Origin of the sequence: Atopobium sp. (assembly GCF_034113385.1) — a bacterium.
GTDB lineage: Bacteria > Actinomycetota > Coriobacteriia > Coriobacteriales > Atopobiaceae > Atopobium.
Map to the genome: position 1 here is coordinate 1 of NZ_JAXEXL010000020.1, position 53976 is coordinate 53976.

Annotated in this window: 44 protein-coding genes and 1 tRNA gene; 29 read left to right on the top strand and 16 right to left on the bottom strand. The window is 46.5% G+C overall.

What is annotated here, in order from left to right:
• Window positions 1-236 precede the first annotated feature (236 nt).
• Entirely contained in the window at window positions 237-2081 is a 1845-nt protein-coding gene (locus tag SPD80_RS06290) for a tRNA uridine(34) 5-carboxymethylaminomethyl modification radical SAM/GNAT enzyme Elp3 (RefSeq protein ID WP_320828989.1), read from the bottom strand.
• Between the two features lie 69 nt (window positions 2082-2150).
• Between SPD80_RS06290 and SPD80_RS06295 the strand changes: the two genes are divergently transcribed.
• The 3 genes from SPD80_RS06295 to SPD80_RS06305 all read left to right on the top strand — a co-directional run bounded on the left by SPD80_RS06295 (window position 2151) and on the right by SPD80_RS06305 (window position 5852).
• Window positions 2151-2939, top strand: a complete 789-nt coding sequence (locus SPD80_RS06295; protein ID WP_320828990.1) for a class I SAM-dependent methyltransferase — start codon at window positions 2151-2153, stop codon at window positions 2937-2939.
• Window positions 2940-3296: 357 nt separating this feature from the next.
• Window positions 3297-4544 (top strand): metal-dependent hydrolase family protein, encoded by a 1248-nt coding sequence (locus SPD80_RS06300; RefSeq protein WP_320606164.1) that lies wholly within the window; start codon window positions 3297-3299, stop codon window positions 4542-4544.
• A 165-nt stretch (window positions 4545-4709) separates the two neighbouring features.
• Window positions 4710-5852, top strand: a complete 1143-nt coding sequence (locus SPD80_RS06305) for a CobW family GTP-binding protein (protein ID WP_320828991.1) — start codon at window positions 4710-4712, stop codon at window positions 5850-5852.
• A 2-nt stretch (window positions 5853-5854) separates the two neighbouring features.
• On the opposite strand, the gene SPD80_RS06310 is transcribed toward SPD80_RS06305, so the two are convergent.
• The 5 genes from SPD80_RS06310 to SPD80_RS06330 all read right to left on the bottom strand — a co-directional run bounded on the left by SPD80_RS06310 (window position 5855) and on the right by SPD80_RS06330 (window position 9414).
• Complete coding sequence (locus SPD80_RS06310; protein WP_320828993.1) at window positions 5855-7015, bottom strand: cation diffusion facilitator family transporter; 1161 nt, start codon at window positions 7013-7015, stop codon at window positions 5855-5857.
• Window positions 7016-7020: 5 nt separating this feature from the next.
• Window positions 7021-7491, bottom strand: a complete 471-nt coding sequence (locus SPD80_RS06315; RefSeq protein ID WP_320828994.1) for a MarR family transcriptional regulator — start codon at window positions 7489-7491, stop codon at window positions 7021-7023.
• Window positions 7491-8033 (bottom strand): glutathione peroxidase, encoded by a 543-nt coding sequence (locus SPD80_RS06320; protein ID WP_320828995.1) that lies wholly within the window; start codon window positions 8031-8033, stop codon window positions 7491-7493. Before SPD80_RS06320 ends, SPD80_RS06315 begins: the two co-directional genes overlap by 1 nt.
• Window positions 8034-8213: 180 nt before the next feature.
• Window positions 8214-9041 (bottom strand): GNAT family N-acetyltransferase, encoded by an 828-nt coding sequence (locus tag SPD80_RS06325; protein WP_320828997.1) that lies wholly within the window; start codon window positions 9039-9041, stop codon window positions 8214-8216.
• 103 nt (window positions 9042-9144) lie between these two features.
• Window positions 9145-9414, bottom strand: coding sequence for a hypothetical protein (locus SPD80_RS06330; RefSeq protein ID WP_320828998.1), 270 nt, complete (start codon window positions 9412-9414; stop codon window positions 9145-9147).
• A gap of 226 nt (window positions 9415-9640) precedes the next feature.
• On the opposite strand from SPD80_RS06330, the gene SPD80_RS06335 reads away from it, so the two are divergent.
• Window positions 9641-9838: a hypothetical protein gene (locus SPD80_RS06335; protein ID WP_320606171.1), complete on the top strand. Its 198-nt coding sequence runs from the start codon at window positions 9641-9643 to the stop codon at window positions 9836-9838.
• A gap of 240 nt (window positions 9839-10078) precedes the next feature.
• Here SPD80_RS06335 and SPD80_RS06340 read toward each other — a convergent pair.
• The 3 genes from SPD80_RS06340 to SPD80_RS06350 form a co-directional block, all read right to left on the bottom strand.
• Window positions 10079-10154 (bottom strand) — tRNA-Phe (locus SPD80_RS06340).
• Window positions 10155-10247: 93 nt separating this feature from the next.
• Window positions 10248-11615 carry an Mbeg1-like protein gene (locus SPD80_RS06345; protein WP_320828999.1) on the bottom strand — a complete coding sequence of 456 codons (1368 nt, stop codon included), beginning with the start codon at window positions 11613-11615 and terminating at the stop codon, window positions 10248-10250.
• 3 nt (window positions 11616-11618) lie between these two features.
• Window positions 11619-11912, bottom strand: a complete 294-nt coding sequence (locus tag SPD80_RS06350; protein WP_320606173.1) for an RDAC family protein — start codon at window positions 11910-11912, stop codon at window positions 11619-11621.
• Between the two features lie 192 nt (window positions 11913-12104).
• Between SPD80_RS06350 and SPD80_RS06355 the strand changes: the two genes are divergently transcribed.
• Window positions 12105-13937, top strand: coding sequence for a subtype A tannase (locus tag SPD80_RS06355; RefSeq protein ID WP_320829000.1), 1833 nt, complete (start codon window positions 12105-12107; stop codon window positions 13935-13937).
• A gap of 13 nt (window positions 13938-13950) precedes the next feature.
• On the top strand, window positions 13951-14709 hold the full coding sequence (locus SPD80_RS06360) for a peptidylprolyl isomerase (protein ID WP_320829001.1): 759 nt from the start codon (window positions 13951-13953) through the stop codon (window positions 14707-14709).
• An 8-nt stretch (window positions 14710-14717) separates the two neighbouring features.
• Here SPD80_RS06360 and SPD80_RS06365 read toward each other — a convergent pair whose 3' ends face one another.
• Window positions 14718-15956: a dTDP-glucose 4,6-dehydratase gene (locus SPD80_RS06365; RefSeq protein WP_320829002.1), complete on the bottom strand. Its 1239-nt coding sequence runs from the start codon at window positions 15954-15956 to the stop codon at window positions 14718-14720.
• Between SPD80_RS06365 and SPD80_RS06370 the strand changes: the two genes are divergently transcribed.
• Together SPD80_RS06370 and SPD80_RS06375 are read left to right on the top strand one after the other, a co-directional pair.
• Complete coding sequence (locus tag SPD80_RS06370) at window positions 15955-16251, top strand: ACT domain-containing protein (protein WP_320829004.1); 297 nt, start codon at window positions 15955-15957, stop codon at window positions 16249-16251. The genes SPD80_RS06365 and SPD80_RS06370 overlap by 2 nt on opposite strands.
• A gap of 24 nt (window positions 16252-16275) precedes the next feature.
• Window positions 16276-17145, top strand: coding sequence for an HAD-IIB family hydrolase (locus SPD80_RS06375; RefSeq protein WP_320829005.1), 870 nt, complete (start codon window positions 16276-16278; stop codon window positions 17143-17145).
• Here the strand turns inward: SPD80_RS06375 and SPD80_RS06380 are convergent.
• The gene (locus SPD80_RS06380; protein ID WP_320829007.1) at window positions 17120-19387 is read right to left on the bottom strand and encodes a KUP/HAK/KT family potassium transporter; all 2268 of its coding nucleotides are present in this window, start codon (window positions 19385-19387) and stop codon (window positions 17120-17122) included. The genes SPD80_RS06375 and SPD80_RS06380 overlap by 26 nt on opposite strands.
• Before the next feature lie 129 nt (window positions 19388-19516).
• Between SPD80_RS06380 and SPD80_RS06385 the strand changes: the two genes are divergently transcribed.
• Window positions 19517-21022, top strand: coding sequence for a S10 family serine carboxypeptidase-like protein (locus tag SPD80_RS06385; protein ID WP_320829008.1), 1506 nt, complete (start codon window positions 19517-19519; stop codon window positions 21020-21022).
• Between the two features lie 69 nt (window positions 21023-21091).
• The gene (locus SPD80_RS06390) at window positions 21092-22051 is read left to right on the top strand and encodes a glycosyltransferase family 2 protein (protein ID WP_320829009.1); all 960 of its coding nucleotides are present in this window, start codon (window positions 21092-21094) and stop codon (window positions 22049-22051) included.
• A 1-nt stretch (window position 22052) separates the two neighbouring features.
• Here the strand turns inward: SPD80_RS06390 and rlmKL are convergent, their stop codons facing one another.
• Window positions 22053-24440: a bifunctional 23S rRNA (guanine(2069)-N(7))-methyltransferase RlmK/23S rRNA (guanine(2445)-N(2))-methyltransferase RlmL gene (gene rlmKL, locus SPD80_RS06395; RefSeq protein ID WP_320829010.1), complete on the bottom strand. Its 2388-nt coding sequence runs from the start codon at window positions 24438-24440 to the stop codon at window positions 22053-22055.
• Between the two features lie 205 nt (window positions 24441-24645).
• On the opposite strand from rlmKL, the gene SPD80_RS06400 reads away from it, so the two are divergent.
• Entirely contained in the window at window positions 24646-26367 is a 1722-nt protein-coding gene (locus SPD80_RS06400; protein WP_320829011.1) for a phospho-sugar mutase, read from the top strand.
• Window positions 26368-26703: 336 nt separating this feature from the next.
• Here the strand turns inward: SPD80_RS06400 and SPD80_RS06405 are convergent, their stop codons facing one another.
• The gene (locus SPD80_RS06405) at window positions 26704-27843 is read right to left on the bottom strand and encodes a C39 family peptidase (RefSeq protein ID WP_320829012.1); all 1140 of its coding nucleotides are present in this window, start codon (window positions 27841-27843) and stop codon (window positions 26704-26706) included.
• A gap of 140 nt (window positions 27844-27983) precedes the next feature.
• Here SPD80_RS06405 and SPD80_RS06410 point away from each other — a divergent pair, with 140 nt between their 5' ends.
• The 4 genes from SPD80_RS06410 to SPD80_RS06425 all read left to right on the top strand — a co-directional run bounded on the left by SPD80_RS06410 (window position 27984) and on the right by SPD80_RS06425 (window position 30816).
• Complete coding sequence (locus tag SPD80_RS06410) at window positions 27984-28430, top strand: GtrA family protein (protein WP_320606009.1); 447 nt, start codon at window positions 27984-27986, stop codon at window positions 28428-28430.
• 20 nt (window positions 28431-28450) lie between these two features.
• Window positions 28451-29035: a hypothetical protein gene (locus SPD80_RS06415; RefSeq protein ID WP_320829013.1), complete on the top strand. Its 585-nt coding sequence runs from the start codon at window positions 28451-28453 to the stop codon at window positions 29033-29035.
• Complete coding sequence (locus tag SPD80_RS06420) at window positions 29032-30204, top strand: EpsG family protein (RefSeq protein WP_320606011.1); 1173 nt, start codon at window positions 29032-29034, stop codon at window positions 30202-30204. Before SPD80_RS06415 ends, SPD80_RS06420 begins: the two co-directional genes overlap by 4 nt.
• Window positions 30205-30384: 180 nt before the next feature.
• Entirely contained in the window at window positions 30385-30816 is a 432-nt protein-coding gene (locus tag SPD80_RS06425) for an ArgR family transcriptional regulator (RefSeq protein WP_320606012.1), read from the top strand.
• A 126-nt stretch (window positions 30817-30942) separates the two neighbouring features.
• Here the strand turns inward: SPD80_RS06425 and SPD80_RS06430 are convergent, their stop codons facing one another.
• Complete coding sequence (locus SPD80_RS06430; RefSeq protein ID WP_320606013.1) at window positions 30943-33018, bottom strand: PBP1A family penicillin-binding protein; 2076 nt, start codon at window positions 33016-33018, stop codon at window positions 30943-30945.
• Between the two features lie 275 nt (window positions 33019-33293).
• On the opposite strand from SPD80_RS06430, the gene SPD80_RS06435 reads away from it, so the two are divergent.
• From SPD80_RS06435 to SPD80_RS06470, 8 genes are all read left to right on the top strand, one after another.
• Window positions 33294-34859, top strand: coding sequence for a hypothetical protein (locus SPD80_RS06435; protein ID WP_320829015.1), 1566 nt, complete (start codon window positions 33294-33296; stop codon window positions 34857-34859).
• A 159-nt stretch (window positions 34860-35018) separates the two neighbouring features.
• Entirely contained in the window at window positions 35019-36236 is a 1218-nt protein-coding gene (gene tyrS / locus SPD80_RS06440; RefSeq protein ID WP_320829017.1) for a tyrosine--tRNA ligase, read from the top strand.
• 13 nt (window positions 36237-36249) lie between these two features.
• A complete protein-coding gene (locus SPD80_RS06445) occupies window positions 36250-37962 on the top strand; it encodes an Ig-like domain-containing protein (RefSeq protein WP_320829018.1) in 1713 nt (570 codons plus the stop codon).
• Window positions 37963-38133: 171 nt separating this feature from the next.
• Complete coding sequence (locus SPD80_RS06450) at window positions 38134-41175, top strand: DUF4422 domain-containing protein (protein WP_320829019.1); 3042 nt, start codon at window positions 38134-38136, stop codon at window positions 41173-41175.
• 3 nt (window positions 41176-41178) lie between these two features.
• Window positions 41179-43677, top strand: coding sequence for a U32 family peptidase (locus SPD80_RS06455; protein ID WP_320829021.1), 2499 nt, complete (start codon window positions 41179-41181; stop codon window positions 43675-43677).
• A 98-nt stretch (window positions 43678-43775) separates the two neighbouring features.
• Window positions 43776-44066, top strand: coding sequence for a NifU family protein (locus SPD80_RS06460; RefSeq protein ID WP_320605304.1), 291 nt, complete (start codon window positions 43776-43778; stop codon window positions 44064-44066).
• 22 nt (window positions 44067-44088) lie between these two features.
• Window positions 44089-45003 carry a prolipoprotein diacylglyceryl transferase gene (lgt, locus tag SPD80_RS06465; RefSeq protein ID WP_320829023.1) on the top strand — a complete coding sequence of 305 codons (915 nt, stop codon included), beginning with the start codon at window positions 44089-44091 and terminating at the stop codon, window positions 45001-45003.
• A gap of 116 nt (window positions 45004-45119) precedes the next feature.
• On the top strand, window positions 45120-46982 hold the full coding sequence (locus SPD80_RS06470) for a PQQ-binding-like beta-propeller repeat protein (protein ID WP_320829024.1): 1863 nt from the start codon (window positions 45120-45122) through the stop codon (window positions 46980-46982).
• Window positions 46983-46984: 2 nt separating this feature from the next.
• Here SPD80_RS06470 and SPD80_RS06475 read toward each other — a convergent pair whose 3' ends face one another.
• Both SPD80_RS06475 and SPD80_RS06480 read right to left on the bottom strand, forming a co-directional pair.
• Window positions 46985-47425 (bottom strand): hypothetical protein, encoded by a 441-nt coding sequence (locus SPD80_RS06475; RefSeq protein WP_320605310.1) that lies wholly within the window; start codon window positions 47423-47425, stop codon window positions 46985-46987.
• 66 nt (window positions 47426-47491) lie between these two features.
• Complete coding sequence (locus SPD80_RS06480; protein ID WP_320605312.1) at window positions 47492-48934, bottom strand: cation:proton antiporter; 1443 nt, start codon at window positions 48932-48934, stop codon at window positions 47492-47494.
• A gap of 242 nt (window positions 48935-49176) precedes the next feature.
• Between SPD80_RS06480 and SPD80_RS06485 the strand changes: the two genes are divergently transcribed.
• The 6 genes from SPD80_RS06485 to SPD80_RS06510 all read left to right on the top strand — a co-directional run.
• Entirely contained in the window at window positions 49177-49977 is an 801-nt protein-coding gene (locus tag SPD80_RS06485; protein ID WP_320605313.1) for a YebC/PmpR family DNA-binding transcriptional regulator, read from the top strand.
• 154 nt (window positions 49978-50131) lie between these two features.
• Window positions 50132-50926: an alkaline shock response membrane anchor protein AmaP gene (amaP, locus tag SPD80_RS06490; protein WP_320829025.1), complete on the top strand. Its 795-nt coding sequence runs from the start codon at window positions 50132-50134 to the stop codon at window positions 50924-50926.
• On the top strand, window positions 50926-51318 hold the full coding sequence (locus SPD80_RS06495) for a DUF2273 domain-containing protein (protein ID WP_320605315.1): 393 nt from the start codon (window positions 50926-50928) through the stop codon (window positions 51316-51318). The genes amaP and SPD80_RS06495 overlap by 1 nt, the downstream gene beginning before the upstream one ends.
• A gap of 15 nt (window positions 51319-51333) precedes the next feature.
• Complete coding sequence (locus SPD80_RS06500; RefSeq protein WP_320829027.1) at window positions 51334-51906, top strand: Asp23/Gls24 family envelope stress response protein; 573 nt, start codon at window positions 51334-51336, stop codon at window positions 51904-51906.
• A gap of 27 nt (window positions 51907-51933) precedes the next feature.
• A complete protein-coding gene (locus tag SPD80_RS06505) occupies window positions 51934-53280 on the top strand; it encodes a MurT ligase domain-containing protein (RefSeq protein ID WP_320829029.1) in 1347 nt (448 codons plus the stop codon).
• Window positions 53277-53976 (top strand): glutamine amidotransferase (locus tag SPD80_RS06510; RefSeq protein WP_320829031.1); only part of this gene is annotated, 700 nt, incomplete at its 3' end. The genes SPD80_RS06505 and SPD80_RS06510, both read left to right, overlap by 4 nt.

Here is a 53976-nt window from a genome sequence, read left to right on the forward strand (position 1 = left end):
GTATGACTGGGGTACGGGCGAGTGGATGGATAGCTGGAAGGAGCGCGCTGAGGCTGCTGGCGTTAATGTTATTGATACGATTATCGCTAACCTTGAGCCTGAGGATGACGCTCTTGACGCTCTTCGTGCTGCTGGCGAGAAACTCGCTGAGTAAAACACGCTTTTTACCAGACAATATGAAGCTGGGAGTTTATTTAGCTCGTATGAAGCCGCTGTCTGTGATGGCGGCTGATTTTTTATTGCAACTCTTTGCGCTGATACAAGCCTGCATCTATAAAGCCTTGCGCACGATAGTAGGCACGTGTACCAACAGAACTAATTACATTCAGGCTGGTATAGCCTGCGTCTGTAGCAAGCGTACTTGCGTAAGCAAGCAATTTTTGGCCCAGACCTTGATGCTGTGCAGAAATACCCTCTGTACCCAGCGATAAAGCCTGTCCGTATACATGCAATTCTCGAATCATTGCTTGGCCTGGTTGTACCGCGAGTTCATCTGCCGCTACATCACACATGCCGGCCGACAGTTTGTCCCAATGAGGGAGCGAAAGCCTGCAAAACCCAGCAATGTTATTGTCTGTAGTTACCCACTGCAAGAAGTGCTCATCGCTTACTGCGGTAGTGTATGCATACTCTTGTAAGGTCAGCTCATCGGCTTGTACCTGCTGTTGATTAATTTCTCTAAAGCGAATTTCCTGAACGCGACCTGCCAGATCTTCACTGGTCAGGTGCTGTTCGACCATTTGGCGTAAGTTAGTGTGCTTGTTGCCTACCAAAATATCAGTAGAGCTAATATCACGAATCATGCGAGAAATGCGAACGTAGCAAGGAGCTGCCAACACATCATGCACAAGTATGTCTACCAGTTCCTCTTTTGAGTAGGGAAGCCACGCACCTTTGTGGTATTTCTCGACCAGTTGTGTGCCTTCTACAAGCGCGCAGGGGTACAGTTTAACCTCATCTGGTAAATAGCCAGGGTCAGTAATAAAGGTATCAAAGTCATACTTGTCTGACTGAGGTGTTGCACCAAGCAGATTAATCATCATGTGGGCATGAATCTTAAACCCATACAGGCGAATCAGAGAAAATGCACGTTTAATCTGGGTTGTAGTCATGTGACGCAGGTTGGCATCAAGAATCTCTTGGCGAGTGCTTTGAATGCCAATTTGAATCTTGGTACAGCCAAGCTGCCTAAACAGTTTGAGGTTGGCAGCGGTAATTGTGTCAGGACGCGTCTCTATAACTAGGCCTACAACGCGACATGCTGCGGTCTCGTTTTTTTGTTGCTGCTTGTAAAGATCATCAAGCGTGGCGCTCATATGCGCCCAGGCATTTTGATGGGGCTGACTGGTGTCATACAGCTGATGGAAGGCTTGATTATAGCTGGTTGTACCTGCTGTAATGGCTTCTTGTTGCGGAGCAACAAAGGCAGCGAGTGCCTCTTCTGTATGATGCAGCCCCAATGAGTGATACCAGTTGAGGCGTTTCTTGCTCTGATGAGGTGAAGCAGGCCACTCATTAAGTGCACGAAAGAGTTCACTCACAAACCAGTACTGATAGCTTATGGGGTAGTCACTCCAAGTACCACCTAGTACAATGAGCTCGACCTTATCGGTAGAATGACCCATTTGATGTAGGGCACGTAGACGTGCAGCAACTTGTATATAGGGATCAAAAAAAGCTTGCTCTGCACGCTGACAAGCAGGTTCGTTAGCAATATAGCTTTTGGGCATGCGCAAATCACAGGGGCAGTACAAACAATTGCTGGAGCAGGTGTGCGGGCGTGTGATAACGGTAATAGTTGCTACTCCCGAGGCACTGCGCCGTGGTTTCATACGTACTGAGCGTATAAAACGCGCCTCTAGTTCTGGGGTAATATTCCACGATTGCCAAAGCTCAGAGTTTTGATCCTTAGCTTGTAAAAAATAAGGCAAAAGAGCGCGCTTAGGGATTTGAGTTGTGCGAGAAGTGCTGCGAGTACCACCACTATGAGCGCGCAGTAGTGCTTCGAGCTGATGGGCATCAAGCGCGCTCTGAGAATTGGTGCGAAGTTGTTGCAATATGTCTGTTATGAGTTCATCCATATCCGCATTATACGCAGCTAAGTGTTTCTTTGTCTGCTGCGCTTGTTGTGGTGGGGTAAAATCCAAGGTATGAATAGTTTTAATGCCACATCATATAACACGCAAGCTGCACGTCTGTTGAGCAAACTCACCTCTGATTTTTATGCTCAGCAGGCTCAGAGTTTTTCTGCGACGCGTCAAGCACCTTGGCAGGGATGGCAGCGTTGTCTGGATAGTATGCCAGCCGTCATGGCTGCTACAAATCTTCGTGTGCTTGATGTAGGGTGTGGCAACTTGCGTTTTGCACGCTTTTTAACAGAGCAAAGGAATATACATCCTACAGCATACTATGCCGTAGATAATTGCATACCACTGGTTCAAAGTGGTAGTGCGGATAGACAAACCACTGTTATGGCAGTGGATGTAGTGGACAGTCTTTTGGATGATACCTTGGCAGCTCAGCTAACCATGACAGATTGTGATTTGGTAGTAGCTTTTGGACTCATGCATCATGTGCCAGGTATGCAAAATCGTGCACAACTCCTAAAAACTCTGCTCGATAAGACCAAACCAAAAGGATATATTTGTGTCTCGTTTTGGCAGTTTATGCACAGTGCAAAGTTAGCTGCTAAAGCACAGCAAACTACAACTCAAGCGTTGCAGCAGCTGCAGTTAGATGCCAGTGTATTAGAAGAACATGACTATCTTATTGGTTGGCAAAATAAAGCCCATACGTGGCGTTATTGCCATCATTTTACAAACAACGAGCTTGCCGATGTACTTGCTAGTCTTGGCCCTCAAGTTCGTGTCTGCGCTCAATTTAGTGCAGATGGAAAAGACAAAAACCTGAATCACTATCTTGTATTACAATGCGTGTAGTTTATACCAGAAAAATATAACTATACATACATATAAATCAGAATATATACAGGTATATGCCTAAGAAATCCTATTTTTATGTAAATCCAAGAATCACGAACAAAAATATATGTTCATGTATTCATGTTTGAGTATACTAAGTGCTAATAAGTTAGTTATAACTAACTTATTAGCAAACCGAGCGGTATGAGGGGCCCCTCATCGGATGGCATGAACTCATCTGCTGTTAAGTGTGAGGAGTCAGTCATTCGATAGCTCTACCCGGTTCGCATAGCGTTATAAGCACCACCTTGTTCTACCTGTTTTACCGGCACGTTTATTTTGTCAGTTATGCAGAAAGGATTTGGAGGAAGCAGTATGGCTAAGTATGCAATTGCGGGAGGAATACTTGTTGATGGTACCGGTACTGCACCGGTTGAGAACGCGCTCGTTCTTATTGATGACGATAAGATTACGTATGCTGGCGCGTCTACCGAGATTCCCGCTGGTTATGAGGTTATCGACGCTACGGGTAAAACCGTCATGCCTGGTTTAGTTGATACGCACTTGCACTTCTCGGGTAACCTAACCGATAACGATAATGACTGGGTTATCGAGAGTGTTGCTCAAAAGCAGGCATGTGCTGTCAAGCAGGCCTACGATGCTTTGAGTCATGGTCTTACATCTGTGGGCGAGATTGGTCGTAACGGTATTGCTATTCGTGACCTGGTCAACATGGGTGTTATGAAGGGGCCACGTATCTTTGCAACTGGTCTTGGTTTGTGCCGTGTAGCAGGCCATGGCGATTCACACCATCTACCGTTACAGATTTCTAAAGATTCCCATCCATGGGGTTTCCAGGCTGATGGTCCATGGGAGCTGCGTAAAGCTATTCGTATGCGCTTGCGCGAGAACCCTGATGCAATCAAGATTTGGGCAACTGGTGGCGGTATTTGGCGCTGGGACTCCGACCGTCTTCAGTTGTTCTGCACCGAAGAAATTAAGGCAATCGCCGATGAGTGCCGCATGGTAGAGATTCCTTTGTGGGCGCACTCATATAACAACTTTGATGCAGCTTATGACTGCGTGCGCTTTGGCTGCACGCAGCTTATCCATGGTTTTGAGCTTGACGATAGAACCATGAACTTAATGGCTGAGAAGGGCACCTTCTTTACGCCCACCATCGGTTTCTTGCCAACTTGGTACTCCACCTATCCACCTGAGTGGACGCCTGAGCTTGATAAGTTCCCCGGTGAGACCGTTGTCGAGAAGGGCTTGGAGCGCACCTACGCTAACTTGCGTCGCGCGTATGAACTTAACGTACCTCTTACCATTGGATCGGATTCCTTCTCCTTTGTTACCCCGTATGGCTATGTCACAATTGACGAGATGTATGCCTTTGTCGAGAAGGCGGGCATTTCTGTTCTGGATACCATTAAGGCAGCCACGCTTAATGGCGCTCAGATGTTGGGTCATGAGGATGAGTTTGGCTCTGTCGAAGCGGGCAAGTCCGCTGACATTCTTGTTGTTAAGGGCGATGTTGTGACTAACCTTCATAACCTCACGCCCGATAACATGGACGTCATCATGAAAGAGGGCGAGCTTGTTGTTAAGGGCGCTCTATAAGGTTATTCTTGGGCGTTTTGAGCGGTCCTCGGTGTCAGTATGGTACTGAGGTTTAGCTTTTTTGAGGTCGAGCTACCTGTTTTTGTATGGCTATGCGCGCCTTAGGGTGCGCATAGCATCTATCTATGGGACGTCTTGATGGTATGTATAGAATGAGGGGTTCGCATGGCAGATACAAAGAATGTCAAAATTGCACTTATTACGGGCTATTTAGGCGCGGGAAAGACTACGGTCCTAAATCGCATTCTTGCTAATAGCGAGGGTGTTCGCGCGGCTGTTATTGTCAATGACATTGGTGAGATAAATGTGGATGCAAGTCTTATCAAAGAGGGCGGCCTTGCCGATGGCGATGAGGTTATTCCACTGACGAATGGTTGTTTATGCTGCACCTTGTCGGATGATTTGAACCTACAGCTTGGTGATATAGCTGACTCAGGCGATTTTGATTACATTTTTATTGAAGCATCTGGTATCTGCGAGCCCATCCCCATTACCTATACCATTTCGGCTTTTTGCAACCAAAGTAAAAAGTCTGACAAGCATGCTCATCTTGATTTAGACAACATTGTGGCCGTGGTCGATTGCGCGCGCATGTATGACGAGTTTAATGGCGGCAAGGCACTTCTTCGGGATACTATTGAGGAAGATGACCTAGAGAGTCTGCTTATTCAACAGATTGAGTTTTGTACTACGCTCATCCTTAACAAGAGTGATTTGGTGACACCAGAGCAGTTACGTGAACTTAAAGCTATTATTCGTGGTTTGCAGCGTGATGCAGTTATCGTTGAGGCAGTAAGGGGAGAAGTCCCCATGAGCGAGCTTGTTAACACAAATCGCTTTGATTTTGACAAGGCCTATCGGTCTGCTGTCTGGATGGATGCAATGGAGCATCCGGAAGAACATGATGACCCCGAAGTTTTAGAATACGAGATTTCAACCTTTGTATATGACCGCCGCCGTCCCTTTGATGTTGACCGCTTCAATGACTTTGTGAGCAGTTGGCCAGAAAGCATTATTCGTGTAAAGGGCAAAGTCTGGCTCAACTGTGATTTTGATATGAGCTACGTGTTTGAGCAGGCAGGAAAGCAAGTTCAACTTTACGAGAATGGCATCTTTTACGATTCATTTCCTAAAGAGGAACAACAACAAATGCTTCTTGAACACCCTGAGTTACTTGAAGACTGGGACCATGAGTATGGCGACCGCGTGACTAAGCTTTGCTTTATCGGCCGCCATATGGATAAGGATGAAATTATCGCCCAGCTTGATGCTTGTCTTACTGACTGGATACACGAGGCAAGCATGTAGCTTTAGTCACTGGTGTCTACATCAAGTACAGCCATAACGTGGTATTCAGGAAATGCTTGCTGCACATCATTGATAATGCGGTTAAAAAGCCCTTGGCGGTCAGAAGCTCCAAAGTCAATGATGACATCAAAACTCATGTGTTTCTTGACGTTATCCAAATGAAAACCGTGCATTTGGATAACGTCATTGTGAGCCATAACTAGTCGGGTGACTTCAGAACGAATCCGTTTTGCTTCATCATCAGTGGTATTTTGTGAGTATATGCCTACAGCTGCAAGAATAACGCGGCCACTGGTTTGTTCATAGACAGTATGTTGGATTTCGCGTGTTAGCTCATCAATCTGTGCAGCACTGGTTGTATCGGCAAGCTCTACGTGGATAGAACCAATGAGTGAGGTGGGGCCATAGTTGTGTAAATCAAGGTCATATACACCTAAAACGCCCTCTGTGGCTTGAGTTATTTCCTTAATTTGATGTGATAAATTTGCATCAATACGCTCCCCTAAAATTTGGCTGAGCGTTTCACTAAGAATGTCAAAACCAGCTTTGATAATTACCCCTGCAATAAGCAGGCCAACCCAAGCAGTAAAGTCAAGCCCACAGGTAAGATATACCAGCGCAGCAAGAAGCGTAGAGGCAGTAAGTATGGCATCAAAGAGGGCATCTGACCCTGAGGCTAGTAAAGAATCAGAGTCTACTTGTTTGCCGACGTTTTTAACATAGGTGCCAAGTATGAGCTTAACAACAATGGTGGCTACAACCACAAGTAAAGTAGGAGTGGTGTAAGAAACTTGAGGTGTTGAGAAGAGTGCTTTGCCTGATTCTATAAGTGAGGTTATGCCTGCATAGAGTACGATGAGGGAAATGATTGTTGCGGTGAGATATTCAATACGCCCATATCCATAAGGATGAGCCTTGTTGGCAGGACGGCCAGCAAGTTTGGTGCCCACAATTGTAATAACAGAACTGAGCGCATCAGAAAGGTTGTTGACGGCATCAAGCGTAATGGCGATAGACCCAGAAATGGTGCCCAAAAATGCTTTTATGGCAGCAAGTAGTATATTTGCAGCAATACCCACGACGCTTGTTCGCACAATGCTATGCTGGCGCGCTTGAGAAGAAATCTTTGAGCTTGAAGGCAACTCTGTTTCTGCTTGAGTCATGGTAACTATCTTTCTGCAGGATGAGAAGATCGCGCACTTGTAAGTACCTTGTCTAAAAGGCGGCGGAGTTCTATAACCTCATCTGCTGTGAAGTCCAAACAGTTGCCCATGGCAGAGGGGATATTTTCTGCCTGCTTTTTGAGGTCGCAGCCAGCCTTGGTGAGCTCAACCGTGAGGATACGCTGGTCTTGCTTGTCATGATTACGCACAAGCAAGCCCTTTGCTTCCATCTTACGCAGCAGGGGAGTAAGGGTACCAGAATCTAAATAGAGACGCTCGCCAAGAGACTTTGCAGTAGTTTTCTTGACCTCCCAGAGCACCATCATGACAAGGTACTGTGTGTACGTAAGATTGAGCGGCTCCAAAAAAGGGGTGTAACGACGCACTACTTCTTTGGCGCTGGCGTATAAAGGAAAACACAGCTGATTATCGAGCTTAAGCATCTGATTGTTGGAAATGTTGGTTGCGTCTGACATTAGAGTTGAGCCTCCACTGCAGCTTTGACTTCAGACATGCTAGTCGTAGGCTCAAAGCGAGCAACTACATTGCCCTCACGGTCAATTAAAAACTTGGTGAAGTTCCACATGATATAGGCCTTATCGCCAAATTTTTTGTTATTGATAGCCGCAAACTTCTCTAGACCCTTAGCTTTAAGACCCTTACCAAAGCCTTGGAATGGCATTTGTGTTGCCAGAGACACAAAGAGAGGATCTGCGGTTTCACCATTAACGTCAATCTTTTTGAACTGAGGGAACTCGGTACCAAACTTCATGGTACAAAAGGCATGAATCTCATCATCGGATTCAGGGGCTTGACCAGCAAATTGATTGCAGGGAAAGTCGAGAATTTCAAAGCCCTTGTCACGGAGCTGGGCATACATTGCTTCCAGATCTTCATACTGTGGAGTAAAACCACAGCCAGTTGCTGTGTTTACTACAAGCAAAACTTTGCCCTTGTATTCAGAAAGAGCAGTCGTGCTGCCATCAGGGTTGGTAACGGTAAAATCATATACAGACATGGAAGTTCCTTCCGTTATGGCGTACTGCTGTACCAGGCGCCGTGGTTTGTTATTCGTATTTTAGTTGTATACAACTTAATTGTGTACAACTATTTTAGGAACGAGGAACTCCATCGTTTGTTCAAGTTTCAAAGACTGTCTGACAAAGAAAGCCGTGTGAGATTAATCTTTACTGCTGTGTTAGTGAGAAGACCCATCTGAAAGCATGCCGTATTTGGCAACAATCGTGAATCCAATTTTGAGGTAGACGCTTGCGGCAAGAGGGTTGTCAAAGTAAAGAACCAGCTTTTTAAGACCGGCTTCTTTACAGACTTGGCAGAGTTGTTTGACCGTGTAGGTTGCAAGGCCGCGATTACGATATGCTTTGAGCGTTGCTACGCCAATAATCATGGCGCCAAAGGGAGATACTGCAGAGATAGAGGCAGTAGACACAAAGACATTGTCCATTTTTGTGGCAAGTGCCATACAGTCATAAGCAAGAGAAGCACGCTTTTTAGAGACAAAGTATTCGCGCTCGTCTTGAGGAATCTGTTCATAGTCAATTCCGTCAGCTGAGCAAAGCAGGCGATGAAGCTGGACAAAATCATCAGCACTAGAAAGCCTGCATAACTCTGTGTGGGGGTAAGTATTCTGATTGGTTTGAAACTCGTTACAACTCAATGAGGCTAGCTCCAAGACACGTAAAGAATAGGCGCTAAGCTGTTGTTGCAGAAGCTTTAAAAGCGCAGGATTGCCATTGATGTATTTAATGCCTACCCGTTGTTTGCTGGCAATGATTTCTAAAATCTCAGTAAGATGCTTAAGTGGTGCATCATATGAGATGACCATGTTTTTTCTTAAGAGGATAACAACAGAAGTGCCAAAAGAGTCAGTAATCTTCCATGCCTCAATCTCTTTTCCTATCTCATACATATACAAATCAGAGAGAAGATATAAATCAAGATCTGGATGAGTTTTGAGAAGATCAATAAGCTGATTTTTGTCTTGTTTGCTACATGGTGTAATCATGATTGACCTCCAGGTGGGGTTATGGGATAAAGGCAGTTAGGACAACAGCTATCTACGTAGGTAGATAGCTGTTGTTATCAAACGCTTTATCTAATGAAGTAGTCTAGATGCTTATCAGCCAGATGCCAAGTAATACTTCTATGATTGCAAAAGCTATATGGAGCTTTTTATGTTGGGTAATTCCCTCGTAGAAGATACATGCTGCCATGACAAATATCCAACTATGTGAAAGAGCTGCATACAGCACAGGGTTAAGAGACGGACGAATAAAGGGTAGGGATACAACAACGGCAAGCAAAAAGCATAGACCCAGACATACATTTTCAATGAGCCTGATTTTTTTCATGTCGTTGCAGTCTGAAAGCAATTCCATGTGTATCACCTCAAACAAAGCTAGAAATAGGCCTCATGAAACAATAGATACAACAGATTAGACACTTTCTACCCTTGTTATAGAACTTGTAATATATGGTAAACAAATAGTATTTTTTGAGCGGTAGTATTTTTTGTTTTAACGGTATTTTTCATTTTTGTTAGTAGAGAGATTTTTTCTATAAGACTTTACGTAAATCTCGGTTTATAAGAGATGGTAGGCGTATATGAACAAGAATAATAAGAAACAAAATAGTTCAAACAGCTTAGCAATAGGTATGTTCACGGGCATGTCAATAGGCATGTCAATAGGTATGCTCATTGGTGCAGTAACTAATGATATTGGATTATGGCTTCCAGTAGGTATGAGTATAGGTATGAGTGCAGGCATGATTATAGGTACGCTGTCGGATAGAAACAAATGAAGATTAGAGTGGTAACAACGCTGCCTATGAAGTTCATAACTACGCTAATGCCTATAGATTCTTTTCTATGTGCTATCTCAAAAGCATACATACGTGACCCCAACTATGACCCACAAAATGACCCGACATTTAGAAACGCCTGGTAAACACTTAGGTTCACTTACGGTTGTCTTTGCTAGATAAAGAAATACCCCGCTTTCTGTTTATGCAGATAAACGGGGTATTTCCAACTAAAATCAATGGTGGCGGGGAAGGGAATCGAACCCCTGACACGAGGATTTTCAGTCCTCTGCTCTACCAACTGAGCTACCCAGCCAAGTGCTGCTTAAATATCAGCTCAATAAATATAGCAAACTCAGACAGAACGTCAAGTCACATTTTGCTTTGTTTGCAAAACTTATGCAAGCAACTACGTAGGTATATCTGCATCATGAGAGCTATCTGGTTTAGAAGCACTGTCTTTCTCGTTAGTACCTTGCCCAATGAGCAATTGCTTTGGTGGCCAGACTTTTTCTACCAATTTTGCAGGTACCGCAGCCGCAGCAGCGCGACGCTTGCGTTCCTTATACTCATGCATCTCTTCAATGGAGGGAGGCGTAGGGGAGTTAAGCAGCTCCTCATAGTTTGTAGAAGGTACGCTAATCTGTTGAAGTGATTGTGCCACGTTCTTGTTAAGCGGCATTAAAGAATCGCTAACCATCTGGCCAATCAATGCTTTAATAAACTCAAAAATAACGGCTTTATCGGGATCGTTTAAGGCATTAACAGCTTCCCAAATCTTGCGGATGCCTTCAGCGCCAGCGGATGCTAATTCATTGGTGGTAGTTGCGCCAGAGGCTTCAATGCAGCCAAATAGCATATCGGCAAAGTGTTTGCGCTCATCCTTTGTGCGTTTCTCGACAACGTCATTAAGAAGGCTACATACATGTTGCGCTGCTACAGAAGGGGATTGGCTGCGCACAAAGCGCGGACCTAGTATCTGCCAAGTAAAGGCGTCGTGCTGCATGATGTCTGCGTCGGGGGTTTGTGCGTGGATGATTTGCGGGGTGGCAGCATGGTGCATAAGACCACTTACAATGCAGTATTCTGGCGTAAGAAGAACGGTTTTATCTACAAGAGCCGTGAGCTTAGAAAAGGGAACCACGTCTTCCAAAAAACCAGGGGCATCATTGCACCAGAGTTTGCTTACTCGCTTTTGGACGCTCGGGTGTGCTAAGGCTACGGCATAGGCAGCAAGATTTCCACCTTTAGAATGACCGCCTACGTGGAACTTCCCAGCTACATGCACCGCAATATGGGATAGATATTCCAAGGCGTCTATCTGAGCGGCTACCGTTTGGAAGCTTATATTGAGGTCTTCTCGCCAGCCATGAATGGTGCCATCGGTGCCGCGAAAGGCCACGTAATAACTACCATCTGGTAAAGCAAAGGTAACTGCGCCAAATTGCTCTTGGGTGTGCGGATTATTTTTCTCCTGATAAAAGCCAACAAGTACGTTTTTAAAACGCTTTGATGTGGCAGCCTTTTGGAGCAAAAAAGAGGTATAGGTAGAGACAAACCCACTGGCTTCATACAGTTGCTCTTTTGTATGACTGGCAAAGTATTTGGTACTGACGGCTTCTAGGGTGTCTTGAGCGGTAGGCGTGGCTGAGGGTGCGCAACCCGCAAAATCTAAGTAGGATAGTTGTGCCAAAATAAGGTTATCAACTTCATTAAATGCAAAGCCTGTGAAGCTAACGTCGCCAAACCAATCCAAGTAATCGAGCATATTTGCCATGCGTTAGTCCTTAAGCCAGAAGATTTTGCCTGTTGTAGGATCAAACTCAACTTGCTTACCGCGCTGCTCAAAATAGTCACGTACGCGACGCTGGGCATAGGTGAGGTCATACTCTCCCTTGGCATTGCGTGGACGGTTTGGGTCCAGTCCGTTTACCTTAATCTCTATGCTGCAGGTTTGCTTGCCGCAGGCATCGTGTAAGTGAACTTTGGGGGCAAGCTCCGCGCTGTCTTTAGAAGCCTCATCTGCAAATTGGTGGTTTAAAGTAATAACGTCACCAATTTTAATTACATTCATACATGCCCGCTTTCTTGTGGGTTTTTAACCATACGTATATGTTTGTGAACGCCCCATAGGCTAAGGTGCTCTAGGTTTTGTACTTCTGGTTTGTTGTATACCCAAATCTGCACAAATAACTAGACTTTTAGTGATAAGACCGTACAAGGTATAAACTAAAAGACTACTATATCCTGCAACAAGGAGTACGTTATGAACGTATCCACAAACGTATCCAGGCGCGGTTTTCTTTCGCTTGCTTCTGCGGGTACTTTGGCAGCACTTTCTGCTTGTGCAAAAGGTCAAAAAAAGCCCTCTCAGCAAACTACTGCAGATACACGTGACCTTACTAAGTATGAGAATCTTGCCATCAAAATGGACGCATGGAATTATGACGAGACAAACGATGTCTGGTGGCAAAATGGTCTTCAGTATTGCTTAACGCCTGCCACCAAGACTTATGAGCGTCTGGCAATTTACGTTCCCGGTCCTTTCTTTAAAGGCGAGAAAAACGGCAAGACATACAAGTGCACTATTAACGCAGAAGCCCAGGTGGGCAACTTTAAGGCATCTGAGGCTCCTGTGGTTATGCCTCTTAATCCCGTTACGTTTACGGGGCAAAGTGCGCCCACGGCCTACTCGTTTAATGGTCTGGCACCGTATTTGTCTGCTGGTTTTATTTACGTTTATGTGGGATTTCGTGGTCGCAATAATGGCTACGACTCTGATACTAACGCCTTGTTTGTGGGTGGTGCACCTTGGAGTGTGACTGACCTCAAGGCAGCAATTCGCTATTTGCGCTACAACGCAGAAAGCCTTCCTGGTGATCTTGAGAAAATCGTACCTTTTGGTGCTGGCTCTTCCGGTGCCCTTGTCTGCATTTTGGGCGCTACCGGCAACTCCAGTTTGTACGATGATTACCTGGCTACCCTCGGTGCTGCAACGTATGATGCAAAGGGTAATAATCTTTCCGATGGGGTATATGCTGTACGTGCTTGGTCGCCCACGTTAGCGCCGCTGGGTTGTGATGGAGCCTATGAATGGTATTGTGGCCAGTATGCTCAAAATGATACGCGTTCAGAGGGCACCTGGACAGCTGCGCTATCTGGGGATTTGTCTCGTGCATATGCAGAGAATCTTAACTCCTTAGGGCTTACCAATGATGGCACTGCTCTGACTTTGGAAAACACAGCTGGCGGTATATATGCAGATGGTAGTTATTATCGCTATCTTTTGGGGTTGGTAGAAGAGGCGGCTTCTGCGTTTTTGAGTACTACTGCCTTCCCGTATACGCCTAACAATTCGTCTTTGAGGCTGGGTGGTTTTCCTGGAGATGGCAACCTCAAAGCAGATGAGGCAGACGTTATTGCTAAGGCTGCTGCGGGCGATGATGATGCCAAGACTGCTCCCGTCACCTATAACACGCGCAATGACTACATTAAGGCACTCAACTCTGACTACACGTGGATTAAGTTTAATGAGCTTACCAATAAGGCAACTATTACAGATTTAGGTGCCTTTATTTCTCATGTGCGTGCAGCTGCTGTGGGGGTGTGCGCCTACGATGGTCTTAGCTCTGCGACCATCTTTAATCAGTTGTTTGGCAATGCAGATAACGATGCTTTGCACTTTGATGGTATGGTGCTGTCCAAGCTTACAGAAAACCAAAATACGTATGAGCAGCTTACCGGTTGGGATGCCTCAATCATAGAAACCTGGAAGGCAGATTTAGAGCAAACGGATGCCCTTAAAAATACAACCGTGCATCGCATGCAAATGAGCGATCCTTTGTATTATCTGTCAGGTAACTATGAGGGCTTTGGCAAGGCAAAGATTGCTCCTTATTGGGAAATCCAAACCGGATTGTTCCAAAACAAGGTGAGTTTTACCGCTGAGGCAAATTTGGCTGCTGCCCTTAAGGCGTATGATGGTGTTAAGCAGGTAACACTTACGCCAGTATGGGGTGAAGGTCTTTCCATGAACGAGCTTGGCACAGATCCCATTGAGGGCTTTGTGGCCTGGGTTACTGCTGGCTTCAAGAAGTAGAAAGTAGCGCATAATGGCAAACCGTGAAACCAAGTATTCCGAGGCACTGGCAGGATTTCAGGCTCAAAGGGATTCTCGCAGTGGTCTTGATTTTGTCATGTGGATCATGGCAATTATTGTGTCGTTGTCCCTTATTTTTTTATGCGCCTGTGCATCCAATTCTGGCGATAAGGGCGCTTCGAGTAATGCATCTCAGGCAACTACGGAGCAATCTCAAGATTCAACTACTCAGAAAAGCGGCCTGTATACACCAGCCGCAGATGATATCTATGCTAAGGGTATGCACCATGCAACCATTGAGGTAGCCAACTATGGCACTATTGAGCTGGAACTTAATGCAGATGCGGCACCAATTACGGTGTCTAATTTCTGTCACTTGGCCAACGATGGTTTCTACAACGGGTTAACGTTCCATCGCATCATCAAGGACTTTATGGTTCAAGGTGGAGACCCCAATGGTAATGGCACAGGAGGTTCTTCTCAGCATATTAAGGGAGAGTTTTCTTCTAATGGAGTGGTCAACCCCATCCAGCATAAGCGTGGTGTGATTTCTATGGCACGCTCTACAGATGCGGATTCTGCCAGCTCACAGTTTTTTATTATGCAAAAAGATACCGCGTCGTTAGATGGTCAGTATGCAGCATTTGGTCAGGTCACTAATGGTATGGATGTAGTAGATGCTCTGTGTGCAAAGGTGAAGGTACAAGATAATAATGGAACGGTTGCATCTGCTGACCAGCCCGTTATTACAAAGATTACTATCACGGACTAATGCGTAGCTTATAGGAGCTTGCCATCAATCCATCGAGAACCAAGTAGTGTTTTGAGCTGCTGTACCCCTGTGGTGCGGTAGCTCTTGTTTGAACTATGTTCCAACCAAGCAGTATGTTGTGCATACCAATGAACCGTGCTCAAAAGATTTGCCTGCACGTCACTTTGTGCTTTCCAGCCAAGTTTCTGTGCTGCTTTGGATGCATTGCTGGCATAGCGAACGTCATGATTTTGCCTGTCGCTTACATAGCAGATGAGATTGTTGGAAATGGTGGCGTCGCACATAAGGACAGAGAGCTCACGTACCAGCATCTTTACAAGGGTAAGGTTGGCAATCTCTTTACCTGAGCTTAGGTTATACACATGGCCAGTACTGCCGTGGTGTGCAGCTGCACGTATGCCTGCAACATGGTCTGTTACGAGCATCCACTCACGTGTTTGTAAGCCAGTGCCATATACAGGAATTGGCTCATGATGTAAGGCTTTGCTTATGACTACAGGAATGAGCTTTTCGGGAAATTGATGTGAACCAAAAGCATTACAGCAACGCACGATAACGGCATCCAGACCGCGTGCAAGCTCTGCCTGGATGATTTTCTCGGCAGCACGCTTGCTTTGCGAGTAGGGGCTTGTTGGTGTGCAAGGATACGCTTCGTCAACAGGAGCATGACCCACAGGAATGGAGCCATACACTTCATCCGTAGAAACATAAAGCATGCGACAAGGGCTGCCTGATTGGGCAAGCTCACGCACGCAGGTGGCAACAGTCTGTGTGCCCATAACATTAGTGCGCTCAAAAGGTGAGGCATCAATAAACGATCGGTCAACATGACTTTCTGCTGCCAGATGAAAGACCGTGCGAGGCACAAAGTGTGCAAAAAGCTTGCGCAGAGAGCTGCTATCACAGATGTCTACCTGAGCAACGTAAAGGTGTGGAGCTGTGCAAGAGTCCTGTGCTATATCTAACAGGTTTTCTGGATTGCCAGCATAGGTAAACGCATCAAGCACGACCACGCGTGATGTGGGCTGCATGCTCAGCAAGGTGCGTGTAAGATGCGAGCCAATAAAACCAGCACCACCAGTTACAAAATATGTTGGTATGGTTTGTGGCTCCATGGCTGTGGCATCCTTAATCTGTGTAAGATGTGCAGTATTCGCACAATACTGCAAAGTTGGTAACTTGTACAATAAAGCATAGTGCGACTCACTATCTGCAAGCAACTTGCAATCAAATGAAGGGCAGACCATGTTGGATACTTCTTCGTCTCAAACCGAGCATGCCATTATTAGTGTTCTTGGTAGTGATAGACCAGGCATTGTAGCTGCGGTTTCAACCGTGTTAGCCAATCATAACGTCAACATTTTGGATATTTCTCAGACTATTTTGCAAGGTACGTTTACCATGACTATGCTTGTAGATGTAGAGAGTGCAGATAGCGATTTTGCTTGTATTCAGGATGCGCTGGGTGAGCTTTCGGATACTTTGGGTGTTCAAATCTCTATGCAGCGTGAGGATGTCTTTAAGTTTATGTATCGCTTGTAATCACCGGCAAGAAAGGTTGATTACATGGGCATACAGACCAATCCATATAGCTTGATGGTTTTCTCGGACATGGACGGTACGTTTGTGTCTGACGAGAAAACCGTGCCACCGTATAACGTAAAAAGTTTAACTGCTTTATATGAGGCAGACGGTTGTTTTGTCCCCTGTACGGGTAGGCCAACATCCGGCTTGCCTTCTGCATTGCTGGAGCATCCCAGTACACGCTATGCCATCTGTAACAATGGTGCACAGATACTGGAAGTGCAACAGCATGAGGTTGGCTTGCAGCTTGTGCCTTTACATGAGACAAACTTAGGGCATGAGCGTGCACATGAGCTTGTAGAGCTGCTAGAACCACTTGATGTCATTATGGATATCTTTACGGATTCTTGTGCGCTAGAGGCACAGTTTGACAGCATGCATTTACATGAGTTTATCCATGATCCACATACGCTTGTGTTAGCAAAACAGCTGCGCCAGAGTGTAGCTGTTGCTAACTATCATGAGCTTATAGATGCGTGCGATACCGTTGCACGCATAAGCGTGGTTTTTCGCGATCAACACACAGCGCAGACGCTGCGCAATCGCGTGGCACAAGATACCCGTTTAGCATGTGTAAGCTCAGCAGCTTGGAATATAGAAATATCTGATGCAAACTGCACTAAGGGCTCAGCACTGTCTTGGTTATGCGAGCATATCTCCCAAGATGTGGCACGTTCCGTTGCCTTTGGTGACTCTTTTAATGATGTATCCATGCTGCAGGCAGCAGGTAATGGCATTGCTATGGCCAACTCCATGGAGGGCGTATCTGCGTATGCCACTACCTTGCTTGCATGGACCAATAATGAGGCTGGCGTAGGTAGGTATCTTAATCAGCTTTTAGCGGACTTGTAGCGTCGTCCTCATCATCTTCGTCCAAAACCAAAGGTGCAAAGCTTGCCGTATCTCCGCCAACCAGCTCGTTGGTTGCATGAGCAAAGTTTTCTGAGCGGTCACCTTCAACGGCTGCAGAAAAAATATCGTCATCGTCATTGGCAGTAGTGGCAGCCATATCCTTCTTGGCAGCAACAACAGGAGTGCTTACAAACATGCGTTGTGCCTCTGCTGGATTGAGGGGTTTGCGAACGAGCTTATTACACTGCTTAATCTTAGAGAACAAAGGAACATACTCAAATAGTACGTTAGAGCCTTCCAAGCCGTACCAACGTGCGGGAGAGCCACACAAGCGGCGAATAAGGTATTTGAGTGTAATGACATGCTGGTCAAAACCAGAAATATCAGTTTCTGGAGAGAGCATCTTGCGCAGCAGGCAAAAACGGAAGTCACCCACCTTTGAGTGCTCACGATAAATAGAATACTTATGTTCCTGAGGAGCAAGTTGTCCGGAGTTCATCAAGTCCTCAACAATTTGGTACAGATATGTGTTAATGCGCTGGTTAACCCTAAAGCCCAGACGGATTTGTACCTTAAAAAGGAAGTCCGTATTAAAGCTATTGACAACAAATTCACGCGTGTAAGGCTCATCAGTTACCTGTACATTTAAGAAGTAGTAGGCCTTAGCACGCTTGGGGCGCTTATCCAAAATGGAATACAAGATATCGCGGTCTAACTTATCAAAGGATGAGTCATTCGTAAGGAATACCAGGTTGTCTGCGGTCATAGGATACTCGTCGTCATGAATCAGGCTATGAATCTGATCTAAGTAGCTATTGACGGGCAAGTAGACGGATTGTGTACGCTCTACAGCAGTGCCGCGACGCCATACATACATAACTACAAAGAGCGAGAAACCCATCAAGACAGTTACATAGCCACCATGGAAGAACTTCGTGAGGCTTGAGAAGAAGAACATAAGTTCAATGGCGCCAAAGATGATAATAAAGACCACGGCAAAGGGCATCCGATGCAGATTTTTGCTGATGTAGGTAAAGAGCAAAATGGTGGTCATAAGCATGGTTACGGTAATTGCTAAGCCATATGCAGCTTCCATATGACCAGAGCTTTGGAACAGCAACACAACGCCAATGCAGCCTGCCCACATAATGTTGTTAACCAAGGGAATGTAAATCTGACCTTTGGTTTCTGAGGGATAGTTAATCTTAAGATGAGGCATGAGGTTTAAGCGAATAGCCTCAGACACAATGGAGTAAGAACCCGTAATAAGAGCCTGGGAAGCAATGATTGCGGCAAACGTGGAAAGAATGACGGCAAAGGCGCGCAGTTCTTCGGGAAGCATTTGGAAGAACGGATTGAGGTCATTGATGGCAGCCATGGTGGCGTCACTGCGATGAGCTAAAATCCAAGCACCCTGTCCCAGATAATTAAGAATCAGGCAGGTTTTTACAAAGGGCCAGCTTACATAGATGTTGGGCTTACCAACATGACCCATATCAGAGTACAGAGCTTCTGCACCAGTAGTACACAAAAACACATTACCCAAAACCATAAGCCCGGCGTGATTGATGGAGCCGTCAAACAAAAAGACAAGGCCACGCATGGGGTTAAGAGCGCGCAAGATACTAAAATCTACCGTAAGATTAAGGAAGCCTGTAATGCCGAGGTATAAGAACCATATGGTCATAATGGGGCCAAAAGCTTTACCAATGGTAGAAGTGCCAGCACGCTGCATAACAAACAAACCACACAAGATAGCAACGGTAATGGCAACCACAATAGATTGGTTATCACCAATTACGGCATAAATGGGGTCAATAGTACGAAGACCTTCGATAGCGGTAGTAACCGTAACGGCGGGCGTAAGAATGCCGTCGGCAAGCAGGGCCGCACCGCCCATCATGGCAGGGATAATCAGCCATTTAGCGTTGCGTTTAACCAGGCTATAGAGTGCAAAGATACCACCTTCATTGTGGTTATCGGCACGCATAGCTACCAGCACGTATTTGACGGTCGTGATGAGCGTAAGCGTCCAGATAATCAAAGAAAGTGCACCCAACACGGTATTCTCGCTCATGGTAGCCAAGCCGCCATTACCCGCCATAATGGCTTTAAGGGTGTACATGGGGCTGGTGCCAATATCACCGTATACGATGCCTAAAGTAACCAGAATCATTCCTGCCGATAAAGGAATGGAGTGTGATTTACGCTTCTTTAATGAGGCGGTTTTGCTAGCTTGCACGTCTTCTCCTGTGTGACAGCTCTTATTAGGTAATTTCTCATTGTAATTCATGCCAAGGGACTTTCAACTGCGCTTGATGGGTAAAGTAGGGAGAAGAAAGTTTACCAAGAATCACTTTAGGAGTTATATATGTCTGATGTCAAAGAATCTGCAGCTACAAGCCATGAAAAAGCAGATGAGTTTCGCACGGTTGCTGCAGATCCTCGTCCAGCTGTTCCAGAGGCAAAATCTGCCAACCTCACGTGGTCTGCAAATGGCAAGACCATGGACTATACGGTAACTGCTGGACATCTTGAGGTGCGGGAGGATGCTGGAGCACTTTTGGCTCAAATGTTCTCTTTAAGTTATGTGGTAACTACTAATGGACAGCCTGATGTGTCTCGTCCTGTAACCTTTGCTTTTAATGGTGGTCCTGGTTCTGCGTCGGTGCCTGTAAACTTTGGTGGTATTGGCCCTGTTCGCGTAGAGACAAAAGGCGTACAGCACGTGGGCAAACCAGAGGTTAAGGACAATCCCTATACCTTGCTCCAGCAGTCTGATTTAGTCTTTTTAGATGCTCCTGGCACGGGGTGGTCTACGCTTGCAGAAGGAGTAGATCCCAAGAAAATCTTTGGTATTGATGGAGATGCGTCTGCCTTTGCACGTGCCATTCAAGATTGGTTAGAGAAGAACAATCGTTGGGGTAGTCCTATCTATTTGTTTGGTGAGTCGTATGGCACCATTCGTAATTCTCAGCTTATGCGTTTGTTGGGTGAGCAAGGCGTTTATGTAACGGGCGTTATTATGCTTTCTGCCATCTTTAACTGGGTGCAAACACTTCCTGGAGAAGACCTCTATTATCTGGGTATGATGCCAACGTATGCTGCTACGGCACAGTTCTTTGGCAAAGCAGGCAAAGATATGGATGAAGACGTTTGGTTTGATGCAGCCATAAGCTTTACAGAAGACATTTTGGCACCCGCCCTGCTTAAGGGAGATCGCCTAAGTGCAACAGAGGAGCAGCAGGTAGCAGAGCAGCTTTCTAACTATATTGGTTTGCCTGCTCAACTTATTGCCGCTAAGCACCTGCGCGTTGATTTGGAGACCTTCCGCACCAAGCTGCTCAAGGATGAAGCTCGGGTTATAGGTCGTTTGGATACCCGCTTTACCTCTGATTCTTACCACCCCGCACAGACTTCCCATGAGTTTTTAGCTATGGAAGATGCAGCTCTAGACGCTTTGGATGCACCTTGGAATATGGCATTGCGTACCTTCCTTCGCGAGAAGGTCGGCTACACTGCACCTACGCGCTATTTAGGTAGCAACTACACAACCATTGGCGTTAATTGGGATTGGAGCCATGCTTGCGCTGGTACTGAGGGCAAAGTAGGTGCGCCCAATGTAAGTTTTGACATTGCTACTGCACTGCGCCGTAGTCCAACTACCAAGCTTGCAATCTTAGGTGGCCGCTTTGATGCTGCCACTACCTACTGGAATGTGCTGCATGACCTGAGCACTCAGTTTTTATCGGATGACATTAAACAAAACATTGAGTGGCATCGCTATGGCTGTGGCCATATGGCATATGTGGATGTTCCTACGCTCATTGCTATGTATGATGACCTCAAGAACTTCTACAAAAAGAGCGCGCACTAGAGCATTGTATGAGTAGGCTATAATCAGACAGATGCATTACGTGCACCTTACACGAAGAAGAATATTGCTATGAATACACGGCCCAATTTGTGGATTGTCATTCCCTGTTACAACGAGCAAGAGGTTTTGCCTCTTACGGCGCCGCTTTTTCTCAAGGAGCTTCAGCAGCTTATTGATGCAGGGAAGGTTGCTTCTTCAAGTAAGATTTGCTTTATCAATGATGGTTCTACCGATAAAACCTGGGAGCTTATTAGCGAGCTTGCTGCCGCGCATGAGCATTATGAGGGGCTGTCACTTTCATGCAATCGTGGGCATCAAAATGCTCTTCTTGCTGGTTTGATGGAAGCTCGTACATACTGTGATGCCTGTATTTCTACAGATTGCGATGGCCAAGATGATATTCATGCCATTTCCAAGATGGTTGATGAGTATCTTGCTGGTTATGACGTAGTGTATGGCGTGCGTTCCAAGCGAGAAACTGATACTGCTTTTAAGCGTATGACCGCCGAGGGGTATTACAAGGTACTTAATATGCTAGGGGTAGATATCATATTTAATCATGCGGATTACCGCTTACTCAGCTCCCGTGCACTTGATGGTCTTGCAGAGTTTAATGAGGTCAATCTTTTCTTGCGGGGGCTTGTGCCTTTAGTGGGCTACAAATCCACTACCGTTACTTATGAGCGTTCTGAGCGTATGGCAGGCACAAGCCATTATTCGCTTACCAAGATGTTGGCGTTTGCCTTTGATGGTATTACGAGCTTATCTATTAAGCCTATTCATGTTATTGCATCGCTTGGTGCCATGTTTAGCCTTGTAGGTTTTATCGGCATTATCTGGGCAATCGTAAGTGTGTTTACGGGGTACACCATGCCAGGGTGGGCGAGCATGGTTTGCTTCATTTGTCTTTTTGGCGGGTTGCAGCTTTTAGCCCTAGGCATCATTGGCGAGTATATTGGCAAGATTTATCTTGAAGTAAAAAACCGCCCTCGTTTTATTGTCGCCGAGCGTACCTGGGATAAGCAATAGCCTAGCGAGAAAACCTACGCTTGCTGTCAGAGCTGCTGTCAGGGCGCTTGGGGTAAGGCTTTTTGCCACTGCTTTGTGGATTTGGGCGAGGACCTTTCAAGGCACGCGGTGCCTTGGTGGGCTTGGATGTATGAGGGGCGTCTTTGGCCCGTGGAGCCCTTCGTACTATATAACAGTGGTGAATCTTGCTATTACGCGCAAAGTCCTCTGGAATGGTCTTATCGGTAATATCTTCCAACTCAACACCAAATTTGGTGAGCGCCTCTGTATCGGGTTTAAAGTTGCGCAAGTTACAAGAAAATACGCATATACCGGTCTTGCTAAGCATACGAGATAGTGAAATAAGAAGCTCCACATGGTCACGCTGGACCTCCCAACCACGCTTGCGCATGCGAGAAGAATTAGAAAATGTGGGAGGGTCACAGAAGATAAGGTCATAGCGATGTGCACTGTGGCGTTCAGCGTCAATCCATTGAAGTACATCTGCCTGCACAAACTTGTGTGTGTCTTCGGTAAAACCATTGCGGCGCATATTGCGCTGAGCCCAATCCAAATATGTTTTAGACATGTCTACCGTTGTGGTATTGCGAGCGCCACCGTCGGCAGCATAACAGGTTGCGCTGCCCGTATAGGCAAATAAGTTGCAAAAATATCCATGCTCAGGAACTTTTTTGGCAAGTTCACGCAGCAGTGCGCGTGTGTCTCGATGGTCCAAGAATAAGCCGGTGTCCAGGTAGTCTTCAAAATTAACTTCAAGCGTCAGGCCATTCTCGTCAATCAAATGACCGTGACGACGTTGGTTGTCTTTTTGCTCGGTATTGGCATACTGCGAACCACCTTTGGAATGCATGCGTGTTTTGACATACACGTGCGTGGGGTCAATACCACAAATGAGTGGCGTAAGGGTAAGCATGTCCAACAGCCGCTCGTGAGCAAGGGTGGGGTCGACCGTTTTGGGGGCAGCGTATTCTGCAACAACTGCCCAGCGCTCAGGAGCTTGTAGCACACCAGCGCGGTGGCGGGGGAGGCCTTCATAGACATCAATGGCAGCGGCGTAGTCAGGCAGGTCTGCATCGTATATGCGATAGCAGCTTATATACTCGCGTTTGGCCCATTTTTTGCGAAGCTTATACATCTTAGAAAGACGTGCAGCAAACTGACTTGATGCTTCCATAAGCACAGCTACCTGCTTGTTGTCACCGTAGGTAACCAACGGCAGCTTTTGCGCGCGCTGCGTTACGTCATAGCTACGAATAGATGCCTTGTCTTGGCCCAGCAAAATATCAATGTGCTCGGTGGCTGTTATGTCCAGTGCTGCGTCGAGTGTGTTGGTGCTATCTACAGCGCTGAGGGACGTGGCATCTGGCAGCGCAGCAACAACACCGCGTGCTACGCTCAATGCCCGTGCTTCTACAGGCAGTTCATCTGCCGAGAAAAAACTGAGGTCGCACACGCATATGGCTGAGCTGTCTAGCTGAGCAGCTGCCTTCGTTACTGCGGTAGAGCTAACAAGCTGCGGCTCGTATGGGATGCCGGCGGCGCGCATGGTTTGGCGTGCAGCGGACTCCCAACCATGGCGATCATCTGCACCAATAAGAGTTAATGCGCTCGATGCACCCTTTTGTGCACGCGCTTTGGCTTCCGCTTGTAGACGCGCCCATGTTGTAGCCTCATGTCCAAGCCAGCCTTCAAAGCCCCAGGTATTGCGCAATAAACCAGGTGCGAGATCAAGTGCTTGAGCTGCTGCTTCGGCAAGGATAGTGCCTGCACCGGTATATACGCTCAGCAGCGTAGGGTTGGCGTGGCGACATGCACGAAACCAGCCAGCTTGTGCCAGCAGTGCAGCAGCATAGTCAGGGCGTAAGGGCGCTATGGGTTGACGAGCAGATTTGCCCATCTCGTAACCACGGCGAAAGAGGGGATTGCCAGATAAATCAATGCCAACCAGAGCGCTTGTGTTACGCAAACGCAGGGTAATGCGCAAATCAGGATTGGCAGGATTGGTTGTCAGACGAATTGCCTTCTTTGCGAGCATGCGGTCAGAAATGGCATCTTTGGTACGCAGGGCAGTAAATTGTGTGTTACGAAGCTCATCGTTCATGCCATGAGCGTTTATGGCAACCGTTGCCGTGGTGGAAACATGCTCTTCCCAGGGAAGTGCAGAGATGCTTTCATAAAGCTGGTTGGCATCTGCGGCGTTTACGCGCGCCAAAATAAGCGTAATGCGAGAAGCCAAACGAGACCACAAACACACGCGATAAGCGCACGCAAGGGTGCCGCTAAAACTTACTTGACCAGTAAGTGGGCGCACTTGCTCGCAGTCTAATGAGATAAGCTCATTGGCCAAGAGCTGTTCAAAACCCTTGGGGCATGTTGCCATAAACTCCATCGGGACACCTTTCGCCCGTCGTTTGAATGATGGTTAAAGTGTATCCGATACATGGGTAAATCTGAGTATTTACATCTTCCGCTGACAAGTAAGGTAAATATGGCTAACATTTATAGAATATAACAATTGTACGCAACGAATTGTACATAACGACGCACAAGCGTCACTGGTATAGCTTCTAACTCTCTGGTAAGGAGACCCGCTCATGGATCAAAGCATTAAAGAAACGGTTACTCAGTGGCTGAATAACCTGAAAGAACAAGATTTAGTTGACGAGCTCAAGGCACTTATCGCGGCCGATACTGACGAGTTGTATGACGCGTTTTATCGTGGTCTGGAGTTTGGGACAGCTGGCCTTCGCGGAACGATTGGTGTGGGCACCAATCGCATGAACGTGCACGTGGTTGCTCGGGCAACGCAGGGTGTAGCGGACTATCTTAATGCTCATTACACTCATCCAAGTGTTGCGATAGCGCGCGATTCTCGCAATAAGGGCGAGGAGTTTCAGCGTGTAGCAGCTGGTGTTTTGGCAGCCAATGGCATCCATGTGTACGTGTATCCTCGCATCGAGCCCGTTCCAGCGCTGTCTTTTGCGGTGCGTCGTTTGGGCACCAGCGCTGGTATTGTGTTAACCGCAAGTCATAACCCCGCAAAATATAACGGTTATAAGGTGTATAACGAGCATGGCGGTCAAATTGCCAACGAGGCTGCAGATGAGATTAGTGCTGCCATTGTAAAGACGGCTATGTTTGGTGCCGTGAAGTGCATGGACTTTGATCAAGCCCTGCAGCAGGGATTGATTGAGTGGACACCTGAGTATGTGCTTGATGATTTTATACAGGCCATCAAGGAAGTTTCCGTCCCTGGCTTTAAGGCATCCGATGGCTACAAAGTGGTATACACTCCGCTTAATGGCACTGGCATGGAGTGTGTAAGTCGCATTCTGTCCGAAATTGGCGTAAACGACGTAACGGTTGTCCCCGAGCAATCTGAGCCTAATGGAGATTTCCCCACGTGCCCGTATCCCAACCCTGAGTTTCGTGAGGCACTTGATTTAGGGCTTACCTTGGCAGATGAGGTCAAGCCTAACCTGTTGGTAGCAACTGATCCCGATGCAGATCGTATGGGGACTGCCATTCCTCATGCCGGTGAGTACAAGCTGCTCTCTGGCAACGAGATGGGCGTGCTGCTTATGGACTGGTTGTCTACTATGGCCCAGCAAAACGGCGAGGACGTGTCGTCCAAGGTGGCAGTTACCACTATTGTTTCGAGCTCTATGTGTGACGCTATAGCTGTCGATAAGGGCTTTGAGCTGCGTCGCGTGCTTACAGGCTTTAAGTACATTGGTGATCAAATTGATCAGCTTACTGCGGCGGGCCAGTCCAATCGCTTCCTGATGGGCTTTGAGGAGTCGTACGGCTATTTGGTTGGTACGCACGCACGCGATAAAGACGCTATTGTTGCAACTATGCTGTGCGTAGAAATGGCATCCTACTACGCTGCAAAGGGCATGGATTTGTACGAGGCTATGGAAGCTTTGTACCAAAAGTATGGTTACTACCTTAACGGCACAGTAAACGCTAGCTTCCCTGGTGCTGCAGGTGCTGCTCATATGGCAGAAATTATGGATGGCCTACGCACCAATCCTCCTGTAGAGATTGGTGGCTATAAGGTGCTTGCCACAACAGACTTCGCAACGGGCCCTCAAATGCCTCGTGTGTCTGGCCTGCAAAAAGAAGCGCCTCAGGTTTTGCCCTCCTCCAATGTCATTGAGTTTGCGCTTGAGGGCAACAATAAGGTTATTTTCCGTCCATCGGGCACCGAGCCTAAGGTAAAGGCCTATTTGTTCTCTAAGGGCGCTACGCGTGCAGAGTCCGAGGCTGTTCGTGCAGCTTTGCAAGAGGCTTCCGAGAAGCTCTTAGCCTAGCGCTTGTGACCTGCGCAAACTTCTTACGTAGCGTAGGGTGGACGGTAGTTAATAAGCAGAATACAAACAATAGTTACGTAAAACGAGAACAGTAGCTACATGGGATGAGAACAATAGCTACGTTTGCAATAGCTACGTTTGTGTTGCGTCGTGTCATTATTAATATTAATAATGACACGACGCTTTAGAAACTAAAGGCAAAAAGCTTGATGATGTAAGCCATAAAGAACCGCCTCTCATTTTTTGTTCCAGAAATGAGAGGCGGTTTACTGTAAGTGGGGTAAGCAGGCTCAACCTAAACAACTCAATCAGTAAGGCGAGCTATGAAATCAATCCTTACTCGGAGGATTTGGAAGAGCCAGAGGAGCTAGAAGCGCTAGCATCTGCGCTATCAGCACTCTTGGACTCATCGGAGCTATCCTGGGTAGTCTCTTCAGCGGGGTGCATAACCATCATTTTGCTGGAGGTGTATCCCAAGATGGTTTGTACTGCCCAAGGACGAGTGCTTACTAGGCTATTGGTGGGGTCGTATACGTTTACGGTGCCGTCTGCATTGAGGCTTGCCAGCAGTACATAGTGCTGATGGTTGGTAAAGGTTTTATCGTTTACCAGCACAATAATGGGATGATTATTTTTAAGGGAACCCGTAATTTCATTTGCAGAAGCGTCAACGGACTCTGCGTACAGGCCCAAATCTTTGGCCTTGTCAGTAAAGAACTTGAGGTCGGTAAAGGCATCGCCGGTGGCATAGTTGTTATCGGTGGCAAGTTTTGCAATGGTTGCAGGAGTTTGGTCATTCTTGCCCGTTAAAGACATGTAAGCCATAGCAAGGACAGTAGGACCGGATCCAGTTACTCCCAAAGGAGCATTTGCATAGTCTATAAAGCCCCAGCGCGCGTCATAGGAATACAACAGGGGAACGGTGTTCTTAGTAACGGCATCAGAGTAAGTCTGCGCTTCTTTGGAGGCAGTGGGGACCTTGGCAACAAAGTCTACTGCTGCAGGGTCTTCAAATGCAAGTTCAATAATGCGCTCATTGGTGTATTTATCGGCATTTTTGGCAATGGATTTCCAGTTGTCTCCCACAGAGAGCTGTCCTTCCAAGCTCTTACTGAGCTCGCTAGAAATACCTGCTGCAATACCGCTTTCATTCTGAGTGGCTTCTACCGTTGGAGCCTTCTTTGCAGTACAGCTCCGTACGCAACTAGAAATGCCTACAACAAGCAAAATGACAATAATAATACCGCCTACAAGAACAGCAATGACACGCGGATTATACCTGCCAAAGATGCCGCGCTTGTTAAGGTCAATACGCTGTCCACGCAAAGAGTATTCGCCTGTGCCATCCGCACGCTGAGAACGGCCTGCGGCAGAAATGCCAGATGACTGTCTCCGTTGACGCTCTGATGTGCGTGCCTGACGAGCTCGCTGCTGAGACACCGGCCTTGATGAGCGAGGTTGCTGTGAGTACGGCATATAGCTCCTTCGTTTAACCAATCAGGCTGCATGTAAGGTTACATGCTTTATTGATACTGTTTAATATAGCGCGGATTGTGCATAAGCGCACGTGTATTATGGTATTGGTGCATATAAAACGATGGAAGGTAGTTTTTGGGATGAATAGATTGTTGGCACAAATCGTGAAGTTTGGCGTTGTGGGTGTTTTGGCCACCTTGGTAGACTTTGGCATCATGATTGCTCTGCATGAGTGGCTGGGTATGAATCCCATTATTGCTTCTGCTATTTCCTTTACCGTTTCTGCTATTTTTAACTACCTTGCATCCATGCGCTATGTATTTACCCATCGAGAAGATCTGTCTAAGACGCGCGAGTTTATCGTCTTCTTTGTTTTGTCTGTTGTTGGACTACTTCTTAACTCATGTATTATGTGGGCAGGCGAGCTCAGCTTTACCGCTTTGGGTGTTGCCTATGCTAATGGGCCGTACTATGTGGGCGTAAAGGTAGTTGCTACAGGCGTTGTTATGGTTTGGAACTTTGTGTCTCGTAAAGTCTGGTTAGACGCAGATACTTCCCATAAAGCGAGTGCCCCTGCTCGCAAGTAAATTGTCACAAAAGGTTTTGTATGCAGTTCTTTGAGTACATACGCCAGCATCTTTGCGCGCTGATTCTTGGTGCGCTGATAGGTGCAGTTGTTGGTGGTGTTGCTGCCCGGTATATAGGTGGTGTGCCTCTGCCCGCGGGTACATCGTTTGAGCTGTGTTCATATGAGGTACAAACAGCAGTTCCCTCTATGGTCAGCCCTCGTGAAGTGGCACGTAACTTTACAACTTTGCGTGCACAAAAGCAGTTTAAACAGGAATGGATGGAGCAAACTCCTGCATGGATGTATCTGTATTCTCGACATGACGGATACGTATACGCTCTTATTGGTACGGATTCTCCAGAACAGCAGACGCTTGCTCAACAGCAGCTTGCGGCGCAGGCAACACAATTTTTTAAGCAGGCATATTCCTCAGATGATGGAACATATACCTTAGTGCAGCAGCAAACAGAACGCATTGGTGCCTCTGATGCTGCAACCATATTGGCCCCTGTTTTTTGTGCATGGGTTGTAACCTTTGGTATTGCAACAGCGGCGCTCTGTGTTGCTATCGCCTTGTATGCCTATAAGCCAAAGGACCGCAAGCCAAAGGAGCAGAGTATATGATGATATACGTCTATACTGCACTGTTGAGCTGCATGTTTGTTTGGCTTGCCGCTATGCCACTGTGTTCCAAACACCAGCAATGGGCTTTGTGGATAGGAGCCTTTTTAGTTATGTGGCTTCCTGCGGCTATACGTCTAGATATTGGTGTTGACTACTCGCGTTTCCAAGGATATTCCGAGCTGTATACCATTTATGGATCTGGTGGTTCTATCCCACAGGGTATGGACATTGGTTTTGTGGCGCTTATCCGTGTATTGTGGACAATCAGCAAATCTCCGCAGCTGTTATTTGCGGTGAGCTCCGCTTTTATCTACGCACTTATGATGCGCGCTTGCAAAAGGCTTTCTTTGCATCCAGTTTTTAGTCTTGCTTTGTTTTTTATTGCAGGCTTTTACTTTGAGACGTATAACATCATTCGTCAGTGGATGGCTTTGGCATGTATCTTTAATGCATTGGAATGGATTGCGCCATCGGCGTTTGCCCAACACGAACCTGACCAAAAGAGTAGTGTTATCCAGCGGGATAGTACGGCAGAGAAAACAGGAGAGAAAAGCTACAATACTCTTCACTGTTTTGCCTGTTATGGAGCTTGGGTTTTGTTAGGAGCAGCATTCCATATAAGTGCTCTTATTTTCTTACTGCTCTGGCCTCTGTATTTCCTTAAGCTCAATTCTAAGCGCGCCTTGGTCTTATTGGCTGTCTTTTTGGTAGTGGGGTATGTGGCTAAAAATGTGGGCAAAGTTGTACTTTCTGGTACGCGCTTTGGTCGCTATCTGTATGACAGTAGCTCAGGGTATGCAGTTGTGTCTCCCCATTGGGACAGTATTATTGTAATGAGCATCTGCTTGGTCTTTATATTGTGGCAATTTAGACGCAAACAGGAACTTTCACGTTGGGACAATGCGCTTGTTCTTTTAAGTGTTTTAGGCTGCGCATCTGCGCTTGCTGGTTTGTATATGCCTTTTATCTTTGAGCGCATTGCTCGGTATTTTGCCCCATTTATCCTGCTGCAATTACCTACTGCAGTTATGGAGGAGCAGTCAACCCATAAACGTTATGCATATATTCTTGCAATTATGGCTTGCTGGCTTCTTGCAACATTTGTGCGCGTATACTTTGGCGGGCAATTTGGTGTTTTGCCATTTCAGAGCATATTTCTACACGCTTAATGCAATAAAAACAGTATATATGTCAATTCAGGGTATAAATCACATGCTTTCATAGAATTATTTATTGCATTTACATACATTTTTGATAGTGTTTTATGCGTTAAAAACATAAATGACTAGGAAACAGTAATCAAGTATGAGTATCCAATAATTTTACTGTTTCAATAAGGAGTTGCCACCATGGTTAAAAAGCGCAACAGTAGGCAAGATGCTATTCGAGACATTGTTCGAAGCAAGTCTATTCGCACGCAGCGTGCACTTGTGCAAGAGCTTATGAATGATGGCTACAATTGCACGCAAGCAACTGTTTCACGTGACATTGCAGATATGGGTCTGCGCAAACTGCCCGAGGGCATCTATGTATTGGCAGAGGACTTACACCTTCAGCGTATGGTTTCTGAATTGGTTCAGAGTGTTCGTCGTGTAGATAACCAGGTGTTAATTAAGGCTCAGCCAGGTACTGCTCCTGGTATTGCTGCTGCTATTGATGCAGCAGATCTTCCTACCGTTGTTGGTTCGCTTGCTGGTAATGACACTATTTTAGTTGTAACTGATGCTGCAAAGACTGGTGCAGATTTTGAGGTATTGGTAAACAAATTGCGCAACGTATAGCACAGTTTTGTCAGAGCATAAAAATCCCTCGCCTTGTATGCGTATACAGGGCGAGGGATTTGCTTTGTGCCTTAGATGCGTGCAATCCAAAGCTGGGCAGTTGACCTGACAGATTGACTAAAGCTATTAGTCTCCGGCAGCTGCTGTATCAGGCGGGTTGTTATCAGGGGTAGCGGGTGTAGTGGGCGAGTCAACGGGATCGGTCTGCTCTTCTTCTGGCTGCTCGGTTTGTGGTGTTTCCTCTGTTGTTTGCGCTGGAGTCTCTGGCTTTTGGGACTTAGCAAACGCCCAAGCGCTCGAAGGCTTGTAGCTTGGCGCAGGACTGGAAGTAAACTCTTGGCGCGCAACGCCGCCTAACGTCAGGTCTAAATAGCGACCAAAAATAGGACAAGATGTATTAGAGGGGTGACCAGCAGAGCCATATACATAGATGGTTTTCTCTTCACGGAAGCCAGTCCAAACAGCAACAGTAGTCTGGGGTGTATAGCCTACAAACCAAAGGTCGCGAGCGTTTTCTGTAGTGCCTGTTTTACCAGCAATGGGCTGATTAACATGGCGAGAATAGCTGCGAACAGCCGTAGCAGTACCGCTGTTTACAACGCCTTGCAACACTTGTGTGGTTGCATAAGCTACCTCGCCAGAGATAGCTTGAGTTGCTTGCTCCTTATGCTCGTACACGGTGTTGTTGTTGCGGTCTTCAATCTTGGTAATAGCAACCGCATCACGGTGAATACCATTATTTGCCAAGGTGGAATACGCCTCTGCCATTTGCAGGGGAGGAACACCAATGGTACCAAGGGTAATAGAGGCATATGAGGGGATATCTACCTTAATGCCCATGCTTTTTGCTGTGCTCGAGATGGTGGCGCCACCAATGGCCTGTGCAACTTGTACATAGCCCGTGTTGGAGGAAACCTCTGTGGCGCGTGCAAAAGAAATAGTGCCGTAGTTGGTGTTGCCATAGTTCTGGACGCGCCATGTGGGTGTTACCTGAACAGGTGAGTTGCAGTTAAGGTTGGTCTTGGGGTCAAGACCCTGAGAAATAGCTGCGACTAAGGTAAAGGCCTTAAAGCTTGAGCCAGGCTGGCGGCGTGCCTGAGTTGCTAAGTTAAATTGGTTAGTATCGTAGTCTCGTCCACCTACCATGGCATCAATGTAGCCATTTTGGTTATTGATGGCTACAAGAGCGCTTTCTAGCTCGCTATTGCCAATGGCATCAAGTTGCGCCTGGACGGCCTTCTCGGCAGCATCTTGTTTATCTGGGTCTAAGGTGGTGTATACCTTCAGGCCACCCTGATAAATGGTTTTGGCATCAAAGTCTTCAGACAAAAGAGATGCAATATAGCTGGTGAAGTAAGGGTACTTGCCCTTCTCGCTGGTAACAGACTGTCCGCGATTAAGCGTAATGTCTTCTTGGGAGGCTGCGTCATACTCTTCCTGAGTAATATCGCCAGCCTTAAGCATACGCTTAAGAACAACGTTACGACGAGCCTTAGAATCGTTGGGATTAACAGTGGGGTCATATGCGGTAGGGGAGTTAGGAATACCAACAAGTGTTGCTGCTTCTGCCAAAGTCAGCTCATTGGCGTGCTTATTAAAGTAGGTAATGGATGCAGCCTCAATACCATAGGCACCTTGTCCGTAGTAAATGGTGTTTAGGTACATCATAAGAATCTGATCTTTGGTGTAGGTCTTTTCCATCTCTACAGCAATATAGGCTTCACGTACCTTACGTTTGACGGTTTTATCAAACTGCTCATCAGACAAAACAGTGTTGCGAACAAGCTGTTGTGTAATGGTAGATGCGCCCTCAGAGCCACCAGAAGCGTTAGAGAATATTGCACGCATGATGCCGTAGGGGTCTACGCCATTGTGCTTGTAAAAACGGATGTCCTCGGTGTCTACCGTGCCCTTAATAACGTAAGGAGAAACGTTCTCCATAGTTACGCTCTTGCGGTTTTGTAGGTAAAAGTTTGCAATGACATTACCTTTAACGTCATACACCGTGGTTGGTTCTGCAACAAGGTAGGCGTCTGCAGATTTATAATCTGGCAGGTCAGTTAGCCAAAAGGTCATGAGCGAGCCCAAAGAAACCATGAGCGCAATGCCCAGTAGGCCGATAAAACCAAAGACGCCAAGTACACCAAAGCCAAAAGCATGAGTCTGCGCATGCCTATGAGCTCTACGTGTGCGAACACCCATTAAATCCTCCTCTTGTTCGCCATTGGGAGCTAGTCTGTTCACATGTGTGACAGGATGCGAACGTAAGTAACTCTTAATTGTGAACTATCTTGCATTATAAAGTGAGCGTCAATGGCAAATGTATTTGTGTTACTTGGCATTTTGCTGTGAATTTCACAGGCGTATCACACTCAAGAGCACTTACGTTACACTGCTGTACATACATCCTTGTAACGCACAGAACGCACAGGCATGGTTTGTAAGCACGCAAGGGGAGTATGTAAAGGAGAGCAGGTGTGGGTGTGCAAAGCAAACAACAAGCTCATCGTACAGATTTTCTTGTGCTTGGCATAGGAAGCGTATGCGTGCTTTGCTTGGTTTTGCTTCCGCTGCTCGTAATCTCAGTGTTTAACCATTCCTATGCAGATGACTGGCATTATGGCGTATGGGCGCATCTTGCTCTGCAACAATCTCAGGGCAATGTGTTGGCTGCTATTGCGGAAGCTTTAAGACAGGTGAGTGTTGCATGGTTTGACTGGCAGGGCACGTATTCTGCCATTTTTTTAATGGCACTCCAGCCCGGTGTTTTCTCAGAAAGTGCCTACGTTATAAGTGCTTGGATTGCTCTTGCTCTGTTGGTGGGCTGTACGTTCTATTTTGTGCGTACCACCATGCAGATTTGTTTGCATGATTACAGTTATGCTTGGTTAAGTGTGGCGTCTGTGCTCCTGATTGCGCAGCTTTTGTTGCAACCAAGTCCTGTAGAAGGTATTTTTTGGTACAACAGCGCTATATATTACACGGGCTACCATGCTTTAATGCTGCTGCTTATTGGCTTTATTATTCGTACTATGACCATAGAGAAGCTCTGGGTTTTTATAGTACGAGTCTGCGTTGCAACGCTGTTAGCACTCTTTGTTGCTGGCGGTAATTTTGTAACGCTTTTAGTGGCACTTGAATTGGGAATGAGCGCAACCATTGCGGTTATAGTAAAGCGTCATGGCAAAATGGCTTGCGTGGTAATTCCTACCATTGCTTTGATACTTGGCGCTATTGTGAGTTTTTCTGCACCTGGTAATGAAGTACGCCAACAAGTGCAATTCCCCAATACTAAGCTAGGAGTATTGGATACGATTGTGCAATCTACAGGGGCATCTCTACATGGGCTCATGGATTGGGTGGACGGTTTTGTAGTAATCATGCTGCTGTTTTTGTTACCACTCTTTGTGTATGTACTACGTCAGAGTGGCATAGCACAAAAGTTTAGCTTTAGCCAACCGGGATGGGTAAGCATTGCAAGTATGGCTCTGTTTGCCTCCAGCTTTACGCCCACACTGTACTCCATGGGTACCGTAGGGCCTGGTCGTGTACAAAACTGTCGTTTTGATTTGCTGGTTGTATTACTTGCTGTCAACCTTGTATGGTGGATTGGTTGGGTCTTGCATAAACGCTTGATTGAAGCAGCCACACTACAAGACATATCAGTGGATATGCCCGTGCAGCCACAGCTACTTTTCTCGGCAAGAAAAGTAGCTCATATTTGTGCAGGTATAGGGCTTGTGTTTACCGTCATTTTAAGCGCATCATATGCCCATGCTGCCTCTCGAGAAAAGCTGTCTAGTTTGTCTGCGTTTCATTCCATAGTTACGGGTCAAGCGCAGAGCTATGACAGGCAGGTATCCAATCGCATATATTTGATTGAAACCTCACATGAACAAGAGGTAACAGTGCCTTTTTACCGTAATGTACCTCATGTTTTGTTAATGGGTGATATTAGAGACAACATGGATAATTACATTAATTATCGCTTGGCTCAATGGTATGGGAAAAAATCAATTATTGGATATTCGCTGCAGTCTTAAAAATAGTGTTTAGTTACGGTTTTATTTAATCGCGTATGGTTGCGCGCACATGTTGTGTGTTCGTGCGTTATTCTGTACCAATGCAATTGTGAACGCGTGGGTTTGCTGCGCGTCTTTTTGTTAGTACGTTACGTCATACAACCCATGGAGGGTAGAGCATTGCTTTCTGTTGATGAGCAGCTTAAGGTAATTACGTCTGGAACCATGCAGATTGTTCCATTGGATGAACTCAAAAAGAAGCTCGAGAAGGGCACCTCGCTGACTATTAAGCTTGGCGTAGATCCAACCAGTCCTGACCTTCATTTAGGTCATGCAGTTCCTTTACGTAAGATGCGTCAATTCCAAGATTTGGGTCATAGCGTCACGCTCATCATTGGCAATGGTACTGCTCTTATTGGTGACCCTTCAGGGCGCGATTCTACCCGTCCTCCGCTCACGGAAGAGCAGGTAGAAGAAAATGCCAAAACGTATGTTGCCCAGGCAATGAAGGTGCTAGACCCAGAAAAGACCACCATTGTGCACAATGGTGAGTGGCTTAAGCCCATGCAGTTGTCTGACATGTTAGGTCTTATGAGCAAGTTTAACGTTGCCCGTATTTTGGAGCGCGAGGACTTCCATAATCGGTATGTTAACGGCATGTCCATCTCTTTGCATGAGTTCATTTATCCCGTGTTGCAAGCGTATGATTCCGTAGTTATCAATGCAGATGTAGAGATGGGCGGCAATGATCAGATCTTCAATCTGCTTGCTGGCCGTGATCTTATGCGCGCACAGGGTATGGAGCCTCAGGTTGCGCTAACCATGCCTTTGCTGGTTGGTTTAGACGGCACTAAAAAGATGTCAAAGAGTTACAAAAACTATGTAGGTCTTACTGACCCCGCAGATGATATGTACGGCAAACTTATGTCCATTGCCGATGAGCTCATTCCTATGTACTTCCGTCTGTGCTCTACACTGCCCGTGGATGAGGTTGAGAAGATCGATACACAGTTTGCGGATGGCAGCGCTGACCCGTATGTTCTTAAGCGTATGCTTGCACGCAACATCTGTGATTTGTATCACGGCGAGGGTGCGGGACAAGCGGCAGAAGCTGCTTTTGATGCAACCTTTAAACGCAATGAGGTACCTGAGGACATTGCTGAGTTTGCGTTGAGTACGGTCGAAGTAAATGATGAAGGCATGGTATACCTTGCCAAGCTTATGGTAGACGTACAGATTGCAAAATCTGCTGGTGAAGCACGTCGTTTGATTGATGGCGGTGGCGTCAAGATTAACGGTGAGGCCGTTGCGCCTAGGTGCTATAATGTAGCTCCAGAACTCTTTGGAGCAGGAACAACTATTCAGTCTGGTAAGCGTCGTTGGGCTCGCTTGGTTTAGTAACGGAGACACTATGAAAAAGCTTATTACGTCGCTTGTAGCGGCATTGTTTTTGGTGGGCAGCTTAAGCAGCCCTGCATTAGCAGAAGACTATGTAGATGACTATCGCTCAACTACGGGCATTACGGGTATTGGTGTTAGGCCTTTGCCGCAAGATCCCACGGTAATTTCTTCCACAGGTACTTCTGTGCCAAATACCATTGTTTTGGGCAATGATGTTTCATCCAAATTGTCTAAAGTTCAGATTACGCATGAGGTTCGTAATCTGGTAAATCCAACAGATGTACGCCAAGATACGGTAAAGCCTTATGGCTTCAACGTTATTAATACGGTATATACCGCAACTGCTGCAAATGCCAATAATGAAATCAAGCCAGGTGATTACTTTACTATTCAGCTTGATTCTGCAGCTCGTTTAGGTGGCACAGTTGATGATAAGGTAGTGGCTGTACGCAGCCTCTTTGATGGTAATGAGCTTGTTGCCTATGCTATCTATGAGCCACAAACCGCAAAGGTAACCTATGTATTTACAGACTATGTAAATACGCATACAGACATTGCCCTTTATAACCAGTTTAAAGAGTATCCTTCTGCGGCTCTTATCCCCAATAACGGTTCATATACCTGGACTGATTCCTTTGGCGGGGTAAGCAAGTCTGAGACGTACAACATTGACTGGGGTACTGGTGCAAGCACGCTCAATACTCTAAAAGCTGGTGCATTCCAACATAGTGCTCAGCAAATCTATACCATTAACCCCGAGACTAAGCGCTATGTACAGTTTAATAATGCTGTTTTTGCCGATAAAACCCAGCCAGTCTCATTTAGGTGGCAAAACTATGCCAATCCAGTATATGACAACGCTCAGGTAAAGGTGTATGCCTTACCAGAGTCCATGCCTTTTTGCGATAGCCAAGTATATGACACAAGCAAACTTACTGATGTCACAGATTCCTTTACCATTACTAAGGAAACGCTTAATGGGGCTGCTTACCTCGATATTGTTCAGACTTCTAACATCGGTGCCTATAGTGGGAAGTACTATGTCACCGTTGATGATGAGTACAACCCCGATGAGGGCGTTAACTCAATGATTGAAACCGTTTCGTATGATGCTGATCAGCAGGCATTCCCAACAAGTAACGCTACGGGACGCATTTCTGGTGACATTATATATATCGATAAGGGCGCCACGCAGGCGTATGCTACGGGAAGATATACACAACCAACAAGGCCTATCATGCAAAAGCGCATTAAGCTGGTAAAGACTAATCCTGCTGGTGAGCCGCTGCAGTATGCAGAATATGAAGTATGTGATGCAAAGGGTAATGCGGTAGACATGATTGTTACCGGCAAAGACGGTATTGGATATTCCAAGGCACTTGATTTGGGCACGTATACTATTAAGGAAACTAAGGCTCCTCAAGGATATGAACTTAGTAGTGCAGTAGAGTCTGTTACCTTGAGCCATGAAGGCTCTAGCTTGGTACAGGTAGATGTTGTAGACCAGAAGAAGCTCGAGCAGCCTACTCCTTCTACAGACATTCCTAATAATCAAACGAGCAAACCAAGCACGCCCAAACCTTCGGCCACGCAAAGCAACAAACGCGTACCTGCGGTTTTGCCTAAGACCTCTGACGATTTTAATGTTTGGATTCCGATTGGTGTTTCTATAGTGGCAGCAAACATTTGCATTTTTGCGGCGGTCCTTAGGAAAAAGAAATAGCAACTTTCTGATAGGGATGCTTTAAAAACGTAAACGGTTAACAGGCTTGCTGTGCAAGCCTGTTTTTATAGTTCCTGCTGCGTTTATAGAAACTCAGACTGCATCACAAGAAGCTAATGCTAATACGGTACACTAGCGAATAATAAAAATTGCATGTTTGGAGTTAGAACTATGGCACTTATCTCTTGTGTAGTACCTGCCTATAATGTTGAGAAATACATTGGCCGTTGTTTAACGAGTCTCAAGAATCAAACGTTTGATGACTTTGAAGTCATTGTTGTAGATGATGCAAGCACTGATGCTACTGCACAAGAGATAGATAAGGTCATCTACGGCGATAACCGTTTTGTTGTGGTCCGTCATGAGGAAAACCGTAATTTACACCTTGCACGCAAATCTGGTGTTATGGCAGCTCAGGGTGAATATATCATCTTTGTAGACGGTGATGATGAATTAGCAGATGAAACGTTTGAGCGTGCAGTAGAACGCATGCGTAAAACACCCTGTGATATGTTGCATTTTGGTGTCAAAGTCATAACTGACGATGATGCTCTTCCTGAGGAATATTTACTGCATGATGACAATAAACTTGATGCCCCTCGTCTTGAGGGGAAAGATATCATCCATAAAATATATGATGAATCACAGGGTTTTAGTGTTGACTGGCGTGTAACTCAAATTCTATATTCTGCGCGGATTGTAAAAGAGGCATTTGAAGAAATGCCTGATTTAAACTTATTGAGAGCAGAAGATAGCTTTGAATCATTGGTTATTACTTCCAAGGCTTCCTCAATGGAGTTTATGGATGAGTATTTGGGTTACTTGTACCATTTTGGTTGCGGAATAATGGGTACCACTCAAATTAATCTCCTAGATTTTGAAAAGCACTGTAAGCAGATGGCTGCGTGTCTTGCTGCAGGGAAAAACTATGCACAGCACTATCCACAGAGCATCCCACAAGCATGTCTCGATGGATTTATATATCAGAATATTGTATTTATCGCTAATGAGTGGCGTGATCGTGTTGCTCGAGAAGATAAAGAAGTTGCAGCTGCAATCTTGGTACGCAACTTTGGTAAAGCACAAATCAATACAGAATTATGGCGTTTGGTGCGTGATCGAGCTTATGACTTTATTGCAAAAGGTACACTCCCTGAAGCAAATGATATTTTGTATCTCTACTATCGAGTAGCGCAAGATACTTACACTACTACAGATGATGTTACGGTGCTTAATCATTTACACGCCATGCAACGGGCTGCTCAAGATCATATGGACCAGTTGCGCAGCACACGTAAAAAGCAAGAGTACAAGGCTCAAGACCTGCGTATTTTTGTTACTACCCACAAACGAGTAGATTTTCCCGAGTCTCCCATATTCCAGCCAGTGCAAGTGGGAGGTCTTCTTAAGAATCCTGAATCTCGTTTTATGGACTCCTTCCATGATGATGAAGGCGACAACATCAGTAGCAAAAATCCTTACTATTGTGAGATGACCGTACAGTATTGGGCATGGAAGAATGCCATGGCAGATTACATGGGCTTCTGCCATTATCGTCGCTACTTTAATTTCTCGGAAACCGAGTACGAGGAAAACGAGTACGGCGAGGTCATGGATAGCTTTATTGATGCAACATCCATTGCCAAATACGGCTTAGATTCCCAAAGTGCTCGTGCTTGTATTGAGGGCTATGATGTTATTACGACGCGCTTCCAAGACTTACGCCATATGCCAGGTGATTTTACAACGCCGTATGAGCAATATAAGGCAGCTCCTTTGCTCCACATTGAGGACATAGACCTTCTTGTTAACATTATTGCTGAGCTCCAACCTGAGTATTTGAATGATGCACGAGCCTTCTTTACTGGGCACGAGAGCTGCTTCTGCAACATGTATATTATGCGCGGCCAGATTTTCTCGGACTATTGCGCGTGGGTATTTCCCATTTTAGAGAAATACTGTAACGAAGCTCATATGGAGCATTACAGTAAGGAAGCCTTGCGCACTCCTGGCCATCTAACAGAGCGTTTGTTTAATATTTACTACAGGCATGCTCTGCGTACTAATGCGGGCTGGAAAACAAAACAGCTTCAATGCGTCCACTTTGAGCAGCCAGATAAAACCTATGATTTGCAGCCTATTGTGGATGTTCGTCAGGACGCCTTGGGCAAAAAGATTGTGCCGGTGGTCTTTGCATCGGATAACAACTATGTGCCTATGCTTTCTACCACTATGTTTTCTATGTTGTGCAATGCTAATCCTTCCAACTTTTATGACATTGTGGTGCTCGAGCGCAATATTGATGGCGCGCGTCGTGAAACCATCCAAAAGATGGTGGCAGACTTTGGTAATGCATCTGTTCGGTTTTACAATGTCTCCCGTATGATTCGCGGGTATGACTTGTCCACCAACAACGAGCATATCTCACTAGAAACCTACTATCGCTTCCTTGTACAGGAGATTTTATCGTTCTACGATAAGGTACTGTATCTGGATTCTGATCTCATTGTTCGTGGTGATGTTTCTGAGCTCTTTGATACGGAGCTGGGTACTAATCTGCTTGCTGCGGCCCATGATTTGGACTATTTGGGCAACCTCAACATGAATGATGGCAAACGTATGAAGTATACGGTTGAGGAACTGGGTCTTGTGGATCCTTATGAGTATTTCCAAGCTGGTGTACTCGTGCTTAACACCGCCCAGATGCGTAAGTTGCATACTGTGAGCGAGTGGATGGACATTGTTTCTGAGGCAGACTACATCTACGATGACCAAGATATTCTTAATGCAGAATGTCAGGGTCGGGTAACCTACCTACCGTTTAACTGGAATGTTATGCATGACTGTGGTGGTCGTGTAGCTGCTGTTTTCCGCTTTGCACCTAATGATTTTTTTGATGCCTACAATGCATCGCGTGCTAATCCCAAGATTATTCATTATGCAGGCTGGGAAAAGCCTTGGGTTAATACGCGCTGCGACTACGCTACTGAGTACTGGCGCTATGCTCGTGCTATGCCTTTCTATGAAGAGCTCATTTCTCGGATGATTTCTTCGGCTGTTCCCGCGGAGGGTGTACCAAGCTTACCTGCGCACGAGAAAGTTGTTTCTCCAGATAGTGGGCTGCGCAAGCTGGTAGACCCTATTGCTCCTTTAGGTAGTGCACGTCGAGAAGTGCTTAAGTCTTTGGGACGCGCTGCGCTGGGCAAGAAGTAGGATATGACACAAACAGGTAACCGTACAATGCCCGAGCTGCTGGCTCCTGCTGGCAGTCTCGAGGCATTTCGTGCTGCTTTAGCAGCAGGTGCTGATGCCATTTATTGTGGCTTGGGTAATGACTTTAATGCGCGCCGAGGAGCTGCAAACTTTGATGACGCGGCCTTTGCGGCGGCTTGTGATGAAGCGCACATAGCGGGTGTACACGTTTATGTAACTATTAACATTGTTATTCAGTCGTCCGAGATGGCAGCAGCATTGGCACTTGTGTATCGTGCCTATACCTTGGGAGCGGACGCTTTTATCATCCAAGACTGGGGCTTATTGGCAGAGGTTCGCAGGCGGTGGCCACAGATAGAATGCCATATTTCCACGCAGGCAAACGTACATGACGCTCGCGCTACGCTCTGGTGTAATCAATTAGGTGCCCATCGTGTAACACTTTCTCGCGAGCTTTCTTTACCAGAAATCAAAACTATTTCTGATACCGGTGTAGAGACGGAAGTCTTTGGTCATGGCGCGCTGTGTTACTGCTATTCTGGCGTCTGTATGATGTCTTCCATGTCTGGTGGCCGGTCGGCCAATCGTGGCATGTGTGCACAGCCGTGTCGTCTACTCTATGACCTTATTGACGAGAAGGGCAACGTACTTGAAGCTCAGGGACGTACACGTCCGCTATGCCCTAAGGATGCCTTTTCGTTATATGATCTTGACGCTTTAGCAGAAGCTGGCGCAGGTTCTCTTAAAGTAGAGGGACGCATGAAAGCGCCCGACTATGTCTATTCTGTTATTTCTGCATATCGTGCACAGATGGACGATGTTGCTGCAGGTCGCACGGTGCCTCAGGCGGATGCGCAACAGCGTATGCGTCTGTTATTGCGCTCGTTTAATCGCAACTTTACCAATGCCTATTTGCATGGCACCGCTGGTGACGAGATGATGAGCTACGAGCGCTCTAACAATCGCGGTCAGTTGGTTGGCAGCGTTATTTCTTCTTGCAAGTTGTCTGATGTCGTAAAGACTTCGCGCGGCACCAACGGCGGAAGGGAGCGCAAGCGTATAACTACACGTGCGCAAATAGTAGTGCAGTTAGATGAACCGGTAGGCAAGGGCGACTTGTTGGAGTTTCGCCCTCACCATAACCCTTCGCAGTTCCTTACGGCCCATGTTGTAGCAGATGCTGTAGCTGGCGAGAAGATCAAATGCATCGCTTCTCGTCCTATGCCAGCGGGTTGTCCTGTACGCGTCATTAGAAGTCAAGCTGCTTTGGATTGTGCCTCACGCATAGCTTCCATGGATATAGTGCGCAAACGTTTAGTAAACGTGCAGGTAATATGTCGTATTGGCAAGCCCTTTACCATTACCATGACCACGCTTGATGGCGTGGCAACAGCCTGTGTAGAAGGCTTTGTGGTTGAAGCTGCACGTACGCGTGCGGTATCGGCAGATGAGGTAAGAGAGCATGTAGGCCGCATGGGTACCACACCCTTTGCTGTTCAGGACCTTACTGTTTGTATGGATGAAGGCTGCGGCATGGGTTTCTCGGCTGTACATAAAGTACGTGCTCAAACAGCAGAGCTCTTGATTCAAAGCATTCTTGAGCCTTGGCATGCGCGCAAGAAAAAGCTTGTAGCTGCTCCTACTACAGAGCAGCTGGAGTTGGGATATGTAACGCGCACGGCAAAGAGCACTGCTTCAACGGTACACAATCCTCAGCTTTGTGTGCTTGCCACAACGCCTGAGGTTGCGCGTGCAGCACGTGCGTTTGGCGAGGTACGGGTGTACGTTTCTGGGGATGAGCATATGGCGGCAGATTTTCCTCAGCAGTGCATTCCTGTATTAGATGAAATCTGCCGTGAGATTGATCATGCGCGTATTGATTCTTTTATACATGCGGGCACTACCGTTGCTGTAGGTAACGTAAGCGAGTTGGTGCACGCTCAGCAGCAGGGGGCTGTGGCAGAAATTCGTTCGTGCATTCCTGTTCATAACCGTGCGTGTGTGCAGACTCTCGAAGCTGCAGGAGCACAGGGTTTTTGGCTTTCTCCTGAGCTTACGCTCACTCAAATTGCTCAAGTAGCATCTGCAGCAACAACACCTATGGGTTTTGTAGTGTATGGTCGTCCCCGCGTTATGACGGCGCAACACTGTGTGCTTATGGCTGCTAACACGTGCATTCATGATTGTGCACGTTGTGCTTTACGTCGTCGCAAGTTAGCGATTCGCAATAATCAAGGTGCTGTCATGCCTGTTCATACGGATCTGCAAGCTCGTTCACGCATATATGCCGCACAACCTATCGATGCAATTCCACAAGTGGCAGAGTTGCTCGCTGCTGGGGTTTCTCGCTTAGCTATTGATGCTACGCTTTTATCGGCAGAAGAATGCGTTCATGAACTTAAGCGGCTTGTGCAAGCCATTAAGGCGGCGCAGGGGAAAGGCAAGGCTCCTTTGCGTGAACAAGGGGCAAGTTCGGGCCATTTATTTATTGGCATTGAATGATTTTGCAAAAGCATCGCGCGGTTGGGTAAAATGCCACTGTTCTCATTAAGAAGCAACCTAAGAAGTAACCGTGCCCTGGCACGTGGAGAGGAATCATTATGGATCAGGAAACTCAAGCTACTCAGACTACGCAACCTGCTGCTTCTGACCAGAAGGTTAAGGTGGATGAGATTTTGCTTAAGGAAACCCTTGAGGTTATTCGTCCAAGTTTGGTAGCAGACGGTGGAGATATGGAATATATTGGCGTGGATGACGACGGTGTAGTTACCTTGCGTCTTACTGGTGCTTGCGCAGGCTGCCCCATGAGCTCTTTGACGCTTTCTATGGGTATTGAGCGCATCTTGCGTGAGCATGTACCTGGCGTAACGCGCGTCCAAGCCGAGATGTAATGTAAGTTTGTGAGCTTGCGCTATGTGGCTTAACGAGATATATCATCATTTGGATCCCGTAGCTTTTTCTTTGGGTCCCCTTTCCATTCGGTGGTACGGCATTGCCTACCTGATGGGGTTTATATGCGCTGGTATAGTAATGTGGAAAACTGCTAAGCGTTGGCAACTTGATCTTGTCTTGGATGATTTAATTTCGCTCATTATAGGCATTGCCTTTGGCGTTATCCTTGGTGGTCGTCTTGGCTATGTACTGTTTTATGGTGCAGGCTATTACCTAGCTCATCCACTTTCTATTTTTATGTTTAGCGAAGGTGGCATGAGTTTCCACGGTGGTTTGGTGGGTGCGCTTATTGGCGGCTCCCTTGCATGCAAGTTTATGCATCTGTCCATTCGTACCATGGCTGACCTTGCTGTTATTGGAGCGCCACTCGGGTTGTTTTTTGGTCGCTGCGCCAACTTCATTAATGGTGAGTTATGGGGCAAGCCAACCAATCTGCCATGGGGTGTTATTTTTACACCGGGCGATGTGGCGCGCCATCCATCTCAGCTTTACGAAGGTCTTCTCGAGGGTCTTGTTTTGTTTATTGTGCTGTTTGCACTTTCTTATCGAGGGAGCTCTTTTGGTAGGTCACAGGTTGGTGCATCTACCAGCTCTTCCACTTCATCTACCGAGAAGCCCCGCAGTCATACAATTCAGACCAATCAGGTGGTCAAGCCCTATCCGCAAGGTACGTTCTTAGGTGTGTTTTTGCTTCTGTATGGTGTGTTTAGGTTCCTCATTGAGTTTGTGCGCTTGCCTGATGAGCAACTGGGGTACCTCTTGGGAACTACCTGGCTTACTATGGGTATGGTGCTGAGCCTTCCGCTTATAGGCATGGGAATAGTTGAACTTGTGTTGGCTCATAAGCGGCAAATATCCCAAATTGGATATTTATAAACTTATACGTACAATTAGTAATGTTCGGTATATAAATTAAAAAATATACTTAATAAAAAACAGTGTATTTTTAAATCGTGTTAAAATCTAATCACTGTTCAAAGGAACGTGGATGCATGAGTCATGGCGTGCGTGACATATACGTGGGTTGCCAAAAGTTGCTTTGCATACTTTTGCTTACCTTGCTGTCATGTACGCTTGTGCCTATACAAGCTTTTGCAGCTCATGTAGGATTTTATGGTACGGCTGGTTTAGCACGGCTTCCTCTGGTAAGTCAACTGGATACAAAAGATGCCGTGCAGTATAACGGTATTGGGCATGAAGTAAGTGCCAATACACCAACATCTCTTGCAACAGTAGCTTGGATGACCCAGGTGGCTCGCGATGACGTTGCTTTAAGTGAGCCGCTGTTTATTAATGGGCATGTTGTTATTGTTGCAGGTTCTACGCTTAAAATTATAGATGCCAGCTCTAAAGAGGGAAGTGTTGTTGCTTCTTTGGAACTTGATGGTAGCGTTGACTATCAGGCGCGCCCCCTATTTGTAAACAACACGTATTACGTTGCTATTCAAAGTGGTCGTATTCAAGCAGTAGATTTATCTGATATGCACCAGCCTCGTAAACGCTGGACCTCAGCTGATTCTTTTGCTGCGGGTGCTCAAACGGTTACAAGCTTGCGCCTTATTAACCTTGAGGGCGAGAAGCTCATTTCGTTTGGCACTGCTAGGTTTGACGGTAACTGGCAGGTCATCGGTGGAGAAATGGCTGCAGTACATGCAGAAACAGGTGCTATAGCCTGGGAATCTTTTCATGGCAGCCCCGTTGGTTATTATCGCAGTGATGCACCTCAGTTTGGTAAATATATAGTACGAGGAGATAGCTCAGGTACTATTTCTGTATGTAATCCTCAAACAGGTAGGGTAGCAGGCGATATTATTAACATTGGCGCTGCTATTAACAGTGATTTCACGCCTCTTAGTGCAACAGAGGCCGTCTATACCTCGTATGATGGCAGACTGCATAAACTAACTATCGAGCAAAATGGAAGACTGACTGATTTATCCACTAGACTGTTTTCTCAATCTATTTCTACACCAGTCATTGTGGGTAATCGAGCAGTTGTTACTGGCGTTGGGTCTTCTCAGGCTACTCAGCTTGCTGTTGTAGACCTCAACACTATGCGGGTGCAAAAGCTTGTTTCAAGCACTGCTGAAGGTCCGCTTCCCAAGGGTGGGTCTAAGGCTCCAGCACTTGTTGTTAAGCAAGGTAATGAGGTGTATGCATATTTTACGGCTCATACACCCACAGAGTTTGATCCTCTAACAAGAACGTATGCAGCAGGCGGCAATGTGTATGTATACAAGTTGGGTGACGATGTTGCCAGCTTGGTATATGCTCCTACCAAAACTAATGCACACTTTAGCTTTTCTCCAGTTATTAATGACCCTGAGGGCAACTTGTATTACCTTAACAATTCCGGCTATTTGGTAAAGCTTAATGCTGCTCAGACGCCACCTATTACGCCGGACCCGGTGCCTGACCCTACGCCAGATCCCACACCAGACCCAACACCTGACCCTACGCCGAATCCTACACCGAATCCGACTCCGGACCCGACGCCCCCAAATCCCATTACACCCAATCCCACGCATCCGCAAACAACAGATGCTGTTCCCAATACAGTTGCTGATACGTCCAAGCAGCAACCAACTATTCCTAGCATCTTGGGCAATTCTGAGCCAGTAACCGTCCATCCTCTGATTCAGAAGCTGCAAGAAAATAACGATGCTTCTACTCAGGATACGTCTGCAAGAGAAAGCCAGTCAGATAGCACGGAAGCTACGGGAAATGCAAATGAGGGCACACAAATCTTATTTGTCCCCGTAAGCGAGTTTCCCATAGCTTCTGTGGTTGGCTTTGGAGCTGCAGGTGTGGTAGCACTTGCGCTCGCAGCATGGCTTATGTTTATCAAACCCTAAGATTAGTTCTGAGCAACAGTAAAATCTAAGAACGGTTCCTCGTCAGCTTCTTCAAGATCTGCAAAATCAATGTTTGGGTCATCAAACTCGGTTTGGAAATCCTCATCGGTGTCATTAACAAAGGCATACGCTACGCCAGCCGCCTCATCAGCACCAGGCAATGCAGAAGAAATGGACGAGAGACCTTCATTGGTAATGGCAATCTTTTGCCAATTAAGCATGACGGGCTCGTCGCATTCTCCGGTGAGCTCTACTAAAGAGTCAAGGTAGATATAGTCTGCACCAGATAAAAGATCACCCTCTTCATGGAGGGTAATAAGTTGAGTTGCAAACTTATCCAAGGCCTCATCTACATCATCCGCTACAACCATGCAGGGAATGAGACAATAATTCTCTTCATCCTCGGTAGTATCGTTATAACTAAAGTTGCCTACGTAAATCATGGTATCTCCTTGGTTAGTAGGTACTGTTTTATATATTATCCGCGCAAACAGCTGTAGCGGCTAGTTTTACTTCTCTTCTTCAGAGGTAATTTCGCTCGGCGTTTTGGGCTTTGGGGTAAACGGTTGAGCCGTTTTACCTTTTTCGCCGGATATGGCCATATGATGGGGCATAGCCAAATATTCCGTGGACGAGAAACGCCTGCCCATGCGCCTTTCGCGCAAGCGCTCTTCCATAAAACGACGGCGCTGTACGCGCACAGCGGCTTGGTGTTCTTGTATAACAGCTGCTGCTTCACGGGGGTGCTCGATAACTTCCTGAATTGCCTCGATAGGCTTGGCGGCCAGTAGGGTTGAAGTTGCAGAGGTAATGAGTGGGATAACTAATACCGTAAGTGCACCAGCGGCAACTAATACGGAAGCCATGCTTTCTGTCATAGCGTTTGAAGAAACGGCGGACTCAGTGAGTGCAACAATAAGCGGTAGTGCCATAGTGCAATACAGTGACGCCGAGAGCTTTTCTCCAAGAGAAAGGGTACGTGTTTCTGGAAAGAGAGAAAGTGAAATGCCCATAACCAGACCGCGTACTACAAGCAGCAAGAACATGTATAAGAACAGCAGGTGAGGGTTGCTCATGATGGCGGCAGGATTAATAGTAATGCCAGAAATCACAAAGAAGACGGGGACAAAAAAGCCGTTGCCAATAGTTTGAATGCGCGTAGTAATGGAATGATCTTTTGGCACAATGCCTCGCAAAATAAAACCAGCGGCAAAAGCGCCCAACACTGCATCAAGCTTAAAGAACTGAGAGAGGAGCAGCAGGCTTACCATGAGCAACACAATGGCACGAACAGTGGGCTGGGAAGCAGCTTCGGAGTTTTCATGCAAGAAGCGAGACAGTGCACTACCCACGCGGCGTGCACGGTCTGCTCGAGCAGTAATGACAACACATATGAGCATGAAGAGAATGAGCACCACAATGTTAATGAGCATGCTGCGCCCAGGAGTAAGTGTAAGCGTCATCAACACAACTGGTAACAGCTCGCCCATAGCACCATAAGATTCTATAACCTCACCGACATGGGTGCCAGTAATGCCACGTTCATTAATGATGGGTACTAAGGTGCCATATGCCGTGGTAGTAAGGGCTATGGCAAAAGCTATGGTACCTGTGGTAGAAAGACCAAGGTTAAGCAACGGAATAATGACGAGCGCAATAGCAAGGGATACTGCCCAAGAAAGGGCTGCGTGGCGTCCCCGTTTACCAATAAGCTCACGTGGGTTTAGCTCATAGCCAGCCATAAGGAATAAAAAGCCTAGCCCTAAGCGTGATAGCAAAGAAATAGCACTGGTATTTTGGATAAGATGCAGACCATACGGTCCAAACAAGGTTCCAAAAAAGACAAAGAAAACAACTTCAGGGATTGGCCTGCCAGGAATAAGGCTTGCAACAAATGAAGAAGCAAGCACTCCTGCCAAAATAAAAAAGAGTGTAAGTAGGTTAACTGCCATAAAACGACTGCTTTCAACCTTCTGCATAGGGTGTACTTAGTTTAGTGCATGTGGGAAGTTTGGGTAGGCATGCACGTAGAGAATGTAGGTTATTCGCACATAATTAACTGCACTTCTCGTAAGCGGCCAACAAGAGTAATATGTACAAGGTTAGTGAGTTTCTTGTTAGTGAGTTTTATCCTATGGCGGGCAGGCATTTGCTCCGTATATAGGCAGATTAGGTTGATTGTAAGGAGACATGCATGTCCGGACATTCTAAGTGGGCTACCACAAAGCACAAGAAGGCTGCGATTGACGCTAAGCGCTCTTCGCTCTTCTCTAAGCTTTCTCGTAACATTACCGTTGCAGCTAAGCTCGGTGGCGATCCCAACCCGGATAACAATGCAACACTTGCTGCAGCAGTAGCACGTGCACGCATGGTTTCCATGCCAAACGCTAAGATTAAGGCAGCTATAGATAAGGCCTTTGGTTCTGGTGCAGATGCTGCCGTATATGAGAACATCTCATATGAGGGATATGGTCCTGCAGGCGTTGCGGTATACGTAGAGTGCCTTACGGACAATCGTAACCGTACTGCTGCAGATGTTCGCTCTTCTTTTAGTCACTCGGGCGGCAACCTGGGTACCACTGGTTCTGTTGCTTTCCAATTTGAGCGTAAAGGTTCTATTGCTGTCGATAAGATTATTGTGAGCGAGGATAAGAAGATTCCCAACAAAGAAAATGCTGTGGATGAGGACGAGTTCATGATGGCAGTTGCTGAGGCTGAGGGAGATGATTACGAGGACGCTGGCGAGCAGTGGATTGTATACACCGCTTATGACAAGATGCAAGATGTTCAGAAATCTCTTGAAGCTCAGGGTATTGAGGTAAAGGGCTGTGAGCTTACCATGGTTCCCACCACGCCAACTGATGTTTCTGTATCTGATGCAAAGAAGGTTCAGCGCTTGATTGACCGTCTTGAAGAGCTCGATGACGTGCAAAACGTCTATAGCACTATGAATGTAACGGACGAGATTGCCGAGGCTTTGGCTGAGGACGAATAAGACTTACAGGTATGGTTTGCACGCCTCGGCCGTGGGTTGGCAACAGCCCCTTGACCGAGGCGTTTTTGTATATCGCGCATATATTATTTGCAGCGCTTCGTAATGTCCGAGCCAAAGGGTATCCTTTAGATATAAAAATGCGAAGGGAGCGTTAATGAGCAGATTTAAAAGATTTTGTCTCTTTATATACTCACTAGCTGGTCTTTTGCTGTTTGCAGTTACTGCACTTACCCTTACAAGTCCGTGGGAAGAGCACATGAGTGCCTTGTTACTCATTCCTGAGTATACCTATGTCTTGGCTGTGCTCGCGGCGCTTACGGTACTGGGCTTACTGGCAACCTTTATTACTGCATGCACTGGTCGTGTACCTACCGTGGTGGTTGTAGCTCAGACTGATGAAGGTGACATTACGGTTTCTCGTGAGGCTATAGCTTCCCAAGCCGCTCATGTGGTAGCTGCAGCAGGGGATGCTCAGGCACGTGATGTATACGTAAACATTGGCCGCAACAATAAGGTGGACGTGTTTGTAAAGGTTGTTCCCTTTGCCTCCATGGATGTGGTTGTACGCGGTCCCGAGTTGATGGAGCAACTTACCACCAACCTCGCATTGCTGTGTGGTGAGCATGTAGGAAGCGTACACATTAGTTATTTGGATGCTCGCCAAGCTACGGTTCTTGTCGAGAAAGACAACAAGAAAGACGGCGCATCTGCCGCAGCTAATCTTGATGGTTTTGATGACAATCTGGACAATCATAACGCAGACAAAACGTCTCAGGCTCGTTCCAGCTACGATGAAATACTGTATATCCCAACGTCTGCAAGTAGCACTTCTGGCAGCACGTCGGACAACGCTTCTGGCAGTATGTCAGACGGCACAGCAAACAGCGCGGCAGACGCTTTAGATGCCACACAAACTACTTCCCCTACAACGACTGAGGAGGGCAACTAATGGCAACACAACATGATGACTCACAGTCGCATAAGGCTCCCAATCCACAGGTGGATACCAGCACTTCTGCTCAAAGCACTCAGAGTGCCCACAGCGCTTCGGATGATTTTACTATGGAAGATGCAAAACAAACGGCAAAAAAAGCTGCTCATAAGGCAACTACGTGGCTAGATAAGACGTTTCCTGGGAAGAGCAATGCCATCTTGTTTGCTTTTTGCGGCTTATTGGCTGCCATTGCTTTTATTGCAATAGGCTTTTGGCGCTCACTTTTGCTTATCATTTTTGTAGTAGCAGGATATGCATTTGGCCAGAGCTTAGACGGCAAGCCTACTATTATTAACTTTGTAAAAAGAACGCTTAAAGATCTCTTTTCTTCTCGCAATCATCGCTAGAAAGGCAGCAGATTTATGACTAGCACTCAAAATAAGGATGAGCGTATCGCCACGTCTACAGCTCCTGCTACCTCTGAGGCAGAGGTAAGCTATGAAACAACAGTAGACACTTCTGATACCGCCCTAGAAAACGCAACGGATGTAGAGCCCTTTGATGAGGATTTGGATAGTGAGGATTCTCTTACGTTCTCCAATGGCGTTATCGAGAAAATCGTGGCGCTTGCCGTGCGTGATGTGGACGGCGTTTTGGGCATGCGCGGCGGTTGGGTTAACCGTGTGTACGAGACCTTTGGTGCTGTGAGTCCTACGCGTGGTGTTACGGTAGAGGTTACGCCAGATAATGCGGTACGCGTAAACATTGCGGTGCTCATCGAATATGGTGTGTATGCTCCTCAGGTGTTTGAGGATGTAAAGAAGGTTGTTGTTAAGCAAATAACTGGTATGACAGGCCTTGAAGTTGCAGGTGTTAACCTACGCATCGAAGATGTGCTTACCGCAGATGAGTTTGAAGCGGGTAAGCGTGAAGATGCCGCAAAGGTCGCAGCTGATGCTCGCGATTCTGACGAGAACCCCAAGGACGAGCGGTAAACAAAGCTATAACGAAGGTTGTACTGCATGAATATTCGTACCAAAGCTGCTGTTGCGGCAGGTAGGTTTGTATCGTGGGGCTTGCGCAACGTAGCTCATCGAAATGCTTCTCAGTTGCCTGGGAGAGTGGCGTTAAGCTTAGCTCCGCAGGTTATTGCAGGCTTGTCTACCAAGCTTACTGAAGGGTCAATCGTCGTATGTGGCACTAATGGTAAGACCACAACCAATAACGTTGTGGCATCTGCAATAGAGGCTACTGGTAAACGTGTGCTGTGCAATCGTGCGGGCGCCAATATGGCGGCTGGTGTTGCTGCAGCGTTGCTGCCAAAAGCTACTGCTAACTGGGCGGTGCTTGAGGCAGATGAGCTTTCTACGGTGCATATCTTGCCGCAGTTACAGCCTGCATATTTAGTGCTTCTTAACCTGTTTCGTGATCAATTAGACCGTGCAGGAGAGATTGATCATATTCAAGATGTACTGGTACAAGCCCTTATTTCTTCTCCTCAAACCACACTTATTGCTTGTGGAGATGATCCGTTGAGTATGGGCGTTGCTTTGCGTGCCCAACAAAAGGGGGTACGTGTTCTTGCCTTTGGTATTGGAGAAGACCTTCATATACCACAGGACCGCGTACCTGAAGCAAAGTTTTGCCAGGTCTGTGGTGAGGAGCTGCAGTATTCCTATCGTAGTTATGCGCAGCTGGGTAATTTTGCGTGCCCTCAAGGGGATTTTGCCCGTCCGCAACTTGATTTTGTGGCAACTAACGTTCATGCAGATCGCGACGGTATTTGTTTTACGGTTACTACGCCTTTGGGTGATTCGCATGATATACATGCTCGTTTTGGTGGTGTTTACATGGTGTACAACCTGCTTGCTGCCTTTGCGGCAGCAAGTTTTGCAGGGGTAGATGCACCAACCTTCCAAAAGACATTGGATGCCTATCATCCGCAAAATGGTCGTCTACAGCACTTTATGGTTGACGGCAGGGAAGTTACGCTTAACTTAGCCAAAAATCCCACAGGCTTTAATCAAAATCTTTCTCTTTTAGCAGCAGATGAGCGCAACAAGCATGTCTTCATTGCCATCAATGATAATTTTAATGATGGCAAGGATATTTCTTGGATATGGGATGTGGATTTTGAGCGTCTTGCTCAAGCACATTGCAGCACTATTTACTGTAGCGGCACTCGTGCCCATGATGTGCAAGTGCGCCTTAAATATGCAGGTATTCAAGCTTATTTAGCAACTAACGTACAAGATTTTATGCATGGCATTGCTACGGCCAGCTCGCAGCAACCTGCCTACGTACTTACTAATTATTCCGCATTGTGGCCCGCAAAAGCCGAGCTTGAAAGTATGGGGGAGCGCATATGAGTTCAAAAACAGTAGTTGTTGCGCATCTATTCCCCGAGTTGCTTAACCTATATGGGGACTCTGGCAACATGCTCTGTCTTAAAAAGCGTATGGAATGGCGTGGTATTGAGGTAGAACTGCGCGAGGTGCATCCTGGGGATACTCCCTCTTTTATCGATGTAGACATTGCTTTTATTGGCGGTGGCTCGGACCGTGAGCAAAAAATTGTTTGCGATAAGTTGCTCGCCGTTGGTAGTGAGTTGCACGCATTTGTGGAAGATGGCGGCGTGCTTATGGCGGTGTGCGGCGGATATCAACTTTTGGGTCATAGCTATCTTATGGGGGACGAGAAGGTCCAGGGTTTGTCTCTTGTTGATTTATACACAGACCATGGTGATCCACGCCTGATTGGCAACATTGTGGTGGAAAGTCCTCTTTGCGACCATAAGGTTGTGGGATATGAGAACCATGCTGGTCGCACTCATTTAGGGGCAAACGTTACTCCTTTTGGCAAAGTTTTGTACGGTCATGGTAATGATGGAATCACCGGATATGAAGGCGTATTGTATAAAAACGTTATTGGTACGTATATTCATGGTCCTTTGTTACCAAAGAATCCTGGTATTGCAGACTATGCAATTTCGCATGCTTTGGAACGTGCAACAGGAATGAGTTATCTAGAACCTTTGGATGATACTGCCGAGCTTTTGGCTAACA

What these genes read in the sequence shown, in the direction of transcription:
- SPD80_RS06290 (WP_320828989.1), bottom strand. Translation starts at nt 2,081, where the DNA reads ATGGATGAACTCATAACAGACATATTGCAACAACTTCGCACCAATTCT.
- amaP (WP_320829025.1), top strand. Translation starts at nt 50,132, where the DNA reads ATGAGCAGATTTAAAAGATTTTGTCTCTTTATATACTCACTAGCTGGT.
- SPD80_RS06475 (WP_320605310.1), bottom strand. Translation starts at nt 47,425, where the DNA reads ATGATTTACGTAGGCAACTTTAGTTATAACGATACTACCGAGGATGAA.
- SPD80_RS06390 (WP_320829009.1), top strand. Translation starts at nt 21,092, where the DNA reads ATGAATACACGGCCCAATTTGTGGATTGTCATTCCCTGTTACAACGAG.
- SPD80_RS06335 (WP_320606171.1), top strand. Translation starts at nt 9,641, where the DNA reads ATGAACAAGAATAATAAGAAACAAAATAGTTCAAACAGCTTAGCAATA.
- SPD80_RS06310 (WP_320828993.1), bottom strand. Translation starts at nt 7,015, where the DNA reads ATGACTCAAGCAGAAACAGAGTTGCCTTCAAGCTCAAAGATTTCTTCT.
- SPD80_RS06370 (WP_320829004.1), top strand. Translation starts at nt 15,955, where the DNA reads ATGTTGGATACTTCTTCGTCTCAAACCGAGCATGCCATTATTAGTGTT.
- SPD80_RS06505 (WP_320829029.1), top strand. Translation starts at nt 51,934, where the DNA reads ATGAATATTCGTACCAAAGCTGCTGTTGCGGCAGGTAGGTTTGTATCG.
- SPD80_RS06485 (WP_320605313.1), top strand. Translation starts at nt 49,177, where the DNA reads ATGTCCGGACATTCTAAGTGGGCTACCACAAAGCACAAGAAGGCTGCG.
- SPD80_RS06410 (WP_320606009.1), top strand. Translation starts at nt 27,984, where the DNA reads ATGAATAGATTGTTGGCACAAATCGTGAAGTTTGGCGTTGTGGGTGTT.
- SPD80_RS06425 (WP_320606012.1), top strand. Translation starts at nt 30,385, where the DNA reads ATGGTTAAAAAGCGCAACAGTAGGCAAGATGCTATTCGAGACATTGTT.
- SPD80_RS06350 (WP_320606173.1), bottom strand. Translation starts at nt 11,912, where the DNA reads ATGAATGTAATTAAAATTGGTGACGTTATTACTTTAAACCACCAATTT.
- SPD80_RS06500 (WP_320829027.1), top strand. Translation starts at nt 51,334, where the DNA reads ATGACTAGCACTCAAAATAAGGATGAGCGTATCGCCACGTCTACAGCT.
- SPD80_RS06420 (WP_320606011.1), top strand. Translation starts at nt 29,032, where the DNA reads ATGATGATATACGTCTATACTGCACTGTTGAGCTGCATGTTTGTTTGG.
- SPD80_RS06495 (WP_320605315.1), top strand. Translation starts at nt 50,926, where the DNA reads ATGGCAACACAACATGATGACTCACAGTCGCATAAGGCTCCCAATCCA.
- SPD80_RS06470 (WP_320829024.1), top strand. Translation starts at nt 45,120, where the DNA reads ATGAGTCATGGCGTGCGTGACATATACGTGGGTTGCCAAAAGTTGCTT.
- SPD80_RS06445 (WP_320829018.1), top strand. Translation starts at nt 36,250, where the DNA reads ATGAAAAAGCTTATTACGTCGCTTGTAGCGGCATTGTTTTTGGTGGGC.
- lgt (WP_320829023.1), top strand. Translation starts at nt 44,089, where the DNA reads ATGTGGCTTAACGAGATATATCATCATTTGGATCCCGTAGCTTTTTCT.
- SPD80_RS06325 (WP_320828997.1), bottom strand. Translation starts at nt 9,041, where the DNA reads ATGATTACACCATGTAGCAAACAAGACAAAAATCAGCTTATTGATCTT.
- SPD80_RS06450 (WP_320829019.1), top strand. Translation starts at nt 38,134, where the DNA reads ATGGCACTTATCTCTTGTGTAGTACCTGCCTATAATGTTGAGAAATAC.
- SPD80_RS06295 (WP_320828990.1), top strand. Translation starts at nt 2,151, where the DNA reads ATGAATAGTTTTAATGCCACATCATATAACACGCAAGCTGCACGTCTG.
- SPD80_RS06320 (WP_320828995.1), bottom strand. Translation starts at nt 8,033, where the DNA reads ATGTCTGTATATGATTTTACCGTTACCAACCCTGATGGCAGCACGACT.
- SPD80_RS06460 (WP_320605304.1), top strand. Translation starts at nt 43,776, where the DNA reads ATGGATCAGGAAACTCAAGCTACTCAGACTACGCAACCTGCTGCTTCT.
- SPD80_RS06405 (WP_320829012.1), bottom strand. Translation starts at nt 27,843, where the DNA reads ATGCCGTACTCACAGCAACCTCGCTCATCAAGGCCGGTGTCTCAGCAG.
- SPD80_RS06360 (WP_320829001.1), top strand. Translation starts at nt 13,951, where the DNA reads ATGGCAAACCGTGAAACCAAGTATTCCGAGGCACTGGCAGGATTTCAG.
- SPD80_RS06300 (WP_320606164.1), top strand. Translation starts at nt 3,297, where the DNA reads ATGGCTAAGTATGCAATTGCGGGAGGAATACTTGTTGATGGTACCGGT.
- SPD80_RS06455 (WP_320829021.1), top strand. Translation starts at nt 41,179, where the DNA reads ATGACACAAACAGGTAACCGTACAATGCCCGAGCTGCTGGCTCCTGCT.
- SPD80_RS06430 (WP_320606013.1), bottom strand. Translation starts at nt 33,018, where the DNA reads ATGGGTGTTCGCACACGTAGAGCTCATAGGCATGCGCAGACTCATGCT.
- SPD80_RS06385 (WP_320829008.1), top strand. Translation starts at nt 19,517, where the DNA reads ATGTCTGATGTCAAAGAATCTGCAGCTACAAGCCATGAAAAAGCAGAT.
- SPD80_RS06355 (WP_320829000.1), top strand. Translation starts at nt 12,105, where the DNA reads ATGAACGTATCCACAAACGTATCCAGGCGCGGTTTTCTTTCGCTTGCT.
- SPD80_RS06480 (WP_320605312.1), bottom strand. Translation starts at nt 48,934, where the DNA reads ATGGCAGTTAACCTACTTACACTCTTTTTTATTTTGGCAGGAGTGCTT.
- SPD80_RS06415 (WP_320829013.1), top strand. Translation starts at nt 28,451, where the DNA reads ATGCAGTTCTTTGAGTACATACGCCAGCATCTTTGCGCGCTGATTCTT.
- SPD80_RS06400 (WP_320829011.1), top strand. Translation starts at nt 24,646, where the DNA reads ATGGATCAAAGCATTAAAGAAACGGTTACTCAGTGGCTGAATAACCTG.
- SPD80_RS06315 (WP_320828994.1), bottom strand. Translation starts at nt 7,491, where the DNA reads ATGTCAGACGCAACCAACATTTCCAACAATCAGATGCTTAAGCTCGAT.
- SPD80_RS06305 (WP_320828991.1), top strand. Translation starts at nt 4,710, where the DNA reads ATGGCAGATACAAAGAATGTCAAAATTGCACTTATTACGGGCTATTTA.
- rlmKL (WP_320829010.1), bottom strand. Translation starts at nt 24,440, where the DNA reads ATGGAGTTTATGGCAACATGCCCCAAGGGTTTTGAACAGCTCTTGGCC.
- SPD80_RS06365 (WP_320829002.1), bottom strand. Translation starts at nt 15,956, where the DNA reads ATGGTCTGCCCTTCATTTGATTGCAAGTTGCTTGCAGATAGTGAGTCG.
- SPD80_RS06375 (WP_320829005.1), top strand. Translation starts at nt 16,276, where the DNA reads ATGGGCATACAGACCAATCCATATAGCTTGATGGTTTTCTCGGACATG.
- SPD80_RS06330 (WP_320828998.1), bottom strand. Translation starts at nt 9,414, where the DNA reads ATGGAATTGCTTTCAGACTGCAACGACATGAAAAAAATCAGGCTCATT.
- SPD80_RS06345 (WP_320828999.1), bottom strand. Translation starts at nt 11,615, where the DNA reads ATGGCAAATATGCTCGATTACTTGGATTGGTTTGGCGACGTTAGCTTC.